Below are 41,759 nucleotides of genomic sequence, written 5' to 3'. Positions count from 1 at the left end.
CTTCTCTGCCAATGAGGCATCTTTCTCAGGTCGATTCAGTCGCCTTACAAAGCTGTAATAGCCGCTTCTGGATACCGAAAAGAACCTGCACATGACTAGTACAGAATACTTCTCCCTGTAACGATAAATCACGGCATACTTTGCCTTTGCACTCACTTCCTTCCTGTGGACCGCAGAAAATCCCGCAGCAACTCATTCTCCATCTTCAACCGCTGGATCTCATAGGCTTGCTCGGCGATTATATCTCCAGGTTCAGCAACTTTTCTCGGACGTCCTTTTGGTTTGGGAAAAATTCCTGCTTCCTGTTTGGCCTGTTTGCGGTTATATCGGTTGATCCAATTCTTGATTTGTACCTTGCTTAATCCCAATTGATTCGCGATCTCTTGCCGGGTCGCTCCTGCCTCTCGCAAGGCTAGAATTTCTTCCTCTTTCACTTGGATATGTGTGTATTTTTGTCTGGACATACGAACGCCCCCTGTATAGGTTTATTTTCCTACACAGGGGGCGTTTTGTCTATTGTCCGTTTTTACTGGTTCAGTTCAAACAGGCCGCCTGGCCCTGAACCGCCAGCCCGGCCAGGCAGAGCAGCAGGCCCAGCACTACCCCCAGCGGCAGGCTGGCCGCCAGAAGAAAAAGCGCCTCCCACAGACAGATCCGGAAAATCATTCCCTTGGCTGCGCCGATCATCCGCAAAGCAGTCCATCCTTCCTCCCGCCGCCGGAGCTGGATGGAACACATGCCATACACGGCGCAGAGGGTCAGAAAGGCGCAGCCTGCCACAAACACCGCGAGCCCCTGACGGGAAGCGGGGTCCTCCGGGTAAGCATAGGTATTTTTGACCCAGGTGGGGTCCTGCGCGCCGTCCAGATATGGGACCACAGGAACAATCCCGTTATAGCGGCAGAGCAGCTGGACGGCAGGCCGCCAGCCGGCGGGCAGGCCCTCGGCCCCGGAAAGGACTGCATCCACCGGCAAATTGCCATCCACCGCCCAATAGGCATCGTAGGAGGGCAATACGCCGCAGAGGGTATAGCGGAGGAGAACCGGATCGCCGTCGCCGTTTGCCGCCCAAAACGAAACCGTCTGCCCCAGCTCATAAGAGGCCCCAATACCGTCCAGCACCGAGGTGGTCATGGCGATTTCGGATTCGTTCTGCGGCAGGCGGCCGCTCAGCAGTTCCAGACGGCCGCAGGAGAAATACCCGGCATCCGCTGTGCCCAGCGCGCCGAAGGCCAGACCCTGTTCATTGACCAGAAAAGCGTACTGTTCTGCCCGGCCCACGGCGGCAGGGTCTGTCTCCTGGATGAACTCCGCCGCCTCGGATTCGCTCAGGGCGTAGCGCGCAATCTGCCACTCGCCATAGATCGACTTGCGGGTCTCCTCCATGGCCACCGCACCGCTGCTGTCATAGCAGAGCATAGCCGTCATCAGGGCAAACGCTGCCGCCAGGACACAAAGCATCATCCCGGTGGCCCGCCGGCGGCCTTTCAGGCCCTTCCATGCTATGTTCGAAAAGACAGTCCGCATTTCATCCACCTCGCTTTTCGATTGCCGGGGCGGCAATCCTCCGCTGTTCGGCCGCCGCCTTTCATGGTCTGACGGGCGGCTGTGCTTTTATTACAGTATAGCATAGAAAAAAGCAAAGTCATCGAAATTGCAGCAAACGCCGAATAACTGGTACTGAAGTGAAGACAAGATATTTGAAGCGGACCGCCGGGCCAGACATTATGGATTTCTGCCAGAGCGGCGAAGGCACACCATACAGGCCCGAAGGATTGAACCTCTCCGAACAAAATTCCCAGGACCCGGCAGCTGCCGGGTATATAGCAAAAAAAGCAGGTACACCCTGTTTCAGGGTATACCTGCCTTGTTTTCTGGTTTGTCTTTGTCCGAAGTTCTGCCGATGCGGAACACCCCGCCCCTGGCCCCTGCGAAACCGAACACGCCGTTTCAAACAAAAAAGAACCCGAACACCTTGACGTGTTCGGGTTCTTTTGATGGTGGGCCATTCCCATCAGCGCTCGAACCCAAAACCTCACGAAGGGGGACGGTCTTGGCGTTCTCTTTGAAGTTGAAGTTCAGCACTACCCGGTCCTCAAAGACATAGACCGAGTTGACGAAGTTGTCGATGATCTGCCGCTTGTAAGCAGGACTGTTCACATCTCCCTGGCGGAACCGCTCAAACCAGAACAGGATCTGTTCCCGGCTCAAAGCTGGCCGCTGCAATTCTTCTTCCAGGATGTTGGCCTTGAGGGTGTCCTGACGGGCTTCCAGTTCGTCCAGGCGCTGCTTGGTGGTGGGCGTCAGGATGCCCTGCTCAATAGCCTCCAGCAGGTTGGACAGCCGATTTTCTGTGTCCCGGAGCTGCTCCTTCAGCACTGGTAGGCGGGTGCTCTCCCGGCCCTGGGCTTCCAAAATCAAATCGGTCAGGTGTTCGATGACCGGATCGTTCAAAACCAATTTGACCGCTGTATCCACCACAAAGCGCTCCAAAGGCTCTTTGCGGATGGCCTTGAGGTTACAATGCGCCTGTCCCTTGCGCTTGGCTTTGCCGCACTTATAGTAGTGATAGGTGGTGCCCATGTGGCTGGTGCCGCTCTCGCCGGCCATCAGGGTGTCGCATTTGCCGCAGAACAATTTGGTGGTCAGAAGTTAGTTGACCTCATCTTTGGCCGGGCGGCCATGGGTGATTTTGTTCTTGGCGAAACGTTCCTGCACCCGGTCGAACAAGTCCTTGTCCACAATGGCGGGTACACCACCGGGGATCACAATGTCCTTGTAGCTGTACTCCCCAATGTAGCGGCGATTCTTGAAGATTTGAAAGAAGCTGTTCTTGACAAATGGCTTCCCGGTGCGGGTGCGCAGGCCGCGTTCGTTCAGGGAGGCCGCTATCTTTTCGGCGGGTTCGCCGTCGGCATAGCGAGTGAAGATCTCCTGCACGATGGGGGCCGTCTCGGGGTCGATGTGATAGAGCCGATCCTCTTTTCCAATGACGTAGCCCAGCGGCACCACGCCGCCGTTGTACTTGCATTTGAGGGCGTTTTCCTGTTCGCCGCGGGCCACCTTGATGGCCAGCTCTGCCGAATAGTACTCGGCCATGCCGATGAGCAGGCTCTCGACCATGATGCCCTCAGGGCCGTCCGAGATCGGCTCCATGACCGAAACGAGATGGACGCCGTTCTTTTCAAGCTGACTTTTGTAGTAGACTGCATCGTAACGGTTGCGGGCAAAGCGGTCCAGTTTCCAGACCAGGACTGCGTCAAAGATTTTCCTGGCACTGTCCTGGATCATCCGCTGGAACTCGGGACGGTCGTCGGTCTTGGCAGAGTAGGCCCGGTCAATGTAGGTGCCCACGATGGCGACGCCATTGCGCTCGGCGTAGTCTTTGCAGTCCATGAGCTGGCCTTCAATGGAGGCTTCGCGCTGGCTGTCCGAGGAGTAGCGGGCGTAGATGGCGGCGGTCATACAGGGGCCTCCTTTCGCAAGAACAGGCAGATAAAGCAAACTTTCGTATAACGTGTATACCATATTTTGTGAGACAAGGCAAGCGTTTTGCCGCAAACAGTTGGTATATCAGAAAAAGCCGCGGCGCTTTTTGAAAGCCAGAAAGGAAAAGTTTTGAAAAAAGCGATAAGCAAGTATTGACCTGTGGCCACAATTTCAAAATTTGAAATCGCAGCACACTTGCCGGTCGTACTTGTTGGGGAGTGCCTTCCCCAAACCCTGCGGCGGTGCAGCCGGAAGAATCCAAAGAAACCGCGCAGGGGTTTCGTGGCACACGACTTTGCTGGCAAAGTCTAGTGTGTTATACCTTTGTGAAGGAGAGGGCAACGAGAGCCGGTTCTACGCTTCCTGTTCCAGCGATTGCAAACCAGCCTTTTTGCCCTCTGCGGAGCAAAGGTATATCACCCTCGTCTTTTGTCTTGATATTTCGTCACATTTGGCGTTCTGCTGAAATTTTCAATCCATTCTATTGCATCTCGACGAAAATGCTTTCTTGCCGTAAAAAGCTGTTGACATCCTGCGCGAACCCATGATATACTCACCAAACAATTAAATATAGAAAATAAATCACATAGATATTTTGGCTCGATTCTCAAAGCATTCGGAGCGATCGGAGCAGTTTTAGAACAAATTGAATCGCTACATAAAACAGAACTGGAGGCCTCCCGAGAAGGGAGAGTTTTCCGGTCTGTTTGTGTAGCGATTTTTTGCTTCCGTCGCCCTGTTTGCACTTTGAGAACCGAACGACCGTCTGCATGGAATACCCGGCCAGGACCTCCCTCAGAACGACCAGGGGGAGCGAGCCGGACAACGCCGCCCGAAGGGGGCAGGAAGCTCATGCAGGGAGAGCGGCAAGCCTTTTACAGGCTCGTATTGTCTGCACTTCCCATCGACCGCAACTCGTCCAGCGCATTGACCGCCGCGTGGTTGAGCGCCTCGTTTTCTGAATCGGCAGAGGCTTTCTTGTTTGTGAGCCGGACTTTACGGATCGCCTTTTCGATCTCTCTGGAAGTATGTCCCGCTTTCAATGCCTGGATCGCAAAACTAGCGATGGTAATACAGTCATCCTGGCTGAACTTGTCTTGTATCAGCATTCGCCCAAGCTGCTCCAAGATGCCTTGTTTCCCGCCTGCCGTTTGAGTGGAGGCATCGGAGCACCATAGAAGGTCACTGTCTGGAATTTCGGTAGCCGCTACCGAAATCAACTCGACGCCTTCATACATGTACACAGCATTGACAGCTTGCCGTCTGCTAGAAGCGTAAGCCTCGGTAATGTGCGTATCGATTTTTGGCCGGCCCCGGCCTCGCTTGTCCTGTTCCATGATTCCGCCCTCCTTCTACGCTGGGACTTTACTCTATTGTATCATAAACCTTCATCAAAGCATAGCACTGGAGGGATCAAAAAAGAATTTCGGTAGCGGCTACCGAAAATATTGCTCAACAGAATATTGACCAATAGGCCCTCTCGTTACGCTGCGAGAGGGCCTTCGCTTTGTCCAAGAGTGTGGAAATTGGGGCATTTTGAGGCAAATTTCCAACCTCTTGGACATACGGGAGAGCTCTGGATTTTCTGCTATACTGTCTCCAATGTAAAACTGAATGACCGTCCTCACCGCCCAAACCGCCACGACCTCCACGGAGCGAGCGCCCGAAAGGGATGGCACAGCGCCCTCAGAGATGAAGGGTTGCCTGTCAGAAGCGATGAGGGAGACCGGCAAATGATCCGTCCCGGTATACGGCAAGACGCCCGATACCACCAACTGCAAAGAAAGAGGTGTCAATGAAATACGAAAAGCCCCGCAACCCTGCATGGCCTGATTGGTACGATGGCAAGAAGATCAATGAGGTCCAGTTCTGCTACGACTTTTTGAAATTCCATCCACTCAAGTGCATCGCCGGTCGGTTTTACACGCCGGACGGCCCTGTAGAGGACGAAGCCGAAATCAAACAAAAGGTCCTGTTGGAGATCGAAAGCTATGTGACCAGCGGGCTTTCTAAAAAGGTGAGCAGCATCCTGGATAGCCTGCGGCTGTTGGCCTACTCCGCTCCTATAAAGATCGAGACCGACCGTATCCACCTGCAAAACGGAGTCTATCATCTGGCTGATGGAACCTTTCAGGAGAACAAGATGTTTTGCCGCAACCGTCTGCCGGTGGCCTATAACGCCCAGGCCGCTACTCCCGAACGCTGGCTGACCTTTCTCGGCAACCTGCTTGACGCTGAGGACATCCCCACCCTGCAGGAGTACCTTGGCTACTGTCTCATCCCTAGCACCAAAGGTCAGCGGATGATGCTCATCATCGGCAAGGGCGGGGAGGGCAAGTCTCGCATTGGTCTGGTGTTCAAAAAGCTGATGGGCGACGCCGCCAGCAACGGCAGTATCCAGAAAATTGAGATCAGCCGTTTCGCTCGTGCCGACCTGGAACATCGCCTGCTGATGGTAGATGATGACATGGACATGAACGCACTTCCCAAGACCAATTACCTCAAGTCCATCGTGACCGCTGAGGCCAAGATGGACGTAGAGCGCAAGGGCATCCAAAGCTATCAGAGCGACATCTATGCACGTTTCCTCGGCTTCGGCAATGGCGCGTTGATTTCCCTATACGACCACTCGGACGGCTTCTGGCGGCGGCAGCTCATCCTGACCACCAAAGAACGTCCAGCCGGCCGGGAGGACGACCCTTTTCTGGTCGAAAAGCTCTGTGAGGAACTGGAAGGCATCCTTCTCTGGTGCCTGGAAGGATTGACGCGGCTCCTGCGAAATAACTATAAGTTTACGCTCAGTGCCCGCGCTGCCAGCAATCTGGACACCGTCAAACGCAGCAGCAACAATGTCCTGGATTTTCTGGAATCGGAGGGTTACTTCCGCTTCAAAGCCGACGCCGAGGTCAGCTCCAAGTGCCTCTATGAAGTCTACAAGGTCTGGTGCGACGACAACGCCTGCCGTCCGGTATCACCCAACCGGCTCAGCACCGAGCTGAACCAGCAAAGCCTCCGTTATAACCTGGAAGCCACCAACAACATTTATTTGCCAGGCGGCCGCCGGGTGCGCGGGTTTATAGGCATCGAGACGCTCATCCATCCCTGCCAGCAGTAAAAATTTTTAAAAAACAATGCTGTACAGACTGTACGTACTGTACACTGTACGGCAGCCAAGAAAGCTGCTTTTAAAAACAACGTATCATCAATCAAACTTCAAAAATCGTACAACGTACAGCTCGATGTTCACTGTACGCGAATTTTTGAATCAGCACACAACACATAAAAGAATTGAGGTGAAATTTTATGAAGCACATCTTCCCCAACATGACATGGAGGACAGTACTTGACCAGAAAAAAGGATGTAGAGAAAGAATACGGCCTGCCCACAGGTTCTCTCGAATGCCTGGCCCGGACATTTCTGCCCGGGATCCAGGCATTTTTTGAAATCGAGGAAAACCAGAAGGCTTTCGAGGCTTGGCTTGCACGACGCCCGCAGGAGCCAAAAGAAGAAAAGGCTGCCTAAGAAAGTACAAAGGCAGAGCATCCTACCGGGCGCTCCGCCTTTTGACTGTTGTATGCCATCGTTGAACTCATCGGCCAAGCCGCCCTCACTCCGCCGCCGCATCCCGCTTTTGCGCCAGCCAGACCGAAAGGGCCGTAAAGGCTACGGTGTAGCACAGAGCCGACAGCAGGAAGGGCGCCAGGTCCAGCTCCATGGTGGGGTTGTTTGCCCGCATCCCCAGACAGAGCAGCGCGTAAGGAAACAGATACCCCCACCCCTTGGCGGTGCACAAAAGGCCCAGGATGCCTCCTGCCAGGCCAAAGGCCACCGGCGGGGCGAATGTCCGCACCGCCAGGCTGACGAACAGCTGCACCGCGCAGACCGTTATGCTCCCCACCGCCCCGCAGAACAGCCATCCAGGCAGCTCGGGGGGCAGTGGGCCGGGCAGGCCCACCAGCTTGCCGCTGAGGACGAATAGCCCGCCGATGCACCCCTGGGCCAGCACCGACGTCCCGGCGGCCAGGATCAGCTTGGCCAGGCACAGGTCGGCCAGCGGCACCGGCGCGGTGAAAAAGCTATTCCAGTTGTGGCCGGCCTGCTCCAGCCGCCACTGCCAGGCGCAGAACACCCCCAGCAAAGCCGGCAGAAAAAACAGGGAGGAAAACAGGGTGTGCTGGCTCCACAGGCTGTACCAGGCATTGTCCAGCACCTCGATATTACCCAGATAGTTGGCCGTGCCCAGGATGGCAGGCACCACCGGGAGCACCACAAAGGCCAGCCATACCGGAGCACGGCGGCATTTGCCCAGTTCCGCCCGCAAACAACGCAGCAGCATGGTCACACCTCCTTTTTCACAAACAGGGCCCGGCCCGCCAGCAGAAAGGCTGCGGCCCACACACAGAGAAGAATGAGGTCGGCGGGCGCAGGCCACTTCCAGAAAAAGCGGGTCACACGAGTGGCCTCGTTCCAGTCCATCCGCACCAGGGCCAGCAGCCCGTAATAGCCCCAGGGCACAAAGCGGACCAGGGCCGGCGGAAAGAGCATGGACAAGATCCCCAGAAAGCTGCCCGCGACCCCGCATACCAAGGCCGCCGCCTGGTTGGCGTAGTACAAAGACAGCCCCTGCTGCAAAGCGTAGACCATCATGGACACCGCCCAGGAGATGAGGGTGAACACCCCAAACCGCACCCAGGGGACCGTCCCGGGAAAATGGAGGGCCATCCCCATGGCTGCAAAAATGCCGGTGCGGACCACCAACAGAGCGCCCAGCACCAGAGCGCCCCAGGCCAGCTTGGCGGCATACAGCTTTCCTGGGTTTGCCATAGTTTCCAGCAGCTTCCAGGTACCGCCCTTGTGCTCCAGCTCGCAGCTGCGGCTGGCCAGCACCGCTACGCTGAGGGGCAGGATGATGGCGTCGATGAGGGCCAAATTGTAGAGCAGCAGCATCCACCCCCAGGCCAGGTCCTCCGCATCCTGCCGGGTGAGGAAGGCCCCGAACCAGAACAGTTCCACCCCCAACACCGCAGCGCAGACCAGGACGATGTGCCGTCGCCGGCACTTGAAAAATTCCAGCCTGAGCAGGTTCATAGGCTCGCCGCCTTTCCGGTCAGTTCCAAAAAGATGTCCTCCAGACTTTTCTGCCGCTCCTCCAGCCGGAGGATGCCCAGCCGGTTTTCGGCCAAAAAGCCGGTCAGCCGGGCCGTCTCCCCGTCGGGCAGGATGGGCAGGATCAGATAGCCGTCCTCCTCCTGACAGGGCAGGCCCCGGTCCCGCAGCAAAGCCTGCGCCACCGGGTCATTGGTGGTGCGCAGGGCCAGATGGTGGGTGCTGCGGCTGTGCAGGGTCTCCAGGGTGTCCTGAAACACCAGCTCCCCCTCCCGGATGATGCCCACATGGTCGGCCATCTGGTCGATCTCGCTCAGCAGGTGGCTGGACACCACCACCGTCATCCCGAACCGCCGGGGCAGGTCGCAGATCAGCTCCCGCATCTCCTGGATACCTGCCGGGTCCAGGCCATTGGTGGGCTCATCCAGGATCAATACTTTGGGGTAGCCCAGCAGGGCGGCGGCGATGCCCAGCCGTTGCTTCATGCCCAGAGAATAATGGCCGGCCAACTTATCCCGCTGGCCGTCCAAGCGGACGATCTGCAGCACCTCCCGAATGTTCTTCTCCGGCACGCCCCGCAGGGACTGCACCACCCGCAGGTTTTCCTCCCCGGTCAGGTGGCCATAATAGCTGGGGCTTTCGATCAGGCTGCCCACCTGCCGGAGGATGTCCAGGCGGTTGGCGCTGTCCATCGTTTTGCCCAGTACCTGGATGCTGCCCGCGGTGGGATGCACCAGACCCAGGATCATTTTCAGGGTGGTGGATTTGCCCGCCCCGTTGGGCCCCAAAAAGCCATAGACACAGCCCTCCGGCACCCGCAGATCCAGGTGGGACACCCGCATGGCGTCCCCGTACCGCTTGCACAGGCCGTGTGTCTCAATGATCTCCATAGCAAGACCTCCTTCATGGCACCATCTTACCACTGCCGCCTTACCTGCCCATGAAGGCTACCTTACGTTTACCTTGATTTTGAGCCCGGCCGCTGGACGAAGGGCCGGCTCCTTTTTATAATGGAAGCAGTCGGGAAAGGAGGCTGTGCCATGGCCTACCGCATTTTGATCGTGGATGACGAGCCTGCATTGCAGCAGCTGGTGGGGGAGATTTTGTCCGGCGCAGGCTATGAGACGGACAGCGCCCTGTCCTGCGCCCAGGCCCTCGAACGGCTGCGGGCCGCCCCGCCGGACGCCGTGCTGCTGGACGTGATGCTACCGGACGGGGACGGCTTTTCCCTGCTGGGAAAAATGCAGGCGGTCCGGGATCTGCCGGTGCTGTTCCTTTCCGCCCGGGATGAGGATGAGGACCGGCTGAAGGGGCTGGGCCTGGGGGCGGACGACTACATCACCAAGCCTTTTCTGCCCCAGGAACTGCTGCTGCGGCTGCGCTCGGTGCTGCGGCGGGTCTACCGGGAACAGCTCCAGGTCTCCCGTCTAGGCGATACGGAGATCGACTGGGGCAAGGGAACCGTCCGCCGGGGCGGCGCTCAGACCGCCCTGACAGCCAAGGAGTTCACCCTTCTGAAAACGCTGTGGGATGCCCGGGGCAACATCGTCACCACAGACGCCTTGTGCGAGGCCCTTTGGGACGGGCCGCTGGTGGGCTATGAGAACACGCTGATGGTGCACATCCGCCGCCTGCGGGAAAAGGTGGAGGCAGACCCCTCCCACCCACGCTATCTGCTGACGGTGCGGGGATTGGGTTACCGCCTGAAACGGGAGGGAGAGAGATGAATCTGCGCAGCTTTTTGAAAGGGACCCTGCTGATGACCGTCTCGGCGGCTCTCATCGCCCTGGTAACGGTAGTGGGATTTCTGGCCTTTATTTACTACAATAGCAGCGGGGGCCGGGATTGGGGCGTTCCCATTCAGCAGGTGTCGGATGCACTGGACCGGGACGGGACAGAGTACCGGTTCAAGGGCGAGGAACTGTTGGAAACAGGCTGCTGGGCCATGCTGCTGGACCAGCAGGGGCAGGTGGTCTGGTCTTTCCGCAAACCGCAGGAGGTGCCGGAACAATACACAGTTGCCGATGTGGCCGCCTTTACCCGCTGGTATCTTCAGGATTACCCGGTGCAGTGCTGGGTGCGGGAGGACGGGTTGCTGGTGGTGGGCTCCCCCAAGGGCAGCCTCTGGAAGCACGATATCGCTATGGACATCCGGACCCTGCTGCAAACGCCTTTTTGGTTTGGAGGCATCTTTCTGCTGGCGCTGGGGTGTGTGCTGGGGCTGTCCTATCGGGCAGCACGGCACTGGTTCCGGCAGGCCCAGCAGGCGCGGGACGCCGCCCGTTCCGAGTGGATCAACGGCGTCTCCCACGACATCCGCACCCCTCTATCGGTGGTGATGGGGTACGCTGCGCAGCTGGAGGAAGCGCCGGATCTCTCCCCCACCCGCCAAAAACAGGCGGCCATCATCCGCACCCAGAGCCAGGCCATCCGGGACCTGGTCAACGACCTGAACCTGACCATGCGGCTGGACTGTGCCATGCAGCCCCTGCGCAAAGAGACGGTCCACCCCGACAGCTTTCTCCGGCAGACTGCCGCCGATTTTCTCAACGGCGGCATGGCCGAGGGCTTCCCTTTCGAGATTGACCTTCCCGCCAAGCCCCTGCCCGCCGTCGAGGCGGACCCCTTCCTGCTGCGGCGAGCGGTGAACAACCTGCTCACCAACTGTGTGCGCCATAACGTCCCCGGCTGTTCCATCCGGCTGGGGGCTCGGGCTCGGCAGGGCGGGCTGGTCCTCTGGGTGGAGGGTGGAGCTACGGCGGACGCTCCCGCCCCGGCAGGGCCCGACCACCCTCTGGAGCCGGACGGCGGGGCCTCCCACGGCACCGGCCTGCGGCTGGTGGCCCAGATCGCCGCGGCCCACAGCGGGCAGGCCAGTTTCTATGCCGGGCCGCCTTTCCGCTGCGAGCTATGGCTGCCGCTGGGGCAGATAAAAAGTGGGCCATAAACGCAGAAACGGATCAACGGATCGCGCCGGATCATGATCCGCAGCAAAAAGGCAGAGCACCCTTACCGGGCGCTCTGCCTTTTATGGTTTTATGCAGTTGTGGTTGTCCTGCTCCCGCGATGCAGCACTTCAGACAAAGAAAAAACGTACCCGAACCCTTCCCCGTAGAGGATTGGGTTCGGATACGCCTTGTTTGGTGGAGAATTAGGGACTCGAACCCCAGACCCCCTGCGTGTGATGCAGGTGCTCTAACCAGCTGAGCTAATCCTCCGAATCGGAACAGGCATATTATAGCATGAAGGCCGAAAAATTGCAAGCCCTTTTTTACATTTTGGTCCAAAAATTTTTCCTGTTCCGCAAAGCGACGTTCAGTCGGTGTTTTTTGGGGTCAGGCATTGCCCCCGGGGTCAAAATCGTGTATACTAGAAGCCATCCGAACCGCTCCGCAGGCCCTGGCCGGCGGAATTCGGGCGGTTTGCTCCATCTCACACAGAAAAGAGGTTGTTTCTATGCTGACGGTGCGCGGGATCATCACCCTGGTGGTTCTGATCGTTCTGTTTGCCCTGGCGGTGGTCTGGATCTCCAAAAATGGCGGCTGGAAGGGCGAAGGCTGCGGCGGCAACTGCGCCTCCTGCCACCAGCGCTGCGAATCCCCCCGGACAACGGACAAAGATCCCCCTCAGACCTGACACCACAAGCCCCTGCCCGGCCCCTGCGCCGTCGGCGGGGGCTTTTCTGTTGGCTGCACCCGGCCTACAGCGCCCCTTCTTGGGCGGCGTATACCGCCAGGGTGCTCATCAGGTCGGTATTGGCCTTTTGATAGGTGGTACGGCCAATGTGCAGTTCTTCCAGTACCTGTTCCTCGGTCCGGTGGCGGCGGTAGCGCTCCTTCAGGATGCCCGCCCGGATGGGGTCCCTGCGCTCATAATAGGCCGCGGTGCGGCGCAGCGCCTGGGCCCAGCTGAGGTTCCGGGGATCGGTCTGGCGCTCAATCAGTTTCCAGTGCCACAGCGCCGCGCGGCACTTCTGTCGATCTTCAACAGTCATGAATCCCCTCCCATTTCAGATGATTTTCAATCTACTTCAAGTACCAGAAACACCGGGTCTGTTCCTCCGGGCTGAGGCCCAGAAGAACGCTCAGCCGCTGGGCTTCGCTCAGCTTGAACTCGCTTTTTCCCTCCAGTTTGTTCCGCAGCGAGCTGTCGCTCATCCGCATGGCCCGGGCCAGATACTTCCGCTTGTAGCCGCTGACCTGGACCCTCTGATTCAGTCGTTCACGATCAATCATTCTGTGCCTCCTTCTCAAGTTGTTGGGTTGATTATCGATCTACTTGCAAGTCTACCATAAAGGTGATTTATTGTCAACATCTATTGGGTATTTCTCTGAAAAAGTTGATTTAAATGCAATTTTATGGTATACTCAGGGTGCAAAACCCATCGTTCACCCTGCAAACAAAAGGAGGCATTCCCATGTCGGTCCTGTCGGTCCGCATCCGCCAGAGGCGGGAGGAGCTGGGCATGAGCCAGGAAGAGCTGGCCGCCCGGATGGGCTATCGGTCCAAATCTTCCATCACCAAGATCGAAAAGGGGATCAACGACATCCCCCAGAACAAGCTCGAGGACTTTGCAGCCGCCCTCGAGACCACCACTGCCTGGCTGCTGGGTCTGGAGGCGGAGGCCGTCCCGGTCCCCGCCGGCTTTGAGCCCCTGCCCCGGATGACCCAGGTGCCCCTGGTGGGGTCCATCGCCTGCGGCACCCCCATCACCGCCGAACAGAACATCGAGCGTTATATCGGCGTCCCCGCCGACTGGCACGCCGACTTTGCCCTCACCTGCCACGGGGACAGCATGTCCCCCACCATCCGGGACGGGGATATTGTCTGCATCCGGCTCCAGCCCGAGGTGGAACAGGGCGAGATTGCGGCGGTGCGCATCGGGGATGAAGCGACCCTCAAACATTTCCACCGCCAGGGGGATACCGTCATGCTGCTGGCCGACAACGCCGCCGTCTGCCCGCCCATGATCTATGCCGGGCCCCAGCTGGCCGAAATTCAAATCGAGGGCAAGGCCGTGGGCCTTTGCCGCAGCTTATAAGGAGGTGTTTCGATGGCAGACCAGGATTTTGTCCTCCATCCCATCGCCCACATCGAGAGCGATTTCGCCGATAAATTCGGGATTCCCCGCCAGAGCGGCCTGGTGGACGCGCTGCGGGCCCGCATCGTCTTTGAGCCGGAATACCGGGACCCCAGCGCCTTCCGCGGGCTGGAACAGTTCAGCCACGTCTGGCTGCTGTGGCAGTTCACCCAGGCGGTCCGGGACAAGTGGTCCCCCACCGTTCGGCCGCCCCGGCTGGGCGGCAACACCCGGGTAGGGGTGTTTGCCACCCGGTCCCCGTTCCGGCCCAATCCCATCGGGCTGTCCTGCGTCCGGCTGGAAACCGTCCAGCAGGACCCCGTCCTGGGGCCGGTGGTGTGGGTGCGGGGGGCCGACCTGCTGGACGGCACCCCCATCTACGACATCAAGCCTTATATTCCCTATGTGGACAGCCATCCCGACGCCGCCGAGGGCTACACCGCCCAGACCCGGACCTATCACCTGGCGGTGGACTGTCCCGCGGAGCTGCGGGCCATGCTGTCCCCCGCCCAGTGGGAGGCTCTGGCCGGCGTGCTGGAAAACGATCCCCGCCCCTCCTACCAGAACGATCCCGAACGGGTATACGGGATGCGGTTTGCGGGGTTTGAAGTCCATTTCACGGTGGCGGAAGGGGTTCTCACCGTCCGCCAGATCACCAGGGAGTGAGCCATGGAACTGCGCAACATCAATACCTTTCTTCATGTGGCCGAGCTTCACAGCTTTTCCCGGGCAGCCCGGGAGCTGGGGTATTCCCAGTCGGCGGTATCCAGCCAGATTGCCCTCCTGGAGGAGGAGCTAGGGGTGCCGCTGTTTGACCGGGTGGCCAAGTCGGTCCGTCTCACCGACGCGGGCCAGACCTTTCTGCAATACGCCCGCACCCTGCTGACCACCGCCCAGCAGGCCAAAGCGGCCCTGCAGCCCACCCCCGAGGCCCACGGCACCCTGCGGGTGGCCATTGCGGACAGCCTGTGCAGCGCCCTGATGCCCCCGCTGCTGGAACAGTTCCACGCCCTGTGTCCCCGGGTGGAGGTGAGTTTCATCACCTCCAACACCCAGACCATGCAGGATCTGCTTTCCTCCAACCGGGCCGACCTGGCCTACACCTTTGACCTGCCCCTGACCAATCCCTCCAACCGGGTGTTTCTGGACGAGCCGGAGCCCTGTTGTTTTCTGGCGCCGGCCGGGCATCCTTTGGCGGGACGGCACGACCTGATCCTGGCCGATCTGGCGGGGCAGGAATTTCTTCTCACCGAGCGGGGCATGAGTTACCGCGAAGCCCTGGAACAGCTGCTGGCGGCCCGGCAGCTGGCGCTGCGGCCTTATCTGGAGTTGGGAGACGCCGCCCTGTTGTGCCGGATGGTGGAGCAGGGGCTGGGGCTGAGTTTTCTGCCCCGGTACATGGTGGAAACCTGTCTGACGGGGCGAGCAGTGCCGCTGGAGGTGGCGGACTGCCGCATCGAGATGCGGCGGCAGCTCTTTTGCCACAAGGACAAGTGGATCACGCCCCAGATGGAAATTTTCATCTCCCTCTGCGGCCGCCAAACGGCGGCGGGCAATTCCCCCATCCCTGCGGGATCGCCCCAGTGGGGCTCTTAAGACACAGATTTATCCATCAAGAGAAAACCCCTGCTTCCACAGAGGAGCAGGGGGGTATATGCAGAATATTTCCGCAGACACAGAAAGCCGCCGGCACAACGTGCCAGCGGCTTTCTGCGTTAGGAGAAGCTTACGTCTCTATGATGAGGGGATCTATGACAGATTCAGTGGGTCCCGCGCAGGCGGGGCCAGGGCCGTCTTAGTTCAGGACGGTCAGCTCGGTCTCCACGTCGAAGACATGGACCTTGCGAGGATCGAAGGCAACGCGGACGGTATCGCCATGGCGAGCCTTGGAGGTGGGGGACACACGAGCGGTCATCTTGTTGCCCTTGTAGTCCAGGTACAGGTAAATCTCGGCGCCCATCATTTCGGAAACCTCGACCTCAGCGTTCAGCTGGCAGTCGGTGTGCTTTGCCATAAACTCGGGCTCGTCGTCGATGTCCTCGGGACGGATGCCCATCTTGACCTTCTTGCCGACATAAGCGTCCAGCTTGCCGTCAGCGGTCTTGTCCTTGGGCAGGGGAACGATGTCGCCGCCCAGGTCGATGCCGTACTGGTCGCCCTTCTTGGTGACGGTGCCGTCCAGGAAGTTCATCTGGGGGCTGCCGATGAAGCCTGCGACGAAGGTGTTGCAGGGGTAATCGTACAGGTTCTGCGGGGTATCGACCTGCTGGATGATACCATCCTTCATGACGACGATGCGGTCGCCCATGGTCATAGCCTCGGTCTGGTCGTGGGTAACGTAGATGAAGGTGGTAGCCAGCTTCTTGTGCAGCTTGATGATCTCGGTGCGCATGCTGGTACGCAGCTTAGCATCCAGGTTGGACAGGGGCTCGTCCAGCAGGAAGACGGCCGGGTTACGGACCATGGCGCGGCCCAGGGCGACACGCTGACGCTGACCACCCGACAGAGCCTTGGGCTTGCGGTCCAGCAGGTGCTCGATCTCCAGGATCTTAGCGGCCTCGTGGACGCGCTTGTCGATCTCATCCTTCGGGGTCTTGCGCAGCTCCAGGCCGAAAGCGATGTTCTTGTAAACGGTCATGTGGGGGTACAGAGCGTAGCTCTGGAACACCATGGCGATATCACGATCCTTGGGAGGAACGTCGTTGATCAGGCGGCCGCCGATGTACATCTCGCCCTTGGAGATCTCCTCCAGGCCGGCGATCATGCGCAGGGTGGTGGACTTGCCGCAGCCCGAGGGACCGACGAAGATGATGAACTCTTTGTCCTGGATCTCGAGGTTGAAGTCGGTGACGGACGGGGCGGTAGCGCCCGGGTAAATCTTGTAGATGTGCTGGCAGCTAATCGAAGCCATGGTGTTGCCTCCTATATACAATGGACGGTGTTTCAAACGTTCTTGGATGGCCCTTGACGGGGCTCTCACTTGCTGGTACTATAATAGCAGATATTTTTGTGATATGATATAGCATTTTATTGATTAGAGGTGTCGGATATTGATTTATCATTGGGAATCCACCGCCGCCCTGGCTGCCGTACGGGACGAACAGACCGACGCCCCCCTGATCCTGTCCGGCGAAGGGCTGTGGGTCTGTCTGCTGTCCAGCGGCAGCTGCACCGCCGCCATGGGGGATCTGTCGGGCTCTCTGCCCCCGCTTCCCCCCAAGCCGGTGGAAGCCGGCGGCCTGATTCTGAGCCGCGGTCCCCTGGTGCTGACGCCGTCGGGCGAGTGTCATTTTCTCTGTCTGATGCTGACCGGCTCGGCCCCGGCCCAGATGCTGGCCGGCCTGCCGGAACAGCCCTTTTCCGCCCGGGGCGAGACCTGCCCCGGCGCCGCCGAGCTGATGGGCCGTCTGGCCGGAGAGGAAGCCGGTTCCAGCCGGTCGGTGAGCCAGCAGGTCTTCACCCTGCTGTGCGAGCTGGCCACCGCCGACAGCGCCGCCCCTCCCCTGCCCCCGCTGGCCGCGGCGGCCATTGAGGACATCCGCCAAAACTACGCCGGCCTCTACGGCGTGGAGGAGCTGAGCGAGCGGCTGGGCGTCTCCAAAAGTCATCTGATCCGGGTGTTTACGGCGGCAGTGGGGATGCCGCCGGGACGCTATCTCACCGGGGTGCGGATTGAAGCCGCCATGAAGCTGCTGCTGCACCGGGAATACAGCTTGGACGTGGTGGCCAGCCTCTGCGGCTTTTCGGGGGCCAACTACCTGTGCCGGGTCTTTAAAAAGGAGACCGGACAGACCCCGGCCCAGTGGCGGGCCGCGGCGGCCCGCACCGCCATCGCCGACCTGTCCGCCGACGAGCGCACCCGCGAACAGGAAATGTTCATCTGACCCCTGCGGCCTTGACAAACGCCGCAAAGGGTTTATAATATGTAATTGGTTACCTATTTACGAGAGGTGGGACAAAACGGACTATGATGCCTTTTGGTCTGAAAATCGCCATCATCAACCGGGCTTTCCGCAAGAAGCTGGACGAAAAAGCCGCCGCCATGGGGCTGACCTCGGTTCAGCTGCGGGTGCTGGGTTCCATCAGCCGGCTGGAGGCCGCCGGTGCGGCCGAAATCCACCAGAACGATCTGGAACGGCTGGAACACGTCACCCACCCGGCCATGACCAAAATGCTCCAGCGCCTGGAGAGCAAGGGCCTGATCTCCTGCACCCCCAGCGCCCAGGACCGCCGGTACAAGAAAATCACCTGTACCGACCAGTCCGCCGGCATCCACAAGATGATTCTGGAGCAGGACGCGGAAGTCTTTGCCGAGCTGTGCCGGGACCTGACCGACAGCGAAAAGGCGGCCTTCAACGCCCTGGCCGACCGGATTCTCCAGAACATCGACGCCGAATAACCCCAGACGCCTTCCCGGGCGGTGTGCGGTGGAGTCTTCCCCGCACACTGCCTCCTTTTTGCCCAGATAGGTAACCAGTTACTTATATAGTCAAAGGAGAGTATGAGAAATGGAACAAACGACACCCCAAAATCAAAGCCCCTTCGCCACCGAGCCCATTGGCCGGCTGATCGCCAAGTTCGCCATCCCCTGCGTCATCTCGCTGCTGGTGAACTCCCTGTACAACATTGTGGACCAGATTTTCATTGGCTGGGGCGTGGGCTATCTGGGCAACGGCGCCACCAACGTGGTGTTCCCCATCACCATTGTGGCCCTGTCCCTGTCCCTGTCCCTGATGATCGGCGACGGCGGCGCCGCCTATCTGAGCCTGAAGCTGGGCGAAGGCGACCTTGAAAACGCCCGCAAGGGCATGGGCAACGCCATCGTCCTGGTGACGGCGGTCAGCATCATCCTGGCCGCGGTCTTTCTGGTGTTCATCAACCCCATCCTGAACCTGTTCGGCGCCACCGACGTGCTGCGGCCCTGCGCTCTCCAGTACGGCTGGATCATCGGCGCCGGCCTGCCCTTCATGATGATTCCCGGCGCCATCAACTCCATGGTCCGCGCCGACGGCAGCCCCAAGTACGCCATGTTCTCGATGGCTCTGGGCGCCATCATCAACACCATCTTTGACCCGGTCTTTATCTTTGTCTTCCACATGGGGGTCCAGGGCGCGGCCATCGCCACCGTCATGGGCCAGGTAGCCTCCTTTATTGTGTCGGTGGCCTATCTGCCCCGGTTCAAGTCCCTGCGGTTCCAGGCTGCCTCGTTCCGGCTGAAGGGCCGCACCTGCGGCAGCATCCTCAGCTTCGGCGTCAGCAGCTTTATCACCCAGTTCGCCATCACCATCGTCATGGCCCTGACCAACAACCTGCTGGCCTCCTACGGCGCCCAATCGGTCTATGGCTCCGAAATCCCTCTGACCGCCACCGGCATCGTCATGAAGGTGAACCAGATTCTGATTTCCATTCTGGTGGGCATCTCGGTGGGCACCCAGCCGATTCTGGGCTACAACTACGGCGCCAAAAACTACACCCGGGTCAAAAAGGCCCTGGACATCGCCTTTGTCCTGTCCGAGATCGTCTCCATTGTCGCCTTCCTGATCTTCCAGTTCACCCCCATGACCATCGTCTCCCTGTTTGGCTCGGAGGAAGGGCTGTACAACGAGTTCGCCGTCATGGCCTTCCGCATCTTCCTGCTGCTGTGCCCCCTGACCGGCTTCCAGACGGTGGTGGCGGTCTACCTCCAGGCGGTGGGCAAACCCATCAAGTCGGCCATCCTGTCCCTGGCCCGTCAGATCATCTTCTTTGTCCCTGCAGCCCTGATCCTTCCCCGGTTTCTGGGCGTCACAGGCGTTCTGTGGACCGGCCCCGTGGCGGACGGTCTGGCCTTCCTTCTCTCGCTGGGCCTGCTGCTGTACGAGCGCAGCCTGCTGAAAAAGGCCGAGGCCGCTGCCTGAGCCTGTCCCCCATCCCATGAAAGGAGCACATCGCAACATGAAAAACCGAGTCATCACCATCAGCCGTGAATTTGGCAGCGGCGGCCGCACCATCGGCAAAAAGACGGCGGAAGCCCTGGGCATCCCCTGCTACGATCAGGAACTGATCCAGAAAATCGCCGCCGAGAGCGGCTTCCACGAGAGCTACGTCCAGGACGCGGCAGAGGACTCCACCGGCGGCTTTCTGGCCTCTGCCTTCGCCCATCATCCCCAGGGCCACAGCAACGCCGACTACCTCTGGAAAATCCAGTACAAGATCATCACCGAGCTGGCCCAGAAGGGCCCCTGTGTGATTGTGGGCCGCTGCGCCGACTACATTCTGCGGGACACCGCCGACTGTCTGCGGGTGTTCATCCACGCCGACCCGGCATTCCGGGCCGACCGGATTGTCCGGGTGTACGGCGAGCGGGAGGAATCCCCCCAGCAGCGCATCCGGGACAAGGACAAGCGCCGGGCCGCCTACCACCGGTTCTACACCGACATGAAGTGGGGCCACGCCCAAAACTACGACCTGACCCTCAACAGCGGCACCCTGGGCATTGACCGCTGTGTCCAGATCATCACCCAGCTGTATTGAGCCAAGGCCCCGCCGGGCGGCACAGGTTTTCCCGCCGGGCGGGGTTCCAACCGGTATCCTTGGGGGCTGGACTCTGCACGGCTCCTTTGGATTTCATTCTCCCTCTTTCCTCTTTGCGGCATCCCAAAAAGCGCCCCCGCCTGGGGCTGGCATCCGGTTGTTTCCGGATTTGGCCGGCACAGGGCGGGGGCGCTTGTGTTTTGAAACAGTCTCAGGTCAGCCAGTGGACCCGGGCCGGGTCATAGCGGTCCTGGGGCTTCGGCTCCACAGCGGGATAGCCGCAGGCGATGATGGCAAAGACATACAGGTCCTCCGGCAGGTTCAGGGCCTGGGCGGTGGCCTCCATCCGCATCTCGATGGGGGCAATGCCCAGCCACACCGCGCCCAGCCCCTGGGACACCGCCTCCAGCAGAATGTTTTCTGCGGCGGCGGAACAGTCGATCTGGGCGTATTCGGGCCGGCTGCAGTTGCGGCGGCAGCAAATCACAATCCCCAGCGGCGCGCCTTTCAGGCTCAGGGCATAGAGGCTGCACGCGGCCAGGGCATCCAGGGTTTCCCGGTTGGTGACGGCGTAAAACTCCCAGGGCTGCTGGTTTCGGGCCGAGGGGGCCGCCATGGCGGCCCGCAGAAGCTGTTCCACCTTCTCCTGTTCCACCGGACGGGGCTCAAACTGCCGGACGCTGGCCCGGCTGAAAATCTCATTCATAAGGGTTTCCTCCGCTGTGTTTCCGGCCGGCAGAGCGGGCGGCCATCGCCGCCCGCTCTGCCGCCTGTGGGTTCAACCTACCACACAAGTGGTGTTTTTGTCAAGAGCTCCAAACCAAAAGCGGCACCATCCCGCAGGACAGTGCCGCTTGCATGATGCCGAATCTTCTCAGAAGGTCAGTTCGCCCTTGGGGTCCCGGGTCATCAGGGCGTTGACGGCGTCGGCGGGGTTCATCCCCTGGTTCACCACGGCGTTCACGGCCCGGACGATGGGCATATCCACCTGGTAGCGCTCGCTCAACTCGATGGCGGCCGGCAGGGCGTTCATGCCTTCCACCACCATGCCCACTTCCTTGACCGCCTGCTCGGGGGTTCGGCCCTGGCCAATCAGCTGGCCAGCCCGGTTGTTCCGGCTGTGCTGGCTGGTGGCGGTGACGATCAGGTCGCCGATGCCGGCCAGGCCCGCAAAGGTGTGGATATTGCAGCCCATGGCGGTGCCCAGACGGGCAATCTCGGTGATGCCGCGGGTGATGAGGGCGGCGCGGGTATTATCGCCATAGCCCAGGCCGGTGGAAATGCCCACGCCCAGCGCGATGACGTTCTTGAGGGCGCCGCACAGCTCCACACCCTTGATATCGGGGTTGGTGTACACCCGCATGCACTTGTTGGTGAAGGCGTCCTGCACAATGGAAGCCGCCTCGGTGTCGGCCGAGGCCGAAACAATGGTGGTGGGCAGATCCAGCGCCACTTCTTCGGCGTGGGTGGGGCCGGACAGGGCCACCAGCCGGAAGCCCCGGGGGCCGTCCTCTTTGGCCAGCTCATCGGCCAGAACCTCGGTCATGGTGAACAGGGTCTCGGGCTCGATGCCCTTGGCCACATCCACAATCAGCTGGCCATACCGGATGAAGGGCCGGGCCTTGGCCGCCGTGGATCGGACAAACACCGAGGGCACCGCAAAGACCAGAATATCCTGGCCGTTGCACACTTCCTCCAGATCCTTGGTGAAGCGGAGCGACTGGGGCAGAACCATCCCCGGCAGGTTGGGGTGAACCCTCGTCTGGGCGAGGTCGTCGATCTCCTTCGGGATAGCGGACCAGACCAGCACATCGCTGCCGCTCACCGACAGCATCCGCGCCAGCGCGATTCCCCAGGTGCCTGCACCCAAAATACCAATTTTCCGTGCCATTGCTCGCAACCTCCGTCTTTTCTTGCTGCCCTGGGCGGGCGTTCGTTCTGTTCTTTTATTGTACCCAAAAGCACAGGCCCCGTCAAGCCGGGCGGCGGCCGCCGGCCAGCTTCCAGACCATCAGGGCAATCAGGTAATTTCCTCCCAGGATCACCACCGCCCACACACAGGATGCCCAGAGGGGCTGGTCATAAACACAGAGGAACGGGTACGGCCCTTTATACAGTTTGGCAACGTTGGCCGCCAGAGCCACGCTGCCATACAGCAGGGTGGGAATCATGGCGCGGCGGACGGTCTGGCGGGGCATGGGGCTGCTGCGCTCCAGCAGCACAAAGGAGAGAAAGGCCACCACCGGGTTGAGGAAGTGGTTGTACAGCATCGAGCTGGTCAGTAGCAGGACATAATGTCCGTCGGGGCCGTAGATGGGGGCCAGCACAAACACCACCGTCAGGAATGTCATCATCAGGCAGCTGGTGGCAACGTACTTGAGGGTGCGGACCCACAGGGGCAGTTCCCGGCCGGTGACCAGACATCCCATCTGGCAGACCGCCGTCACCAGGCAAACCCCCATGGCGAACAGGTTGGACAGCTCGGTATAAAACAGAAACATTTCCTCATGTACGCCGCTCCAGCTCAAGGGGATGGCCTTCAGCTCCATCCAGACGATGGACAGGTTCGCCAGAATGGACAGCAGTTTTTGCAGGCGGCTCGTGTGCATACAGTTCCCTCCTAACCTCTGGGACATACCGGACCGGTCCCGCCTCACCCCGAAGCCAGGTCCCCGGGCGTGTGTCTCCAGATGCGCCAAGAGCGGGCCTTTTCAGCCCGCCCTGTGCGCAGATTTTGATGTGTGACACCGCGCCGCCCCGCCGGCCCGGAGGACGGCAGAGAACGGCGCGGAAGCAATTACTTTGCGGTGTTGATGAAGTGGCGGTTATCCACCAGGTACTTGATGCCCGAAATGGCGGTGACTGCAGCCACCAGCCAGCACAGCGCCACGCTCACCATCATCACGACCCCTTCGTTGGTGGGGCCGGCCAGAGCGGCGGCGAAGTAATAGAAGATGATGCTGAGCATCTGGAGCACCGTTTTCACCTTGCCCCACATGTTGGCGGCGATCACCTTGCCGTCCTTGGCGCCGGCAGCCACCATCCGCAGGCCGGACACGGCAAACTCACGGGCCAGAATGATGGACAGCACCACCGGCGAACAGACGCCGTCCCGCATCATATACAGGAAGGCCACGGTGGTCAGCAGCTTATCCGCCAGAGGGTCGGCAAACTTGCCGAAATCGGTAATCATCCCCCACTTGCGGGCCAGATGGCCGTCCAGATAGTCGGTGAAGCTGGCCAGGGCAAAGACCACGCCGGCGGCCAGGTACCACATGGGCTGATAGCCCGCCGCGCCGTACTGGGTCAGGGAAGCAAACACCATGAACACCGGCACCAGAAGGATGCGGGCCAGGGTCAGTTTATTGGGCAAGTTCATCGAAGATTCCTCCTCTTATACTCCAAAACGTCTTATTGTTTTTGTTTATGACGCTTTGTATTGCATCCAAACCGCCGTTCCATTTTACGCAGCGGCATTCTGCTTTTACGCATTCCCGTCGGTAGTATCCTCGGCCACCCGGCCATACAGGTCGTAGAGATCGCTCTCCTCCACCTGGATGTCGTAGAATTCGCCGGGATACAGGGGTTCCTCGCTGGCGACGCAGACGGCGCCGTCGATCTCGGGGGCGTCGGCGGCGGTGCGGCAGAGATACAGGCCGCTCTCGTCGTCCAGGCCGTCGCAGATCACCCGCAGGGTCTGGCCCACCTTTTCGGCCTGCTTGCGGGCCATGATGCCAGTCTGAATGTCCATCACAATCTCGGCGCGGCGGGTCTTGGTCTCCTCGTCCAGCTGGCCCTCCATGGAGGCGGCTTTGGTGTTCTCCTCGGCGGAGTAGGCAAAGCAGCCCAGGCGGTCAAACTGAACCTCCTTGACAAACTCGCACAGCTCCTCGAACTGCTCCTCGGTCTCGCCGGGGAAACCGGCGATGAGGGTGGTCCGCAGGGTGATGCCGGGGATGGCCGCCCGCAGGCGGGCGATGACGTCCAGCAGCTCGGACCGGGTGGAGCGGCGGTTCATATTGTGGAGAATCTGGTCGTTGCAGTGCTGGATGGGCAGGTCCAGATAGGGCAGGACCTTCTGGTTCCGCTGCATGGCAGCGATGAAGTCGTCGGTGATCCGCTCGGGATAGGCGTAGAGAATGCGAATCCACTCGATGCCCTCAATGGCGTTGAGCCGGTCCAGCAGGGTGCAGATGCTGCCGGGCTTGCCCCAGTCCTCGCCGTAGGCGGTGGGGTCCTGGGCCACCACAATCAGCTCCTTGACCCCCTCGCTGGCCAGCCACTGGGCCTCGGCCACGCAGTCGTCCATGTCGCGGCTCTGGAGCGGGCCACGAATCAGGGGGATGGCGCAATAGTGGCAGCGGTTGTTGCAGCCCTCTGCAATCTTTAAGTAGGCGTAATGGGCCGGGGTGCCGATGACGCGCTTGCCCCCCAGGGGGAAGTCCCGCTTGGGGCCGTAGGTCTCCAGCTGCTCGCCGCCCGCCACCCGGGCCGCAATCTGATCGATGACCCGGTTGGAAGCACAGCCCACCACCGCGTCCACCTCGGGGATTTCGGTGCGGATCTGGCTGCGGTAGCGCTCGGCCAGGCAGCCGGTCACCACCACTTTCAGGTTGGGGTTCTGCTGCTTGCAGCTGCAGGCCTCCAGAATATTCTCAATGGCCTCGGTTTTAGCGCTCTCGATGAAGCCGCAGGTGTTGACCAACACCATATCGGCTTCGGCGATGTCCGCCACCGTCTCATGCCCTGCGGCCAGCAGGGTGTAGACCATCCCGTCCAGGTCCACCTGGTTTTTGGGACAGCCCAGGGATACACAGGCAATTTTCATAAAAGTCGCTCGTCTTTCTTGTCTGGTTTGCTTTCAGGTCGATGTTTCGGGGTCAAAATCCAGCGCCTGCCGGATGACCCGGTGGGGAAATCCACGCCGCGCCAAAGCTGCCGCCACCAGGTCCCGCCGGCCTGCGGCCAGCTTGGCCCGATAGGTCCCCTTCACCAGGGCCAGCGCGGCCTCCAGCTCGGGGTCGCCGCCCTCCTCGTCGGGGGCGTAGGCGGCCTCCAGGGCGGCGTCAATCTGGCTGTCGGTGAGGCCTTTGTTTCGCAGGGCCATGGCGGCCGCCAGACGGCTTTTCCGGGCCCGCTGCAGGCTGCCGGCCTTGACGGCGGCGTACCGCGCGTCATCCAGCAAACCCGCCTCCACCAGCCCGGCCACCGCCGCGGCAGCGGCCTCGGGGGTGAAGCGGGCGCAGAGTTTTTCGTACAGTTCCGCCGAGGCATAGTCCCGCCCGGCCAGCATGGCCAGGGCCCGGGTGCGGGCTTCACTGGGATCTTCCGACAGTTCCTTGGGCTTTTTGCGCTGCCAGGCCATGGATTAGTCCTCCACCATGATGTCCAGCTCGCTCTCGCTGCTGGGGGCCGGAGCCTTCACCACCGGGCCGGCGTCCTTATCGTCCTTGACGGCGGCGGGTTTGGCCTCCTGGGCGGCCACGGCGGCGCTGCCCTTGGCCAGGGCGCCGCGGCGGCCGGTGGAGTAGAGTTTATCGGCATTGGCGCGGATCTGGCTCTCAATGTCGTTGGCAATCTCGGGGTTATCGGCCAGGAACTGCTTGGCGTTGTCGCGGCCCTGACCCAGGCGGATATCCCCATAGTTGAACCAGGCGCCGCTCTTCTGGACAATGCCCAGTTTGACGCCCACGTCCACCAGCTCGCTCATCTTGGAGATGCCCTGGCCGAACATGATATCAAACTCGGCCTCACGGAAGGGAGGGGCCACCTTGTTCTTGACCACCTTGGCCCGGGTGTGGTTGCCGATGAACTGGCCGGAAGAGTCCTTCAGGCCCTCCACGCGGCGCACATCGATGCGGACCGAGGCGTAGTACTTCAGTGCCCGGCCGCCGGTGGTGACCTCGGGGTTGCCGTACATGACGCCCACCTTCTCGCGCAGCTGGTTGATAAAGACACAGACGGTGTTGGTCTTGCCGATGACCGAGGTCAGCTTGCGCATGGCCTGGCTCATGAGGCGGGCCTGCAGGCCCACATGGCTGTCGCCCATCTCGCCCTCGATTTCGGCCCGGGGAACCATGGCGGCCACCGAGTCGATGATGACGGCGTCAATGGCGCCCGACCGGACCAGGGCCTCACAGATCTCCATGGCCTGCTCGCCGGTGTCGGGCTGGCTGACCAGAAGGCTGTTGATGTCCACACCCAGGGCCGCCGCATAGTTGGGGTCCAGGGCGTGCTCGACGTCGATGAAGGCCACCTCGCCGCCCTTCTTCTGGGCCTCGGCCAGAATGTGGAGGGCCAGCGTGGTCTTGCCGCTGGATTCGGGTCCGTAAATCTCAATGATACGGCCGCGGGGCACGCCGCCCACGCCCAGAGCCAGGTCCAGGCCCAGACTGCCGGTGGAGATGGCCTCCACCTGCAGGGCGGCGCTGTCGCCCAGCTTCATGATGGCGCCCTTGCCAAACTGTTTTTCAATCTGGGCAAGCGCTGTGGTCAACGCCTCTTTCTTTGCGTCGGGCTCTGTTTTCTTGACGGCCGAAGCCACTGCGGTATTCTGATTTTTTGCCATACCCTGATGCTCCTTTACTGGTTTTTCAATAAGAATTGTGTTCTCCTATAGTATACCACAAATCAGGAGGATTACAACAGTAAGTTGTGAATTTCTTCCAGAAAAACGGTTCCGTCAGGCCCGGGCTGTGATACAGCGGTCGTTGCCGTTGTAGTCCTGGCGGCAGGCGATGTCATGCCAGCCTGCCTGGGCCAGCAGGTCGGACACGGCCTGGCGCTGCTGCCAGCCGATTTCCAGCACCAGCGCCCCGCCGGGGCGCAAAGCTGCCCGGTAATGGTCCGCCAAAGCCCGGTAAAAGTCCAGTCCATCCTCCCCTGCGGCCAGAGCCATGGCGGGCTCTCGGGCGGTTTCGGGCTGGAGGGCAGTCATCTCATCGGCGGTGAGGTAGGGCGGATTGGAGACGATCAGGTCCAGCTCTCCCTGAGGCAGGGTCTCCCAGTAGGTGAACAGGTCCCCTTCCTCCACCTGGACCGCCGCCGGCGTCGGACTGCTGAAGCCCAGAGAGGCATACAGAGCCTCCTCCGCGAAGGCGTCCGGCTCCAGCAGGTCCTCCATGCCGCCGGGGGCGGTATCCGGCCCCGCCAGGGCACAGCGGGCATTCTGCCGGAGATAATGCAGGGCCTCGGGGCTCTTTTCCAGGCAGGTGACCTGGGCGTCGGGGCGAAGGGCTTTCACCCCCAGACCCAGACAGCCGGTGCCGGCGCAGAGATCCAGCACCTTGGGCCGGGCCACGCCGGCCAGCATCTGGACCGCCGCTTCGGCCACCACTTCGGTGTCGGCCCGGGGACAGAGAACCCCCGGCCCCACCGCCAGTTCAAAATTCAAAAAGGGCCATCGGCCGCAGATGTACTGCAAGGGTTCCCGGGCGGCCCGCCGGGCGGTGACCTTTTCCAGGCGGTCGGTCTCCTCGGGGCTGAGGGGGCGGTCCGAGAGGCGGGGGTCCCGCCCTGCCGCCAGCCGGAACAGTTCCCGGGCGTCAAAGTCGGCGTCAGGGCATCCGGCGGCCTCCAGCCGCGCCTGGACCTCAGCCAGGGCCTGGCGCGGGGTCATGCCGGCGGTCACCAGCGGCCCTCCTCGGGCTTTTCGGGCAGCACCGGCTTGACCGCCTCGATGGCCACCTCGATCATGGAGTCATCCGGCTCAAAGACGGTGAGCCGCTGGACCCACAGGCCCGGCTGACGCACCAGATGGCTCAGCAGGCTGTCCGACCGGCCGCACCATTTCAGCAGCTCATAGCTGATGCCCATGACCAGGGGCAGCAGCAGCAGTTTCAGCACCACACGCAGGCCAGCATTGCTCCAGGGCAGGACGCTGTACAGGAACACGCTGACAATCACCACCAGGATCAAAAAGCTGGTGCCGCAGCGGGGATGGAACCGGGTGTATTTGCGGACGTTCTCCACCGTCAGCTCGTCCCCTGCCTCATAGCAGGCGATGGTCTTGTGCTCGGCGCCGTGGTAGCGGAACACCCGCTCGATCTCCTTCATCCGGGAAATCAGGGCCATGTAGGTCAGGAAGATGGCCACCTTGAGGACGCCCTCAATGATGACCCGGGGCCAGCGGCCCAGCTCCACAAAGTGGCCGATGCCCGCCACCACCAGGGTAGGCAGGACGGTGAAGAGCAGAATCGCGCCCAGGCCGCCCACGACGGCGGCGCCGGTCAGAAGAATTTTCTCGGCCTTTTCGCCCAGATGCTCCCCCACCCACTTTTCAAAAGCGGTTTCCTCTTCCTCCTCGTAGTCGTCCCCCATGCTCACCTGGGCGGAATACATCATGTACCGGTAGCCCACCACCAGGCTCTCAATCATGGAGACGGCGCCCCGCAGGATGGGAATTTTCATCCAGGTCTTGCGGGCGGGCACCGGATCAATCTTGGTGTCGATCTCTCCGTCCGGCTTGCGGACGGCGCAGCAGATCAGCTTGGGGCCCCGCATCATGATGCCTTCCATCAATGCCTGGCCGCCCACGCTGGTCTTGAAGCATTCTTTTTTGGTTTGATGGTTCATTGGTCTTGTTACTCCTGTTTCTAGGCTGAAGCCGGCCCGCCGGGCCGGAGCCTCTTATATTTTATACAGCGGCAGACCCAGGGTCACGACGGTGCCGCGGCCCAGGGTGCTGCGCAGGTCCAGGGTGCCGTCCAGGGCGGTCATGATGGAATCCACCAGAGCCAGCCCGATGCCGCTGCCCCGCACCGCGTTGCGTCCTTTCACAAACTTGGCCTTGACGCTGCCCAGGTCCTCGGGGGGAATGCCCCGGCCCTGGTCGATGATCTCAATAAAGGCCTTATACTCTCCCGTCCACAGCTTGACCGTGATCCGTCCGCCGGGGGCCGAATATTTGATGGCGTTGTCCAGAATATTGATGAACACCTGCCGCAGCCGGTCGGGGTCTGCGTAGACGGGGATCATCTCCTCCGGCTCGGTGTAATTCAGCTCCAGCCCCTCCTGGAGCATCCGGGGCTCACAGAACAGCAGGGCGTCGGTGAGCTCGGCCACCAGGTCCAGCGGGCGGCACTCCATATGGATGCCGCCATTTTGCAGCCGGCTGAAATCCAGCAGCTCCTCCACCATGTTGTACAGGCGGCCGGTCTCGCTGTGGATGATTTCCAGCCCCTTGCGGTAGTTGTCGTCCTCGGGGTCGTCCAGGCTTTCCAGGGTTTCCACCCACCCCCGGATGGAGGTCAAGGGGGTGCGCAGCTCATGGGACACCGAGGAGATGAACTCGTTTTTCATCTTCTCGGTCTCGGCCAGACCCTGGGCCATCCGGTTGATGCTGCCCCGCAGCCGGTCCATCTCGTCCCGGGGCGGGTTGGTCTCGGGCAGGCGGACGCTCAGGTCGCCCCGGGCGATATCCGCGGCGGCCCGCTCCACCTGGCCCAGGGGCGCCACAATACTGCGGACAAAATACAGGCCCGAGGCGATGGTGAAGCCCACCGCCGCCGCCGACACCAGGATGCTGAGCCAGAAAGCATTGTCAATCTGGCGCCGCACCAAAGCCAGGCTGGTGACCAGGCGCATGGCCACGATCTCCTCGGCGGCATAGGGCACCAGACAGCACACCGACATGACCAGTTCTCCGGTGGAGGTGGTGTAAACGGCGGTGCCGTAGCCGTCGGGATCGGTCTGGGCCTCCTCAAAGTCCTCGTTCACGATGATGCCGGCGGCGCTGGTGCCGCTGGTGCTGGCGATGACGTTGCCCTGGCCGTCCAGCAGCATGAATTCGTATTTATCCTTGTCGGAGAACTGTTCCACCATCCGGCGCAGAGCCAGGCTGCGGCTGGCGGCGGTCCGCTGGAAGGTATCGCCGCTGTAGACCTTGAGCTGGCCGCTGATGGAGGAAAACCTCCGGTACATACTCTGTTCCACCCCGTCGTAGTAGCCGTGGACGGTGCTGTAGAGGAACATTCCCTCGATCACCATCACCAGCAGGATGGTGACCAGCAGGCTGCCCCGGGCCCAGCGGCGGGTGATGCCGCTGCGCAGGCCGGTGCCGGGGCCCCCGGGGCGCTTGATCCGTTTATGGCGCTTCAGCATGCAGGCTGCGTCACTCCTCCCAGCGGTAGCCATAGCCCCACACCGTCATGATGTGGGTGGGGCTGGAGGGCTCGTCCTCAATTTTCATCCGCAGGCGGCGGATATTGACGTCCACAATCTTCACATCCCCGAAGTAATTCTCACCCCAGACCCCCTTGAGGATCTTTTCCCGGCTGAGGGCGGTGCCGGGGCTGCGGAAAAACAGCTCCATAATCTGGAACTCCACCTGGGTCAGCTCGATGGGCTTGCCGGCCTTCAGCAGAAGGCGGCGGTTTTCGTCCAGGATGAATTCCCCGCTGACCATGGCGGTGGGGGCGCTGCCCTTTTCCCCGCCGCTGCTGCGGCCCACACGGCGGCAAAGAGCTTCCACGCGGGCCAGCAGTTCGCTGACCGAGAAGGGCTTGGTCATATAGTCGTCGGCGCCGATGGACAGGCCCCGGATTTTATCCTGTTCCTGGCCCTTGGCGCTGAGGATGATGATGCCGATTTTCTGGTTGGTGCGGCGGATGGTCTCACAGAGGGAAAAGCCATTCATCCCCGGCAGCATCACATCCAGAATGGCGGCGCTGCAGTCGGGGGCCTGTTCCAGCAGGGTCAGGCCTTCCTCGGCGCTGCCGGCCTCCAGCACTTCCAGGCCGGTGCGGCGCAGGTTCAGGGCGATCATCTCGCGGATGCTGGTCTCGTCCTCTACAACTAGCACTTTTACCATGGTTTAGCCTCCTTACAGGATATAGAACGAGCGGGACAGCCGGTACAGCGGGTCTGCCACCACGGTATCGGGGCCGAACTGCGCCTGCACCAGCTGGTTGGACACCACGCCCAGCCGGGTCCAGCCCGAGGTTCGGTCGGATATATCGGTAATCCGTATGGTCAAATACAGCTGCTGGCCGTCCTGGCTCCGCAGCTCCACTTCATTTTCCCCCGGGCCGTCGGTGAGCAGCAGGCTGCCGTACCATTCCATGGGCAGCTCCAGATAAAAGCTCAGCTCCTCATCCAGAATGCCGAAGCTCTTGCGGGGCTGGGCGCTGGTGTAATCCATCCAGAGGATGAAGTCCATCCGTCGGCCCTGGCTGATGTTGATGAGGCCCGCGCCCTCGGGCTGGGTGGGAATCTCCACCACTCCGTCCTTGTCCAGGTCCCGGCTGGTGAGGTCGGGCACGTTCCGCAGCGACGCCTCATAGAGGGCGTCGGCGCTCACCTGGCGGGCCGGCTCCATCTGCTGGGTCTGTTCGTTGTACCGCAGCAGCACCGAGGCCAGATTGGTGCCCGACACGCCGGTCCAGCCGTCCAGCACCAGATACTGGCCCCCATAGGCCCCCATGCCGGCGGCCAGGGAGGCGCAGCCGGTGAACTTGTCCGGCGACAGGCCCGACACCATGGCCTGACGGAAGCCGCCCTTCCGGTCCGAGCTCAGCAGCTTGATTTCGGCGTTGCCCTGCTCGTCGGTACCCAGCAGCACCAGATCTTCATAGCCGGTGCCGGTGATGTCCTCAATGATATACTGGTCATAGGGCTCGGCGAAAATCGAATCGATCTCCCCGTCCTGATAGTCATAGACCGCCAGGTAGTTGTCCTCCTGCTGGGCGGTATAGCCCACCAGAATCTGGTTGGCGCCCCCCTCCTGCAGCCGGGCAAACTGGACGGTGTCCACCGTATCGGTGAGGCCCTCGATGGCGTCCTGCACCTGCCAGGCGCCGGTCTCGTCTTTTTGGAGGATGGCCAGACATATATTGGTGGTGTCCGCCACCGTATAGAGGACCGCCGCGTCCTGGACGTTGTCCCCGTCAAAGTCGCTCATGAGAAAGGGCGACAGCAAATCCCCGTTCAGGGGGTATTTCAGCTGGGCGCTCTGGCCCAGCCAGCTGTCCAGCGCCGCCTGAATCTCGCCGTAGTCGCCCTCCAGGCGGGGCGCACGCAGCAGCTCCTCCACTGAGGTCCGCTCCTGTCCCGGCAGGGCGCACCCTGCCAGCAGCGCGGCGGCGCAGACCACCGCCGCCAGCCTTGTCCAAGCCTTCAAGGACGCTCCCCCTTTCCATGGTGTTGCGGCGGGCTGTGGCCGCACCGCAGTAAGCTCTTTTATTATACTATTGAATTGTGACGATTTCTAGCTTGGCTTTGAGAAAATCGCCGCCGTCCCCCTCCCGCGCCAAAATCCGCCCCCTCCTCCCAAAAAGCAGACCGGGCGGCAGCCGGGGCGCAGGACCCGGGATGCAGGCCCGGTCCGGCGTGCCGTTCTGAGGATGGACAGCGGCCCCGGGACGCAAAAAAGCCCCCGTCCTTGCGGACAGGGGCCATACGCTTTATCTAAGATTAGACCAGCTCGAGGATTGCCATCTCGGCGGCATCGCCGCGGCGGACGCCAATCTTCACGATGCGGGTGTAGCCGCCGTTGCGGTCAGCGTACTTGGGGCTGATCTCGTCAAACAGCTTCTTTGCCACATCTTCCTTGGTGATGTAGCCGTAAACCTGGCGCTTGGTGTGCAGGTCACTGCTCTTACCCAGGGTGATCATCTTCTCGGCCATGGAACGAACGTCCTTGGCACGGGTAACAGTGGTCTCGATCTTGCCATTCTCTAACAGGTAGGTGACCATGGCGCGCATCATAGCCTTGCGGCTGTCGGTGGTCCTACCGAGCTTTCTGGTACCGGGCATCCCGTTTCACTCCTTAAACAATTTTAGTTATCATCGTCTGTGTTCAGCTTGAAGCCGAGCGAGTCAAGCTTCGCCATGACTTCCTCCAGGCTCTTGCGGCCCAGATTGCGGACTTTCATCATTTCGTCCTCGCTCTTGCTGACCAGGTCTTCCACCGTGTTGATGCCTGCACGCTTCAGGCAGTTGAAGGACCGGACGCTCAGGTCCAGCTCCTCGATGGTCATCTCGAGGGCCTTTTCCTTGTCGTCGGTGGTCTTCTCCACCATGATCTCAGTGCCGGCGGCTTCGTCCGACAGGTTGACGAACAGGTTCAGGTGCTCGGTCAGCACGCGGGCGGCAAGGCTCACAGCCTCCTGCGCGTTGATCGTGCCATCCGTCCAAACCTCGAGGGTCAGCTTGTCGTAGTCGGTGATCTGGCCTACGCGGGTGTTGTCCACGCTGTAGTTCACCTTCAGCACGGGGGTATAAATGCTGTCGACGGGAAGAGTATTGATGTCATTCTTCTCGACGATGCTCTGCTTGTTGCGCTCTGCGGGCACATAGCCGCGGCCCTTGTCGAAGGTCAGCTCCATGACGAGCCGGCCGCCCTCGCCCAGGGTAGCAATGTGCCATTCAGGATTCAGGATCTCGATCTCGTCGCCCTGTTTGATGCTGTCAGCAGTGACCTCACAGGGGCCCACTGCCTCGACACGCACCGTTTTGGGGCCGTCAGAGTACAGCTTTGCAGCAATACCCTTCAGGTTCAGGACAATTTCGGTAACGTCTTCCTTGACGCCCTCAATGGTGGAGAACTCGTGGACTACGCCGTCGATCTTGACACTGGTCACGGCGACACCGGGCAGAGAAGACAGAAGAACTCTGCGCAGGCTGTTGCCCAGCGTGATGCCGAAACCGCGCTCCAGAGGTTCTGCTACGAATTTACCGTAGCGGCCGTCAGGCGAGAGGCTCGCCGTTTCGATTTTGGGACGTTCAATCTCCATCATATCAATGTCCTCCTTGTAAAACCGACGTCACCATCGGCCCATTCTGCAATTCTGAAAAGAATCCGGCGGGCTGTCCCTGCGGGCATCCGCCCAATGGGATTACTTGGAGTACAGCTCGACGATGAGATGCTCGGCGACTTCGTAATCGATGTCGCTGCGCTCGGGCAGACGGGTAACGGTGCCCTTCAGGGTACCGGCCTCGCGCTCCAGCCAGGCGGGCAGAGCCACAACGGGTGCCTCGGGGCCGGTCAGCTTGGCAAACTTAGCCGAAGAACGGCTGGACTCGCGGACCTCGACCACGTCGCCGGCCTTCACCTGGTAAGAGGGGATGTTGACCTTCTTGCCGTTGACGGTGAAGTGGGCGTGGGAGACCAGCTGACGAGCGTCGCGGCGGGTCTGAGCGTAGCCCAGACGGAACACGACGTTGTCCAGACGGCACTCCATCATCTGGAGCAGGTTCTCACCGGTCTGGCCAGGACGGGCAGCGGCCTTTTCAAAGGTGTTGCGGAACTGCTTCTCCAGAACACCGTAGATGAACTTGACCTTCTGCTTCTCCTTCAGCTGCATGGCATACTCAGACTGCTTCTTGCGCATGTTGCCATTGGAGTTGCGGGTAGTATTCTTCTTTGCATAGCCCATGACTGCAGGAGAAATGCCCAGGGCCTTGCAACGCTTTGCGATAGGCTGCGTATTCTTTGCCATAATTTAGTTTCCTCCTTCAATCAGACACGGCGGCGCTTCGGGGGCCGGCAGCCATTGTGGGGGATGGGGGTCACGTCCTTAATCAGGGTGACCTCCAGGCCGGTGGCCTGCAGCGCACGGATCGCGGACTCACGGCCAGCGCCGGGGCCCTTGACGTAGACCTCAACGGTCTTCATGCCATGCTCGATTGCGGTCTTGGCAGCGGTCTCAGCTGCGGACTGTGCAGCAAACGGAGTGCTCTTGCGGCTGCCGCGGAAGTTCAGGCTGCCCGAGGAGCACCAGGAAATAGCGTTGCCCTGCAGGTCGGTGATGGTGACCACAGTGTTATTGAAGGTAGACTGGATGTGAGCCTGACCAGCGACAACGTTCTTGCGCTCTCTGCGCTTGGTACGGACAGCGCCTTTTTTGGCGTTATTAGCATTAGCCATTTCTCAAATCCTCCTTACTTCTTCTTGTTAGCGACCGTGCGCTTGGGACCCTTGCAGGTGCGGGCATTGGTCTTGGTGCGCTGGCCACGGCAGGGCAGATTCTTGCGATGGCGAATGCCGCGGTAAGACTGGATCTCCACCAGACGCTTGATGTCCAGTGCGACGTTGCGGCGCAGGTCACCCTCAACGATGATGTTGGCCTGGTCGATATAATCACGGATCTTGGCTTCTTCCTCACGGGTCAGATCCTTCACGCGGGTATCGGGGTTGATGCCAGTGGCAGCCAGGATCTTGTCCGCAGTGGTGCGGCCGATCCCGTAGACGTAGGTGAGACCTATCTCGATCCGCTTCTCGCGGGGCAGGTCAACGCCGGCAATACGTGCCATAATAATTTCCTCCAAAAATGATCCCATGTCAGTGTCGGGGTCTGCGCCGGGACTCTACGCACTTGACCCCCTAGCGCCGGCTGATTAGCCCTGGCGCTGCTTGTGCTTGGGGTTCTGGCAGATGACCATCACGCGGCCTTTGCGGCGGATGACCTTGCACTTTTCGCAGATGGGCTTCACGGAAGGTTTGACCTTCATGATGTTGAACCTCCTTTTGGTTGGTCCTGGCGTTTATTTGGAACGCCAGGTGATGCGGCCCTTCGTCAGATCGTAGGGCGACATTTCGACTGTGACCTTATCGCCGGGCAGGATGCGGATGAAGTTGGTCCGCAGCTTGCCGGAGATGTGCGCCAGCAGGGTGTGGCCGCTGGGCGTGAGCTTCCCGGTGGCCTTATCCTCGCTCAACATTTCCACCTTAAAGATGGCGTTGGGCATCGCTTCGCGCACGATGCCTTCAATCTCGATAACGTCTTCTTTAGACAAGCTATTTGCCTCCTTATGGATCTGCTCAGTTTGTCTTGTGCGGACGGGGGCAGTGAGCGCCACATACTTCCCTCTGAGCGGCACAAAATCCGCAAACAAGCAGAATGACCCTGCTTGCCGAGAAAGCATCTGGCCTCCACAGCCATTAGTGAATTATACACCTTTTTGCTGCAGAATGCAAGGGGTTTTTTCGTATTTCCGATAAAAATTTCCGCCCTTTTTCAAGAGCGGAAATCTTTCCTTTTTGTGCATTTCGCCGGGGCGAAGCGCCCTCCCCTGTCCGTTCCGATTCGCAGCGGAATCAGAGGGTAAAGTCCGGGTCTTCCCAGCCCAGGGTCATGATTTCGGTGTGGTCCCGGAGGATGGCCACCGAGTGCTCAAAATGAGCAGCCAGGCCGCCGTCCTTGGTCTTGACGGTCCATCCGTCGGACAGAGTCTTGACCTTGGGGCCGTACTGACAGATCATCGGCTCGATGGCGATGGTCATGCCCGGCACCAGCCGCGGGCCGCGGCCGGGGTTGCCGTAGTTGGGCACTTCGGGGTCCTCGTGGAGCTCACGGCCGGTGCCGTGGCCCACGAACTCCCGCACCACCGAGAAGCCGGCCTCCTCACAATAAGTCTGGACCGCGTGGCCAATGTCGCCGATGCGGTTGCCAGCCTTGGCCTGGGCGATGCCCAGGTGCAGGGCCTCCTTGGTGACGTCCAGCAGGCGCTGGGCCTCCAGGTCCACCTTGCCCACCGGGAAGGTGCAGGCGTTGTCACCGTTGAAGCCGTCCACCTTGGCGCCGGTGTCAATGCTGACGATGTCACCCGGGCGGATGATAATGTCATGGGAGGGGATGCCGTGAATGACGGTGTCGTTCAGGCTGATGCAGGCCGACCCGGGGAAGCCGTACAGCCCCTTGAAGTTGGGGGTGCCGCCGTGCTTGACGATGAACTCATAGATGAGCTTATCCAGCTCCCAGGTGGTCATGCCGGCCTCGATGTGCTCGCCGCCGTACTTCAGGGCAGCGGCGCTCAGGGCGTTGGCCCGGCGCATGCCCTCCAGTTCTTTTGCGTTTTTGATCTGAATCAATGCTTATGCCTCCAGGGCTTTCATCACTTCCGCCGTCGTAGCCTCGACGGTGCTGCCGCTCTCCACCACGGCCAGTTTGCCGCGGCTGCGGTAGAAGTCGATCAGGGGTTCGGTCTGGGCGTGGTAGGCCTTGAGACGGTCGCGCACCGTCTCGGGCTGATCGTCCTTGCGGGTGACCAGCTGGCCGCCGCAGCTGTCGCAGACGCCCTCCACCTTGCTGGGCTTGGTGTGGATGTGGTAGCTGGCGCCGCACTTCTCGCAGACGCGGCGGCCGCTCATCCGGTTGAAGATGACCTCTTCATCCACGGCCAGATCCAGAACTTTGTCAATGCGGATGCCCATCCGCTCGATGGCCTCGGCCTGGGCGATGGTGCGGGGCACGCCGTCCAGAATGAAGCCCTTGGCGCAGTCGGGCTGTGCCAGCCGGTCCTTCAGGATGCCGATGATGACGTCATCGGGCACCAGGCCGCCTGCGTCCATGTAACTCTTGGCCTTCAGGCCCATCTCGGTGCCCTCCTTGACGGCGGCCCGCAGAATGTTGCCGGTGGAAATGGCCGGGATGCCCAGCTTTGCGGTGAGGACTTCGGCCTGGGTGCCCTTGCCCGCACCCGGGGCGCCTAACAGAATGAGATTCATTTCCATGCTCCTTTCTTACCTGTCTTATCACGTGATATAAACAAAGGCACTGAAAAATCGAGGGTGCCTCTCTTTTCCAGTGCCTTTGACGACGGTGTGTATTCTGTTTGGGAAATTCCCGTCAGGAAATCATCAGCCCAGGAAACCCTTGTGGTTGCGCATGGTCATATAGCTGTCCAGGCTGCGGGTGGTGTCCAGAGCGACACCAACCACGATCAGCATGCTGGTACCGCCAAGCTGGATAGCCACGCCGGTCACATTGCCCAGGATGATGGGCAGTACAGCCACGAGTGCCAGGAAGACACCGCCGATCATGGTGATCTTGCTCAGCGTCTTGATGATGAAATCGCTGGTGGGCTTGCCGGGACGGAAGCCGGGAATCGAGCCGTTGTTGCGGCGCAGATTGTTGGCGATCTCAATCGGGTTGTACTGGATGGAAACGTAGAAATAGTTGAACGCGACGATCAGCAGAACATAGACGATCACATAGAGCGCCGAGGTGTAGTTGAAGGTACTGAAGAATGCGTACCAGATGGGGTGCTCTACGGGGTCGACGTTGATGAAGCTGCCGATGGTGCCGGGGATCGAGCAGAAGGTGCTGGCGAAGATGATGGGCATGACGCCGCTCATGTTCAGCTTGAGGGGCAGATAGCTGTTCTGCCCGCCGATCTGCTTGCGGCCCACAACACGGCGTGCGTACTGGATGGTGATGCGGCGCTCGGCGTTGGTCATGATGACGATGAACACCACCACGGCCAGAGCCAGAACCGCCAGCACCGGCAGCAGCACGTAGTACAGCGGCTGACCGCTGGAAGCGCGGGTCAGCATGTCGGTGACCATGGTAGTAACCGACGACCAGTTGGACACGATGGAAGCGAAGATGATGAGGGAGACACCGTTGCCGATGCCCTTGTCATCGATCTGCTCACCGCACCAGGTGGTCAGCTGTGCGCCGGCGGTAAAGGTCAGGATCACCACGATGGCGGTGAAGATGCCAGCCGCGCCGGCGGTGTACTTGAGGGCGCCCATGTTGCGCACCAGGAAATAGTAGCCGATACTCAGCACCAGTGCAATGCCGGCGCCCACATAGCGGGTGATCTGGCGGATCTTGGCCTGGCCGTCGGATTCCTTGGCCAGGTTTTCAAGATACGGGATCGCAACGCACAGCAGCTGCACAATAATGGAAGCATTGATATAGGGTGTGACGCCTAACGCGAAAATCGTGCACCGGGACAGCGCGCCGCCGCTCATCATGTCGAGGTAGGTCAGCATGCTGCCATTTGCGAACATTGCAGTGAGCGCATCGCCCGATACGAAGGGCACAGGGATCGCGCTGCCCAGACGGTAGACGATCAGAATGCCCAGGGTAAAGAGCAGACGGCTCTTCAGCTCAGGGATTTTCCATGCGTTTCGGAATGTCTGAAACACCTTACATCACCTCAGCCTTCCCGCCTGCCTTCTCGATTTTCTCTTTGGCAGAAGCAGAAAAGGCTGCAGCCTTGACGGTCAGGGCCTTGGTCAGCTCGCCGTTACCCAGAATCTTAACGCCGTCGAGGGTCTTCTTGACCAGGCCTTTAGCCTTCAGTGCCTCGGTATCAACCACAGCACCAGCCTCGAAAACCTTCTCCAGGTCTGCCACGTTCACGATGGCATACCGGGTAGCGAAAATGTTGTTAAAGCCGACCTTGGGCAGACGGCGCTGCAGCGGCATCTGGCCGCCTTCGAAACCAGCGCGCTTGACGCCGGAACGGGCCTTCTGGCCCTTGCTGCCGTAGCCGGCAGTCTTGCCATTGCCCGAGCCAATGCCGCGGCCCTTGCGGGTGCGAGCCTTGTTGGCGCCGGGAATCGCGTGTAATTCATGAAGATTCATTGCGTGTACCCCCTGCTGTTACGCTTCGGTGACGCTGAGCATGAAGCCGATCTTGGCGATCTTGCCCTGCGTAGCGGCATTGTCAGGCTGGACGGTGACGTCGCCCGGCTTCTTCAGGCCCAGGGCCTCGGCAGTTGCGATCTGCTTCTTGCCGCGGCCAATCAGGCTCTTCTTCAGCTCGATCTTGAGCATCTTATCTGCCATGGTGTGTTACCCTCCTCAGCCCAGAATTTCTTTGACGGTCTTGCCCCGCTTCTCAGCGACCGACTCGGCGCTGACCAGGCCGCACAGGCCTGCGAAAGTAGCAGACACAACGTTGATGGGGTTGTTGGAACGCATGGACTTCGCACGGATGTCCTTGATGCCAGCAGCCTCGATGACGGCACGCACAGGGCCGCCAGCGATCATGCCGGTACCGGGGGCAGCGGGCTTGAGCAGGACAGCGCCAGCGCCGTACTTGCCCACGATCTCATGCGGGATAGTGGTGCCCTTAGTGGCGATCTTGCACATGTTCTTCTTGGCAGCGGCCTCACCCTTGCGGATAGCCTCGGGCACTTCGCCCGCCTTGCCGATGCCGTAGCCGATGGTGCCCTTGCCGTCGCCGACGACCACCAGAGCGGCGAACTTCATGATGCGGCCGCCCTTAACGGTCTTGGACACGCGGTTGATGGAGACCACCTTGGTGATCATGCCGTCGTCTTCACGGTTTCTCATAGCCATAACTGTCTTCCTCCTCTCGTTACAGCTTCAGGCCGCCCTCACGGGCGCCGTCAGCCAGGGCCTTGACACGGCCATGATAAACGAAACCGCCGCGGTCGAACACGACCTCAGTGATGCCCTTCTCCAGAGCGCGGGCAGCAATCTTCTTGCCAACCTGGGCAGCGGCCTCGACGTTGCCGCCGAAACCTTCAAAGTCCTTGTCCATGGTGGACGCCGACACCAGAGTCACGCCCTTCTCATCATCGATGATCTGAGCGTAAATGTGCTTGGCGGAGCGGAAAACATCCAGGCGAGGACGAGCGGCGGTGCCGCTGATCTTGCCGCGAACGCGGCGATGACGACGAAGACGGGCTTCGTTCTTGTCGATCTGCTTAACCATTGTCTTTCACTCCTTACCTTATTTCTTGCCCTTGCCGGCTTTGCCTTCCTTGTGCTTGACAACCTCGCCCTTGTAGCGGATGCCCTTGCCCTTGTAGGGCTCGGGCGGCTTCTTGGCGCGGACTTCAGCGGCAAACTGGCCGACCTTCTGCTTGTCGATGCCGGTAATGGTGAAGTTGTTGGGGTCCTGCCACTCGATCTTGATGTCGTCAGTATCCGACACGATCACCTGGTGAGAGAAGCCCAGGTTCATGACCAGGTTGGAGCCCTGCTTCTGGCAGCGCAGGCCGACGCCCACGATCTCCATCTGCTTGGAGTAGCCGTTGACAACACCGTTCACCATGTTGGCGATGTTGGTGCGGGTCAGGCCGTGCAGGCTCTTGGCCAGGTTCTCGTCATTGGGGCGGGTAACCAAAACTTCATTGCCCTCGACCTTAACGGTCATCAGGGGATGATAGTTGGAATTCAGGCTGCCCTTGGGGCCCTTGACGGCGACGGTGTGAGCTGCCTCATCGACAGTGACAGTGACGCCGGCAGGAATGACGATGGGTTTTCTTCCAATTCTCGACATTGTCTTTTACCCCTTTCTTACCACACGTAGGCCAGAACCTCGCCGCCGACGTGCGCAGCACGGGCGGCCTTATCGGTCATGATGCCCTTCGAGGTGGAAATGATTGCGATGCCCAGGCCCTTCATGACGCGGGGCATATTCTCGCAGTTGGTGTAGATGCGCAGGCCCGGCCTGGACACGCGCTTGAGGCCGGCCAGAACAGGCTCGCCGTTGGCCTGGTACTTCAGGTTCAGCACGATGGTGCCCTGAACGGTGTCGTTCTTGACCTGCATGCTCTTGACGTACCCTTCGTCGACCAGGATCTGGCAGATGGCCTTCTTCATGTTAGAAGCCGGGATCTCCACAGAAGGGTGTTTGGCAGTGCTGGCGTTGCGGATGCGAGTGAGCAGGTCCGCGATAGGATCGGTGATTTGCATGCCACTAACCTCCTTAGATTAGTTGTTTGTGTTTGTTTGTGTTCTTTTTATAATGATACCGCCCCGAAACCTTCAGCCCCGGGGCGGGTATCCAACTACCTGTCAGGCCCCGGTCAAATTACCAGGAAGCCTTCTTGACGCCCGGGATCTCGCCCTTGTAGGCCAGCTC

General features: G+C 60.6%; 50 protein-coding genes, 1 tRNA gene and 1 pseudogene (1 of these 52 cut by a window edge). 12 read left to right on the top strand and 40 right to left on the bottom strand.

Annotated features, from left to right (window positions below; translation table 11 throughout):
* Positions 1–152: 152 nt before the first annotated feature.
* The 4 genes and pseudogenes from B5G28_RS03660 to B5G28_RS03645 form a co-directional block, all read right to left on the bottom strand.
* Complete coding sequence (locus B5G28_RS03660) at positions 153–464, bottom strand: helix-turn-helix domain-containing protein (protein ID WP_087246370.1); 312 nt, start codon at positions 462–464, stop codon at positions 153–155.
* Between the two features lie 70 nt (positions 465–534).
* Entirely contained in the window at positions 535–1,464 is a 930-nt protein-coding gene (locus tag B5G28_RS03655) for an FtsX-like permease family protein (protein WP_144265468.1), read from the bottom strand.
* Positions 1,465–1,950: 486 nt separating this feature from the next.
* A pseudogene (locus B5G28_RS03650) lies at positions 1,951–3,465 on the bottom strand (recombinase family protein).
* A gap of 899 nt (positions 3,466–4,364) precedes the next feature.
* Positions 4,365–4,826 carry a hypothetical protein gene (locus B5G28_RS03645; protein WP_087246369.1) on the bottom strand — a complete coding sequence of 154 codons (462 nt, stop codon included), beginning with the start codon at positions 4,824–4,826 and terminating at the stop codon, positions 4,365–4,367.
* Between the two features lie 458 nt (positions 4,827–5,284).
* Between B5G28_RS03645 and B5G28_RS03640 the strand changes: the two genes are divergently transcribed.
* Both B5G28_RS03640 and B5G28_RS03635 read left to right on the top strand, forming a co-directional pair.
* Positions 5,285–6,604 carry a phage/plasmid primase, P4 family gene (locus B5G28_RS03640; RefSeq protein ID WP_087246368.1) on the top strand — a complete coding sequence of 440 codons (1,320 nt, stop codon included), beginning with the start codon at positions 5,285–5,287 and terminating at the stop codon, positions 6,602–6,604.
* Positions 6,605–6,832: 228 nt separating this feature from the next.
* Complete coding sequence (locus tag B5G28_RS03635) at positions 6,833–7,012, top strand: hypothetical protein (protein ID WP_087246367.1); 180 nt, start codon at positions 6,833–6,835, stop codon at positions 7,010–7,012.
* An 85-nt stretch (positions 7,013–7,097) separates the two neighbouring features.
* Here the strand turns inward: B5G28_RS03635 and B5G28_RS03630 are convergent, their stop codons facing one another.
* From B5G28_RS03630 to B5G28_RS03620, 3 genes are read right to left on the bottom strand one after another with little or no spacing between them, the layout of a single operon-like run.
* Positions 7,098–7,826, bottom strand: a complete 729-nt coding sequence (locus B5G28_RS03630) for an ABC transporter permease (protein WP_087246366.1) — start codon at positions 7,824–7,826, stop codon at positions 7,098–7,100.
* Between the two features lie 2 nt (positions 7,827–7,828).
* Positions 7,829–8,578: an ABC transporter permease gene (locus B5G28_RS03625; protein ID WP_087246365.1), complete on the bottom strand. Its 750-nt coding sequence runs from the start codon at positions 8,576–8,578 to the stop codon at positions 7,829–7,831.
* On the bottom strand, positions 8,575–9,486 hold the full coding sequence (locus tag B5G28_RS03620) for an ABC transporter ATP-binding protein (RefSeq protein ID WP_087246364.1): 912 nt from the start codon (positions 9,484–9,486) through the stop codon (positions 8,575–8,577). The genes B5G28_RS03625 and B5G28_RS03620 overlap by 4 nt, the downstream gene beginning before the upstream one ends.
* Positions 9,487–9,636: 150 nt before the next feature.
* Between B5G28_RS03620 and B5G28_RS03615 the strand changes: the two genes are divergently transcribed.
* A complete protein-coding gene (locus tag B5G28_RS03615) occupies positions 9,637–10,323 on the top strand; it encodes a response regulator transcription factor (protein ID WP_087246363.1) in 687 nt (228 codons plus the stop codon).
* On the top strand, positions 10,320–11,543 hold the full coding sequence (locus B5G28_RS03610; RefSeq protein WP_087246362.1) for a HAMP domain-containing sensor histidine kinase: 1,224 nt from the start codon (positions 10,320–10,322) through the stop codon (positions 11,541–11,543). The genes B5G28_RS03615 and B5G28_RS03610 overlap by 4 nt, the downstream gene beginning before the upstream one ends.
* Positions 11,544–11,737: 194 nt before the next feature.
* Here the strand turns inward: B5G28_RS03610 and B5G28_RS03605 are convergent.
* Positions 11,738–11,814, bottom strand: a tRNA-Val gene (locus tag B5G28_RS03605).
* A gap of 238 nt (positions 11,815–12,052) precedes the next feature.
* On the opposite strand from B5G28_RS03605, the gene B5G28_RS03600 reads away from it, so the two are divergent.
* Positions 12,053–12,232, top strand: coding sequence for a FeoB-associated Cys-rich membrane protein (locus B5G28_RS03600; protein ID WP_087246361.1), 180 nt, complete (start codon positions 12,053–12,055; stop codon positions 12,230–12,232).
* A 64-nt stretch (positions 12,233–12,296) separates the two neighbouring features.
* Here B5G28_RS03600 and B5G28_RS03595 read toward each other — a convergent pair whose 3' ends face one another.
* Positions 12,297–12,590: a SqdX protein gene (locus tag B5G28_RS03595; RefSeq protein ID WP_204228804.1), complete on the bottom strand. Its 294-nt coding sequence runs from the start codon at positions 12,588–12,590 to the stop codon at positions 12,297–12,299.
* A gap of 31 nt (positions 12,591–12,621) precedes the next feature.
* Positions 12,622–12,831 carry a hypothetical protein gene (locus B5G28_RS03590; RefSeq protein ID WP_087246360.1) on the bottom strand — a complete coding sequence of 70 codons (210 nt, stop codon included), beginning with the start codon at positions 12,829–12,831 and terminating at the stop codon, positions 12,622–12,624.
* A gap of 182 nt (positions 12,832–13,013) precedes the next feature.
* Between B5G28_RS03590 and B5G28_RS03585 the strand changes: the two genes are divergently transcribed.
* Genes B5G28_RS03585 through B5G28_RS03575 form a run of 3 tightly spaced genes read left to right on the top strand, consistent with a single transcriptional unit; the run spans position 13,014 to position 15,272 of the window.
* Complete coding sequence (locus B5G28_RS03585; RefSeq protein WP_087246359.1) at positions 13,014–13,637, top strand: XRE family transcriptional regulator; 624 nt, start codon at positions 13,014–13,016, stop codon at positions 13,635–13,637.
* A gap of 12 nt (positions 13,638–13,649) precedes the next feature.
* Positions 13,650–14,342, top strand: coding sequence for a tRNA (N6-threonylcarbamoyladenosine(37)-N6)-methyltransferase TrmO (gene tsaA, locus B5G28_RS03580; protein WP_087246358.1), 693 nt, complete (start codon positions 13,650–13,652; stop codon positions 14,340–14,342).
* Between the two features lie 3 nt (positions 14,343–14,345).
* Positions 14,346–15,272 (top strand): LysR family transcriptional regulator, encoded by a 927-nt coding sequence (locus B5G28_RS03575; RefSeq protein ID WP_087246357.1) that lies wholly within the window; start codon positions 14,346–14,348, stop codon positions 15,270–15,272.
* Between the two features lie 199 nt (positions 15,273–15,471).
* Here the strand turns inward: B5G28_RS03575 and ugpC are convergent, their stop codons facing one another.
* Positions 15,472–16,587, bottom strand: a complete 1,116-nt coding sequence (ugpC, locus tag B5G28_RS03570) for a sn-glycerol-3-phosphate ABC transporter ATP-binding protein UgpC (RefSeq protein WP_087246356.1) — start codon at positions 16,585–16,587, stop codon at positions 15,472–15,474.
* A 139-nt stretch (positions 16,588–16,726) separates the two neighbouring features.
* On the opposite strand from ugpC, the gene B5G28_RS03565 reads away from it, so the two are divergent.
* The 4 genes from B5G28_RS03565 to B5G28_RS03550 all read left to right on the top strand — a co-directional run bounded on the left by B5G28_RS03565 (position 16,727) and on the right by B5G28_RS03550 (position 20,189).
* Positions 16,727–17,560: an AraC family transcriptional regulator gene (locus tag B5G28_RS03565; protein ID WP_087246355.1), complete on the top strand. Its 834-nt coding sequence runs from the start codon at positions 16,727–16,729 to the stop codon at positions 17,558–17,560.
* Between the two features lie 83 nt (positions 17,561–17,643).
* A complete protein-coding gene (locus tag B5G28_RS03560) occupies positions 17,644–18,075 on the top strand; it encodes a MarR family transcriptional regulator (RefSeq protein WP_087246354.1) in 432 nt (143 codons plus the stop codon).
* Between the two features lie 109 nt (positions 18,076–18,184).
* Positions 18,185–19,573: an MATE family efflux transporter gene (locus B5G28_RS03555; RefSeq protein WP_087246353.1), complete on the top strand. Its 1,389-nt coding sequence runs from the start codon at positions 18,185–18,187 to the stop codon at positions 19,571–19,573.
* Positions 19,574–19,610: 37 nt separating this feature from the next.
* Positions 19,611–20,189, top strand: a complete 579-nt coding sequence (locus B5G28_RS03550; protein ID WP_087246352.1) for a cytidylate kinase-like family protein — start codon at positions 19,611–19,613, stop codon at positions 20,187–20,189.
* A gap of 211 nt (positions 20,190–20,400) precedes the next feature.
* Here the strand turns inward: B5G28_RS03550 and B5G28_RS03545 are convergent, their stop codons facing one another.
* The 29 genes from B5G28_RS03545 to B5G28_RS03405 form a co-directional block, all read right to left on the bottom strand.
* Complete coding sequence (locus B5G28_RS03545; protein WP_087246351.1) at positions 20,401–20,895, bottom strand: nitroreductase family protein; 495 nt, start codon at positions 20,893–20,895, stop codon at positions 20,401–20,403.
* Positions 20,896–21,063: 168 nt separating this feature from the next.
* The gene (locus tag B5G28_RS03540) at positions 21,064–22,080 is read right to left on the bottom strand and encodes an NAD(P)H-dependent glycerol-3-phosphate dehydrogenase (protein WP_087246350.1); all 1,017 of its coding nucleotides are present in this window, start codon (positions 22,078–22,080) and stop codon (positions 21,064–21,066) included.
* Between the two features lie 82 nt (positions 22,081–22,162).
* On the bottom strand, positions 22,163–22,798 hold the full coding sequence (locus tag B5G28_RS03535; RefSeq protein WP_087246349.1) for a hypothetical protein: 636 nt from the start codon (positions 22,796–22,798) through the stop codon (positions 22,163–22,165).
* A gap of 188 nt (positions 22,799–22,986) precedes the next feature.
* Positions 22,987–23,568, bottom strand: coding sequence for a CDP-diacylglycerol--glycerol-3-phosphate 3-phosphatidyltransferase (gene pgsA / locus B5G28_RS03530; RefSeq protein ID WP_087246348.1), 582 nt, complete (start codon positions 23,566–23,568; stop codon positions 22,987–22,989).
* 105 nt (positions 23,569–23,673) lie between these two features.
* On the bottom strand, positions 23,674–25,017 hold the full coding sequence (gene rimO / locus B5G28_RS03525) for a 30S ribosomal protein S12 methylthiotransferase RimO (protein WP_087246347.1): 1,344 nt from the start codon (positions 25,015–25,017) through the stop codon (positions 23,674–23,676).
* Between the two features lie 33 nt (positions 25,018–25,050).
* Complete coding sequence (locus tag B5G28_RS03520) at positions 25,051–25,554, bottom strand: regulatory protein RecX (protein ID WP_087246346.1); 504 nt, start codon at positions 25,552–25,554, stop codon at positions 25,051–25,053.
* A gap of 3 nt (positions 25,555–25,557) precedes the next feature.
* Positions 25,558–26,757 (bottom strand): recombinase RecA, encoded by a 1,200-nt coding sequence (gene recA, locus B5G28_RS03515; protein WP_087246345.1) that lies wholly within the window; start codon positions 26,755–26,757, stop codon positions 25,558–25,560.
* A 114-nt stretch (positions 26,758–26,871) separates the two neighbouring features.
* Positions 26,872–27,822 carry a HemK/PrmC family methyltransferase gene (locus tag B5G28_RS03510; RefSeq protein WP_087246344.1) on the bottom strand — a complete coding sequence of 317 codons (951 nt, stop codon included), beginning with the start codon at positions 27,820–27,822 and terminating at the stop codon, positions 26,872–26,874.
* The gene (locus B5G28_RS03505; protein WP_087246343.1) at positions 27,816–28,763 is read right to left on the bottom strand and encodes a DUF1385 domain-containing protein; all 948 of its coding nucleotides are present in this window, start codon (positions 28,761–28,763) and stop codon (positions 27,816–27,818) included. Before B5G28_RS03505 ends, B5G28_RS03510 begins: the two co-directional genes overlap by 7 nt.
* Before the next feature lie 54 nt (positions 28,764–28,817).
* Entirely contained in the window at positions 28,818–30,239 is a 1,422-nt protein-coding gene (locus B5G28_RS03500; RefSeq protein ID WP_087246372.1) for a HAMP domain-containing sensor histidine kinase, read from the bottom strand.
* Positions 30,240–30,300: 61 nt separating this feature from the next.
* A complete protein-coding gene (locus tag B5G28_RS03495) occupies positions 30,301–30,999 on the bottom strand; it encodes a response regulator transcription factor (protein WP_087246342.1) in 699 nt (232 codons plus the stop codon).
* 12 nt (positions 31,000–31,011) lie between these two features.
* Entirely contained in the window at positions 31,012–32,307 is a 1,296-nt protein-coding gene (locus B5G28_RS03490; RefSeq protein ID WP_242962004.1) for a hypothetical protein, read from the bottom strand.
* Between the two features lie 293 nt (positions 32,308–32,600).
* Positions 32,601–32,942 carry a 50S ribosomal protein L17 gene (rplQ, locus tag B5G28_RS03485; protein WP_087246341.1) on the bottom strand — a complete coding sequence of 114 codons (342 nt, stop codon included), beginning with the start codon at positions 32,940–32,942 and terminating at the stop codon, positions 32,601–32,603.
* Positions 32,943–32,965: 23 nt separating this feature from the next.
* A complete protein-coding gene (locus tag B5G28_RS03480) occupies positions 32,966–33,925 on the bottom strand; it encodes a DNA-directed RNA polymerase subunit alpha (RefSeq protein WP_087246340.1) in 960 nt (319 codons plus the stop codon).
* A 99-nt stretch (positions 33,926–34,024) separates the two neighbouring features.
* On the bottom strand, positions 34,025–34,627 hold the full coding sequence (gene rpsD / locus B5G28_RS03475) for a 30S ribosomal protein S4 (RefSeq protein WP_087246339.1): 603 nt from the start codon (positions 34,625–34,627) through the stop codon (positions 34,025–34,027).
* Positions 34,628–34,647: 20 nt separating this feature from the next.
* Complete coding sequence (gene rpsK / locus B5G28_RS03470) at positions 34,648–35,055, bottom strand: 30S ribosomal protein S11 (protein ID WP_087246338.1); 408 nt, start codon at positions 35,053–35,055, stop codon at positions 34,648–34,650.
* Positions 35,056–35,069: 14 nt separating this feature from the next.
* On the bottom strand, positions 35,070–35,441 hold the full coding sequence (gene rpsM, locus B5G28_RS03465; protein WP_087246337.1) for a 30S ribosomal protein S13: 372 nt from the start codon (positions 35,439–35,441) through the stop codon (positions 35,070–35,072).
* 84 nt (positions 35,442–35,525) lie between these two features.
* Positions 35,526–35,639: a 50S ribosomal protein L36 gene (rpmJ, locus tag B5G28_RS03460; protein WP_005921832.1), complete on the bottom strand. Its 114-nt coding sequence runs from the start codon at positions 35,637–35,639 to the stop codon at positions 35,526–35,528.
* A 33-nt stretch (positions 35,640–35,672) separates the two neighbouring features.
* On the bottom strand, positions 35,673–35,924 hold the full coding sequence (gene infA / locus B5G28_RS03455) for a translation initiation factor IF-1 (RefSeq protein WP_087246336.1): 252 nt from the start codon (positions 35,922–35,924) through the stop codon (positions 35,673–35,675).
* A 301-nt stretch (positions 35,925–36,225) separates the two neighbouring features.
* Positions 36,226–36,999, bottom strand: a complete 774-nt coding sequence (map, locus tag B5G28_RS03450; RefSeq protein WP_087246335.1) for a type I methionyl aminopeptidase — start codon at positions 36,997–36,999, stop codon at positions 36,226–36,228.
* A gap of 3 nt (positions 37,000–37,002) precedes the next feature.
* Positions 37,003–37,635: an adenylate kinase gene (locus B5G28_RS03445; RefSeq protein WP_087246334.1), complete on the bottom strand. Its 633-nt coding sequence runs from the start codon at positions 37,633–37,635 to the stop codon at positions 37,003–37,005.
* A gap of 132 nt (positions 37,636–37,767) precedes the next feature.
* Positions 37,768–39,063, bottom strand: a complete 1,296-nt coding sequence (gene secY / locus B5G28_RS03440; RefSeq protein WP_087246333.1) for a preprotein translocase subunit SecY — start codon at positions 39,061–39,063, stop codon at positions 37,768–37,770.
* 1 nt (position 39,064) lies between these two features.
* A complete protein-coding gene (gene rplO, locus B5G28_RS03435) occupies positions 39,065–39,505 on the bottom strand; it encodes a 50S ribosomal protein L15 (RefSeq protein WP_087246332.1) in 441 nt (146 codons plus the stop codon).
* An 18-nt stretch (positions 39,506–39,523) separates the two neighbouring features.
* A complete protein-coding gene (gene rpmD / locus B5G28_RS03430) occupies positions 39,524–39,709 on the bottom strand; it encodes a 50S ribosomal protein L30 (RefSeq protein ID WP_087246331.1) in 186 nt (61 codons plus the stop codon).
* Positions 39,710–39,724: 15 nt separating this feature from the next.
* Positions 39,725–40,225 (bottom strand): 30S ribosomal protein S5, encoded by a 501-nt coding sequence (rpsE, locus tag B5G28_RS03425; protein ID WP_087246330.1) that lies wholly within the window; start codon positions 40,223–40,225, stop codon positions 39,725–39,727.
* 19 nt (positions 40,226–40,244) lie between these two features.
* Positions 40,245–40,604 carry a 50S ribosomal protein L18 gene (rplR, locus tag B5G28_RS03420; protein ID WP_087246329.1) on the bottom strand — a complete coding sequence of 120 codons (360 nt, stop codon included), beginning with the start codon at positions 40,602–40,604 and terminating at the stop codon, positions 40,245–40,247.
* Between the two features lie 18 nt (positions 40,605–40,622).
* Complete coding sequence (gene rplF, locus B5G28_RS03415) at positions 40,623–41,174, bottom strand: 50S ribosomal protein L6 (protein WP_087246328.1); 552 nt, start codon at positions 41,172–41,174, stop codon at positions 40,623–40,625.
* A 17-nt stretch (positions 41,175–41,191) separates the two neighbouring features.
* Entirely contained in the window at positions 41,192–41,590 is a 399-nt protein-coding gene (gene rpsH, locus B5G28_RS03410; RefSeq protein ID WP_087246327.1) for a 30S ribosomal protein S8, read from the bottom strand.
* Between the two features lie 118 nt (positions 41,591–41,708).
* Positions 41,709–41,759, bottom strand: partial view of a type Z 30S ribosomal protein S14 gene (locus B5G28_RS03405; protein ID WP_087231894.1) — the end only. It continues 135 nt past the right edge of the window; 51 of the gene's 186 nt are visible here — the last part of the coding sequence; its start codon lies off the right edge, out of view; its stop codon occupies positions 41,709–41,711.

It is taken from the genome of Faecalibacterium sp. An77 (assembly GCF_002161315.1).
Classification (GTDB): Bacteria; Bacillota; Clostridia; order Oscillospirales; family Ruminococcaceae; genus Faecalibacterium.
Note: the sequence above shows the minus strand (reverse complement) of the source record. Positions and strands in the feature narration are given on the sequence as shown.

Excerpts from the sequence above, each read along its gene's own strand:
- B5G28_RS03660 (WP_087246370.1), bottom strand. The coding sequence starts at position 464 with ATGTCCAGACAAAAATACACACATATCCAAGTGAAAGAGGAAGAAATT.
- B5G28_RS03655 (WP_144265468.1), bottom strand. The coding sequence starts at position 1,464 with ATGATGCTTTGTGTCCTGGCGGCAGCGTTTGCCCTGATGACGGCTATG.
- B5G28_RS03645 (WP_087246369.1), bottom strand. The coding sequence starts at position 4,826 with ATGGAACAGGACAAGCGAGGCCGGGGCCGGCCAAAAATCGATACGCAC.
- B5G28_RS03640 (WP_087246368.1), top strand. The coding sequence starts at position 5,285 with ATGAAATACGAAAAGCCCCGCAACCCTGCATGGCCTGATTGGTACGAT.
- B5G28_RS03630 (WP_087246366.1), bottom strand. The coding sequence starts at position 7,826 with ATGCTGCTGCGTTGTTTGCGGGCGGAACTGGGCAAATGCCGCCGTGCT.
- B5G28_RS03625 (WP_087246365.1), bottom strand. The coding sequence starts at position 8,578 with ATGAACCTGCTCAGGCTGGAATTTTTCAAGTGCCGGCGACGGCACATC.
- B5G28_RS03620 (WP_087246364.1), bottom strand. The coding sequence starts at position 9,486 with ATGGAGATCATTGAGACACACGGCCTGTGCAAGCGGTACGGGGACGCC.
- B5G28_RS03615 (WP_087246363.1), top strand. The coding sequence starts at position 9,637 with ATGGCCTACCGCATTTTGATCGTGGATGACGAGCCTGCATTGCAGCAG.
- B5G28_RS03610 (WP_087246362.1), top strand. The coding sequence starts at position 10,320 with ATGAATCTGCGCAGCTTTTTGAAAGGGACCCTGCTGATGACCGTCTCG.
- B5G28_RS03600 (WP_087246361.1), top strand. The coding sequence starts at position 12,053 with ATGCTGACGGTGCGCGGGATCATCACCCTGGTGGTTCTGATCGTTCTG.
- B5G28_RS03595 (WP_204228804.1), bottom strand. The coding sequence starts at position 12,590 with ATGACTGTTGAAGATCGACAGAAGTGCCGCGCGGCGCTGTGGCACTGG.
- B5G28_RS03590 (WP_087246360.1), bottom strand. The coding sequence starts at position 12,831 with ATGATTGATCGTGAACGACTGAATCAGAGGGTCCAGGTCAGCGGCTAC.
- B5G28_RS03585 (WP_087246359.1), top strand. The coding sequence starts at position 13,014 with ATGTCGGTCCTGTCGGTCCGCATCCGCCAGAGGCGGGAGGAGCTGGGC.
- tsaA (WP_087246358.1), top strand. The coding sequence starts at position 13,650 with ATGGCAGACCAGGATTTTGTCCTCCATCCCATCGCCCACATCGAGAGC.
- B5G28_RS03575 (WP_087246357.1), top strand. The coding sequence starts at position 14,346 with ATGGAACTGCGCAACATCAATACCTTTCTTCATGTGGCCGAGCTTCAC.
- ugpC (WP_087246356.1), bottom strand. The coding sequence starts at position 16,587 with ATGGCTTCGATTAGCTGCCAGCACATCTACAAGATTTACCCGGGCGCT.
- B5G28_RS03560 (WP_087246354.1), top strand. The coding sequence starts at position 17,644 with ATGATGCCTTTTGGTCTGAAAATCGCCATCATCAACCGGGCTTTCCGC.
- B5G28_RS03555 (WP_087246353.1), top strand. The coding sequence starts at position 18,185 with ATGGAACAAACGACACCCCAAAATCAAAGCCCCTTCGCCACCGAGCCC.
- B5G28_RS03550 (WP_087246352.1), top strand. The coding sequence starts at position 19,611 with ATGAAAAACCGAGTCATCACCATCAGCCGTGAATTTGGCAGCGGCGGC.
- B5G28_RS03545 (WP_087246351.1), bottom strand. The coding sequence starts at position 20,895 with ATGAATGAGATTTTCAGCCGGGCCAGCGTCCGGCAGTTTGAGCCCCGT.
- B5G28_RS03540 (WP_087246350.1), bottom strand. The coding sequence starts at position 22,080 with ATGGCACGGAAAATTGGTATTTTGGGTGCAGGCACCTGGGGAATCGCG.
- B5G28_RS03535 (WP_087246349.1), bottom strand. The coding sequence starts at position 22,798 with ATGCACACGAGCCGCCTGCAAAAACTGCTGTCCATTCTGGCGAACCTG.
- pgsA (WP_087246348.1), bottom strand. The coding sequence starts at position 23,568 with ATGAACTTGCCCAATAAACTGACCCTGGCCCGCATCCTTCTGGTGCCG.
- rimO (WP_087246347.1), bottom strand. The coding sequence starts at position 25,017 with ATGAAAATTGCCTGTGTATCCCTGGGCTGTCCCAAAAACCAGGTGGAC.
- B5G28_RS03520 (WP_087246346.1), bottom strand. The coding sequence starts at position 25,554 with ATGGCCTGGCAGCGCAAAAAGCCCAAGGAACTGTCGGAAGATCCCAGT.
- recA (WP_087246345.1), bottom strand. The coding sequence starts at position 26,757 with ATGGCAAAAAATCAGAATACCGCAGTGGCTTCGGCCGTCAAGAAAACA.
- B5G28_RS03505 (WP_087246343.1), bottom strand. The coding sequence starts at position 28,763 with ATGAACCATCAAACCAAAAAAGAATGCTTCAAGACCAGCGTGGGCGGC.
- B5G28_RS03495 (WP_087246342.1), bottom strand. The coding sequence starts at position 30,999 with ATGGTAAAAGTGCTAGTTGTAGAGGACGAGACCAGCATCCGCGAGATG.
- rplQ (WP_087246341.1), bottom strand. The coding sequence starts at position 32,942 with ATGCCCGGTACCAGAAAGCTCGGTAGGACCACCGACAGCCGCAAGGCT.
- B5G28_RS03480 (WP_087246340.1), bottom strand. The coding sequence starts at position 33,925 with ATGATGGAGATTGAACGTCCCAAAATCGAAACGGCGAGCCTCTCGCCT.
- rpsD (WP_087246339.1), bottom strand. The coding sequence starts at position 34,627 with ATGGCAAAGAATACGCAGCCTATCGCAAAGCGTTGCAAGGCCCTGGGC.
- rpsK (WP_087246338.1), bottom strand. The coding sequence starts at position 35,055 with ATGGCTAATGCTAATAACGCCAAAAAAGGCGCTGTCCGTACCAAGCGC.
- rpsM (WP_087246337.1), bottom strand. The coding sequence starts at position 35,441 with ATGGCACGTATTGCCGGCGTTGACCTGCCCCGCGAGAAGCGGATCGAG.
- rpmJ (WP_005921832.1), bottom strand. The coding sequence starts at position 35,639 with ATGAAGGTCAAACCTTCCGTGAAGCCCATCTGCGAAAAGTGCAAGGTC.
- B5G28_RS03445 (WP_087246334.1), bottom strand. The coding sequence starts at position 37,635 with ATGAATCTCATTCTGTTAGGCGCCCCGGGTGCGGGCAAGGGCACCCAG.
- rplO (WP_087246332.1), bottom strand. The coding sequence starts at position 39,505 with ATGAATCTTCATGAATTACACGCGATTCCCGGCGCCAACAAGGCTCGC.
- rpmD (WP_087246331.1), bottom strand. The coding sequence starts at position 39,709 with ATGGCAGATAAGATGCTCAAGATCGAGCTGAAGAAGAGCCTGATTGGC.
- rpsE (WP_087246330.1), bottom strand. The coding sequence starts at position 40,225 with ATGGCTATGAGAAACCGTGAAGACGACGGCATGATCACCAAGGTGGTC.
- rplR (WP_087246329.1), bottom strand. The coding sequence starts at position 40,604 with ATGGTTAAGCAGATCGACAAGAACGAAGCCCGTCTTCGTCGTCATCGC.
- rplF (WP_087246328.1), bottom strand. The coding sequence starts at position 41,174 with ATGTCGAGAATTGGAAGAAAACCCATCGTCATTCCTGCCGGCGTCACT.
- rpsH (WP_087246327.1), bottom strand. The coding sequence starts at position 41,590 with ATGCAAATCACCGATCCTATCGCGGACCTGCTCACTCGCATCCGCAAC.